At 66.1% G+C, this 55,655-nt stretch carries 54 protein-coding genes, 1 tRNA gene, 1 other RNA gene, 2 pseudogenes and 1 riboswitch (2 of these 59 running past the window's edge); of the genes and pseudogenes, 34 read left to right on the top strand and 24 right to left on the bottom strand.

What is annotated here, in order from left to right; genetic code table 11:
- The 4 genes from pyrE to QE394_RS06485 all read left to right on the top strand — a co-directional run.
- On the top strand, positions 1-63 hold the 3' end of the coding sequence (gene pyrE, locus QE394_RS06500; RefSeq protein WP_056076887.1) for an orotate phosphoribosyltransferase. The gene continues 522 nt to the left of window position 1, outside the view; 63 of the gene's 585 nt are visible here — the last part of the coding sequence; the start codon falls outside the window, past its left edge; the stop codon is at positions 61-63.
- A 170-nt stretch (positions 64-233) separates the two neighbouring features.
- Entirely contained in the window at positions 234-1,001 is a 768-nt protein-coding gene (locus QE394_RS06495; protein WP_056076885.1) for a GAF and ANTAR domain-containing protein, read from the top strand.
- A gap of 130 nt (positions 1,002-1,131) precedes the next feature.
- Positions 1,132-1,773 carry a hypothetical protein gene (locus QE394_RS06490; protein WP_056076883.1) on the top strand — a complete coding sequence of 214 codons (642 nt, stop codon included), beginning with the start codon at positions 1,132-1,134 and terminating at the stop codon, positions 1,771-1,773.
- An 84-nt stretch (positions 1,774-1,857) separates the two neighbouring features.
- Positions 1,858-2,898 (top strand): alpha/beta hydrolase, encoded by a 1,041-nt coding sequence (locus QE394_RS06485; protein ID WP_349034087.1) that lies wholly within the window; start codon positions 1,858-1,860, stop codon positions 2,896-2,898.
- On the opposite strand, the gene QE394_RS06480 is transcribed toward QE394_RS06485, so the two are convergent.
- Positions 2,895-3,725, bottom strand: coding sequence for an HAD-IIA family hydrolase (locus QE394_RS06480; protein ID WP_056076878.1), 831 nt, complete (start codon positions 3,723-3,725; stop codon positions 2,895-2,897). The two genes, QE394_RS06485 and QE394_RS06480, sit on opposite strands and share 4 nt — an antisense overlap.
- A gap of 94 nt (positions 3,726-3,819) precedes the next feature.
- Here QE394_RS06480 and QE394_RS06475 point away from each other — a divergent pair, with 94 nt between their 5' ends.
- From QE394_RS06475 to QE394_RS06465, 3 genes and pseudogenes are all read left to right on the top strand, one after another.
- Positions 3,820-4,491, top strand: a complete 672-nt coding sequence (locus QE394_RS06475; RefSeq protein WP_200937717.1) for a TrmH family RNA methyltransferase — start codon at positions 3,820-3,822, stop codon at positions 4,489-4,491.
- 146 nt (positions 4,492-4,637) lie between these two features.
- Positions 4,638-5,660 (top strand): annotated as a pseudogene (fbaA, locus tag QE394_RS06470) (class II fructose-bisphosphate aldolase); the annotation flags it as partial.
- Positions 5,661-6,083: a DUF3151 domain-containing protein gene (locus QE394_RS06465; RefSeq protein ID WP_045730031.1), complete on the top strand. Its 423-nt coding sequence runs from the start codon at positions 5,661-5,663 to the stop codon at positions 6,081-6,083.
- A gap of 134 nt (positions 6,084-6,217) precedes the next feature.
- Here QE394_RS06465 and QE394_RS06460 read toward each other — a convergent pair whose 3' ends face one another.
- Both QE394_RS06460 and QE394_RS06455 read right to left on the bottom strand, forming a co-directional pair.
- On the bottom strand, positions 6,218-6,850 hold the full coding sequence (locus QE394_RS06460; RefSeq protein ID WP_261620750.1) for a uracil-DNA glycosylase: 633 nt from the start codon (positions 6,848-6,850) through the stop codon (positions 6,218-6,220).
- 217 nt (positions 6,851-7,067) lie between these two features.
- Positions 7,068-8,276, bottom strand: a complete 1,209-nt coding sequence (locus tag QE394_RS06455; protein WP_349034086.1) for a cobalamin-independent methionine synthase II family protein — start codon at positions 8,274-8,276, stop codon at positions 7,068-7,070.
- A gap of 11 nt (positions 8,277-8,287) precedes the next feature.
- Positions 8,288-8,392: riboswitch (SAM riboswitch) on the bottom strand.
- A gap of 183 nt (positions 8,393-8,575) precedes the next feature.
- Here QE394_RS06455 and QE394_RS06450 point away from each other — a divergent pair.
- From QE394_RS06450 to QE394_RS06425, 6 genes are all read left to right on the top strand, one after another.
- Entirely contained in the window at positions 8,576-9,661 is a 1,086-nt protein-coding gene (locus QE394_RS06450; protein WP_268159438.1) for a M14 family zinc carboxypeptidase, read from the top strand.
- A 241-nt stretch (positions 9,662-9,902) separates the two neighbouring features.
- Positions 9,903-11,192 (top strand): adenylosuccinate synthase, encoded by a 1,290-nt coding sequence (locus QE394_RS06445; RefSeq protein ID WP_056077073.1) that lies wholly within the window; start codon positions 9,903-9,905, stop codon positions 11,190-11,192.
- A 276-nt stretch (positions 11,193-11,468) separates the two neighbouring features.
- Positions 11,469-11,825, top strand: coding sequence for a DUF1508 domain-containing protein (locus QE394_RS06440; RefSeq protein WP_056076870.1), 357 nt, complete (start codon positions 11,469-11,471; stop codon positions 11,823-11,825).
- A gap of 311 nt (positions 11,826-12,136) precedes the next feature.
- Positions 12,137-12,688, top strand: a complete 552-nt coding sequence (locus QE394_RS06435) for a sigma-70 family RNA polymerase sigma factor (protein WP_056076868.1) — start codon at positions 12,137-12,139, stop codon at positions 12,686-12,688.
- Positions 12,685-13,581, top strand: a complete 897-nt coding sequence (locus tag QE394_RS06430; protein WP_056076866.1) for a hypothetical protein — start codon at positions 12,685-12,687, stop codon at positions 13,579-13,581. The genes QE394_RS06435 and QE394_RS06430 overlap by 4 nt, the downstream gene beginning before the upstream one ends.
- A gap of 45 nt (positions 13,582-13,626) precedes the next feature.
- Entirely contained in the window at positions 13,627-14,052 is a 426-nt protein-coding gene (locus QE394_RS06425) for a CoA-binding protein (protein WP_349034085.1), read from the top strand.
- Positions 14,053-14,065: 13 nt separating this feature from the next.
- On the opposite strand, the gene QE394_RS06420 is transcribed toward QE394_RS06425, so the two are convergent.
- A complete protein-coding gene (locus tag QE394_RS06420; protein WP_349034084.1) occupies positions 14,066-15,097 on the bottom strand; it encodes a 2-oxoglutarate and iron-dependent oxygenase domain-containing protein in 1,032 nt (343 codons plus the stop codon).
- Between the two features lie 45 nt (positions 15,098-15,142).
- On the opposite strand from QE394_RS06420, the gene QE394_RS06415 reads away from it, so the two are divergent.
- The 4 genes from QE394_RS06415 to QE394_RS06400 are packed head-to-tail and all read left to right on the top strand — an operon-like array spanning position 15,143 to position 16,723.
- A complete protein-coding gene (locus QE394_RS06415; protein WP_056076861.1) occupies positions 15,143-15,550 on the top strand; it encodes an MmcQ/YjbR family DNA-binding protein in 408 nt (135 codons plus the stop codon).
- Complete coding sequence (locus QE394_RS06410) at positions 15,543-16,097, top strand: DUF1990 domain-containing protein (protein WP_261619951.1); 555 nt, start codon at positions 15,543-15,545, stop codon at positions 16,095-16,097. The genes QE394_RS06415 and QE394_RS06410 overlap by 8 nt, the downstream gene beginning before the upstream one ends.
- A complete protein-coding gene (locus QE394_RS06405) occupies positions 16,094-16,414 on the top strand; it encodes a putative quinol monooxygenase (protein ID WP_056076855.1) in 321 nt (106 codons plus the stop codon). Before QE394_RS06410 ends, QE394_RS06405 begins: the two co-directional genes overlap by 4 nt.
- Before the next feature lie 15 nt (positions 16,415-16,429).
- Complete coding sequence (locus QE394_RS06400; protein ID WP_056076853.1) at positions 16,430-16,723, top strand: DUF503 domain-containing protein; 294 nt, start codon at positions 16,430-16,432, stop codon at positions 16,721-16,723.
- Positions 16,724-16,894: 171 nt separating this feature from the next.
- On the opposite strand, the gene purL is transcribed toward QE394_RS06400, so the two are convergent.
- Genes purL through purS form a run of 3 tightly spaced genes read right to left on the bottom strand, consistent with a single transcriptional unit; the run spans position 16,895 to position 20,239 of the window.
- Positions 16,895-19,204 (bottom strand): phosphoribosylformylglycinamidine synthase subunit PurL, encoded by a 2,310-nt coding sequence (gene purL, locus QE394_RS06395; protein WP_056076850.1) that lies wholly within the window; start codon positions 19,202-19,204, stop codon positions 16,895-16,897.
- Positions 19,201-19,986, bottom strand: a complete 786-nt coding sequence (gene purQ / locus QE394_RS06390) for a phosphoribosylformylglycinamidine synthase subunit PurQ (protein ID WP_349034083.1) — start codon at positions 19,984-19,986, stop codon at positions 19,201-19,203. Before purQ ends, purL begins: the two co-directional genes overlap by 4 nt.
- A gap of 1 nt (position 19,987) precedes the next feature.
- Positions 19,988-20,239, bottom strand: a complete 252-nt coding sequence (gene purS / locus QE394_RS06385; RefSeq protein ID WP_015935902.1) for a phosphoribosylformylglycinamidine synthase subunit PurS — start codon at positions 20,237-20,239, stop codon at positions 19,988-19,990.
- A gap of 267 nt (positions 20,240-20,506) precedes the next feature.
- On the opposite strand from purS, the gene QE394_RS06380 reads away from it, so the two are divergent.
- Complete coding sequence (locus QE394_RS06380; protein ID WP_056076845.1) at positions 20,507-20,692, top strand: hypothetical protein; 186 nt, start codon at positions 20,507-20,509, stop codon at positions 20,690-20,692.
- 114 nt (positions 20,693-20,806) lie between these two features.
- Positions 20,807-24,136 carry a S8 family serine peptidase gene (locus QE394_RS06375; protein ID WP_268159420.1) on the top strand — a complete coding sequence of 1,110 codons (3,330 nt, stop codon included), beginning with the start codon at positions 20,807-20,809 and terminating at the stop codon, positions 24,134-24,136.
- A gap of 107 nt (positions 24,137-24,243) precedes the next feature.
- On the opposite strand, the gene QE394_RS06370 is transcribed toward QE394_RS06375, so the two are convergent.
- The 4 genes from QE394_RS06370 to QE394_RS06355 all read right to left on the bottom strand — a co-directional run bounded on the left by QE394_RS06370 (position 24,244) and on the right by QE394_RS06355 (position 26,701).
- A complete protein-coding gene (locus QE394_RS06370) occupies positions 24,244-24,621 on the bottom strand; it encodes a serine protease inhibitor (RefSeq protein ID WP_268159418.1) in 378 nt (125 codons plus the stop codon).
- Positions 24,599-25,561 (bottom strand): 3-methyladenine DNA glycosylase, encoded by a 963-nt coding sequence (locus QE394_RS06365; RefSeq protein WP_349034082.1) that lies wholly within the window; start codon positions 25,559-25,561, stop codon positions 24,599-24,601. The genes QE394_RS06370 and QE394_RS06365 overlap by 23 nt, the downstream gene beginning before the upstream one ends.
- Entirely contained in the window at positions 25,548-26,132 is a 585-nt protein-coding gene (locus QE394_RS06360) for an SSI family serine proteinase inhibitor (protein ID WP_056076838.1), read from the bottom strand. The genes QE394_RS06365 and QE394_RS06360 overlap by 14 nt, the downstream gene beginning before the upstream one ends.
- A gap of 101 nt (positions 26,133-26,233) precedes the next feature.
- Positions 26,234-26,701, bottom strand: a complete 468-nt coding sequence (locus tag QE394_RS06355; protein WP_261619955.1) for a MarR family transcriptional regulator — start codon at positions 26,699-26,701, stop codon at positions 26,234-26,236.
- Positions 26,702-26,777: 76 nt separating this feature from the next.
- Here QE394_RS06355 and QE394_RS06350 point away from each other — a divergent pair, with 76 nt between their 5' ends.
- Together QE394_RS06350 and QE394_RS06345 are read left to right on the top strand one after the other, a co-directional pair.
- The gene (locus tag QE394_RS06350; RefSeq protein WP_056077069.1) at positions 26,778-27,020 is read left to right on the top strand and encodes a hypothetical protein; all 243 of its coding nucleotides are present in this window, start codon (positions 26,778-26,780) and stop codon (positions 27,018-27,020) included.
- Positions 27,021-27,179: 159 nt separating this feature from the next.
- Positions 27,180-27,395: a hypothetical protein gene (locus QE394_RS06345; RefSeq protein WP_056076835.1), complete on the top strand. Its 216-nt coding sequence runs from the start codon at positions 27,180-27,182 to the stop codon at positions 27,393-27,395.
- A gap of 101 nt (positions 27,396-27,496) precedes the next feature.
- On the opposite strand, the gene QE394_RS06340 is transcribed toward QE394_RS06345, so the two are convergent.
- Positions 27,497-28,855 carry an aspartate kinase gene (locus tag QE394_RS06340; RefSeq protein ID WP_045730003.1) on the bottom strand — a complete coding sequence of 453 codons (1,359 nt, stop codon included), beginning with the start codon at positions 28,853-28,855 and terminating at the stop codon, positions 27,497-27,499.
- A 206-nt stretch (positions 28,856-29,061) separates the two neighbouring features.
- Here QE394_RS06340 and QE394_RS06335 point away from each other — a divergent pair, with 206 nt between their 5' ends.
- The 3 genes from QE394_RS06335 (at position 29,062) to QE394_RS06325 (ending at position 32,451) form a co-directional block, all read left to right on the top strand.
- A complete protein-coding gene (locus tag QE394_RS06335; RefSeq protein WP_349034081.1) occupies positions 29,062-30,021 on the top strand; it encodes an ABC transporter ATP-binding protein in 960 nt (319 codons plus the stop codon).
- On the top strand, positions 30,018-31,151 hold the full coding sequence (locus QE394_RS06330) for an ABC transporter permease subunit (protein ID WP_261619957.1): 1,134 nt from the start codon (positions 30,018-30,020) through the stop codon (positions 31,149-31,151). The genes QE394_RS06335 and QE394_RS06330 overlap by 4 nt, the downstream gene beginning before the upstream one ends.
- Positions 31,152-31,527: 376 nt before the next feature.
- Entirely contained in the window at positions 31,528-32,451 is a 924-nt protein-coding gene (locus QE394_RS06325) for a hypothetical protein (RefSeq protein WP_349034080.1), read from the top strand.
- A gap of 56 nt (positions 32,452-32,507) precedes the next feature.
- On the opposite strand, the gene recR is transcribed toward QE394_RS06325, so the two are convergent.
- From recR to ffs, 3 genes are all read right to left on the bottom strand, one after another.
- Positions 32,508-33,107, bottom strand: coding sequence for a recombination mediator RecR (recR, locus tag QE394_RS06320; protein ID WP_091718033.1), 600 nt, complete (start codon positions 33,105-33,107; stop codon positions 32,508-32,510).
- Positions 33,108-33,180: 73 nt separating this feature from the next.
- On the bottom strand, positions 33,181-36,795 hold the full coding sequence (locus QE394_RS06315) for a DNA polymerase III subunit gamma and tau (protein ID WP_349034079.1): 3,615 nt from the start codon (positions 36,793-36,795) through the stop codon (positions 33,181-33,183).
- Positions 36,796-36,846: 51 nt separating this feature from the next.
- Positions 36,847-36,943: signal recognition particle sRNA small type (gene ffs / locus QE394_RS06310), an RNA gene on the bottom strand.
- A gap of 425 nt (positions 36,944-37,368) precedes the next feature.
- Between ffs and QE394_RS06305 the strand changes: the two genes are divergently transcribed.
- Positions 37,369-37,456, top strand: a tRNA-Ser gene (locus QE394_RS06305).
- A gap of 81 nt (positions 37,457-37,537) precedes the next feature.
- Here the strand turns inward: QE394_RS06305 and QE394_RS06300 are convergent.
- The gene (locus QE394_RS06300; RefSeq protein WP_261619960.1) at positions 37,538-38,458 is read right to left on the bottom strand and encodes an oxygenase MpaB family protein; all 921 of its coding nucleotides are present in this window, start codon (positions 38,456-38,458) and stop codon (positions 37,538-37,540) included.
- 163 nt (positions 38,459-38,621) lie between these two features.
- Here QE394_RS06300 and QE394_RS06295 point away from each other — a divergent pair.
- From QE394_RS06295 to QE394_RS06280, 4 genes and pseudogenes are all read left to right on the top strand, one after another.
- Positions 38,622-39,443, top strand: a pseudogene (locus QE394_RS06295) (M23 family metallopeptidase); the annotation flags it as partial.
- Between the two features lie 113 nt (positions 39,444-39,556).
- Positions 39,557-40,234, top strand: coding sequence for a hypothetical protein (locus QE394_RS06290; RefSeq protein ID WP_349035445.1), 678 nt, complete (start codon positions 39,557-39,559; stop codon positions 40,232-40,234).
- A 66-nt stretch (positions 40,235-40,300) separates the two neighbouring features.
- Positions 40,301-40,813: a glutathione peroxidase gene (locus tag QE394_RS06285; protein WP_056076820.1), complete on the top strand. Its 513-nt coding sequence runs from the start codon at positions 40,301-40,303 to the stop codon at positions 40,811-40,813.
- A gap of 164 nt (positions 40,814-40,977) precedes the next feature.
- A complete protein-coding gene (locus QE394_RS06280) occupies positions 40,978-41,907 on the top strand; it encodes a phosphodiesterase (protein ID WP_056076818.1) in 930 nt (309 codons plus the stop codon).
- A gap of 56 nt (positions 41,908-41,963) precedes the next feature.
- On the opposite strand, the gene QE394_RS06275 is transcribed toward QE394_RS06280, so the two are convergent.
- Positions 41,964-43,601 (bottom strand): stealth family protein, encoded by a 1,638-nt coding sequence (locus QE394_RS06275; RefSeq protein ID WP_056076815.1) that lies wholly within the window; start codon positions 43,599-43,601, stop codon positions 41,964-41,966.
- Positions 43,602-43,708: 107 nt separating this feature from the next.
- On the bottom strand, positions 43,709-44,638 hold the full coding sequence (locus tag QE394_RS06270; protein WP_056076813.1) for a hypothetical protein: 930 nt from the start codon (positions 44,636-44,638) through the stop codon (positions 43,709-43,711).
- A gap of 147 nt (positions 44,639-44,785) precedes the next feature.
- Here QE394_RS06270 and QE394_RS06265 point away from each other — a divergent pair, with 147 nt between their 5' ends.
- Both QE394_RS06265 and QE394_RS06260 read left to right on the top strand, forming a co-directional pair.
- Positions 44,786-45,085, top strand: a complete 300-nt coding sequence (locus QE394_RS06265) for a type II toxin-antitoxin system VapB family antitoxin (RefSeq protein ID WP_171908923.1) — start codon at positions 44,786-44,788, stop codon at positions 45,083-45,085.
- On the top strand, positions 45,078-45,755 hold the full coding sequence (locus QE394_RS06260; protein ID WP_349034078.1) for a LytR C-terminal domain-containing protein: 678 nt from the start codon (positions 45,078-45,080) through the stop codon (positions 45,753-45,755). The genes QE394_RS06265 and QE394_RS06260 overlap by 8 nt, the downstream gene beginning before the upstream one ends.
- A gap of 66 nt (positions 45,756-45,821) precedes the next feature.
- On the opposite strand, the gene QE394_RS06255 is transcribed toward QE394_RS06260, so the two are convergent.
- Both QE394_RS06255 and QE394_RS06250 read right to left on the bottom strand, forming a co-directional pair.
- The gene (locus QE394_RS06255) at positions 45,822-46,472 is read right to left on the bottom strand and encodes a TetR/AcrR family transcriptional regulator (protein ID WP_056076809.1); all 651 of its coding nucleotides are present in this window, start codon (positions 46,470-46,472) and stop codon (positions 45,822-45,824) included.
- Positions 46,473-46,528: 56 nt separating this feature from the next.
- On the bottom strand, positions 46,529-47,227 hold the full coding sequence (locus tag QE394_RS06250; RefSeq protein WP_349034077.1) for a DsbA family oxidoreductase: 699 nt from the start codon (positions 47,225-47,227) through the stop codon (positions 46,529-46,531).
- A gap of 217 nt (positions 47,228-47,444) precedes the next feature.
- Here QE394_RS06250 and QE394_RS06245 point away from each other — a divergent pair, with 217 nt between their 5' ends.
- Positions 47,445-48,506, top strand: coding sequence for a glycosyltransferase family 4 protein (locus QE394_RS06245; protein ID WP_349034076.1), 1,062 nt, complete (start codon positions 47,445-47,447; stop codon positions 48,504-48,506).
- 59 nt (positions 48,507-48,565) lie between these two features.
- Complete coding sequence (locus QE394_RS06240) at positions 48,566-50,746, top strand: glycogen debranching N-terminal domain-containing protein (protein WP_349034075.1); 2,181 nt, start codon at positions 48,566-48,568, stop codon at positions 50,744-50,746.
- A gap of 4 nt (positions 50,747-50,750) precedes the next feature.
- Here QE394_RS06240 and QE394_RS06235 read toward each other — a convergent pair whose 3' ends face one another.
- Positions 50,751-51,284, bottom strand: coding sequence for a GNAT family N-acetyltransferase (locus QE394_RS06235; protein WP_349034074.1), 534 nt, complete (start codon positions 51,282-51,284; stop codon positions 50,751-50,753).
- 14 nt (positions 51,285-51,298) lie between these two features.
- Positions 51,299-52,258: a D-2-hydroxyacid dehydrogenase family protein gene (locus QE394_RS06230; protein WP_349034073.1), complete on the bottom strand. Its 960-nt coding sequence runs from the start codon at positions 52,256-52,258 to the stop codon at positions 51,299-51,301.
- A 147-nt stretch (positions 52,259-52,405) separates the two neighbouring features.
- On the opposite strand from QE394_RS06230, the gene QE394_RS06225 reads away from it, so the two are divergent.
- Positions 52,406-53,602 (top strand): MFS transporter, encoded by a 1,197-nt coding sequence (locus tag QE394_RS06225; RefSeq protein ID WP_056076800.1) that lies wholly within the window; start codon positions 52,406-52,408, stop codon positions 53,600-53,602.
- Positions 53,603-53,839: 237 nt separating this feature from the next.
- On the opposite strand, the gene aceB is transcribed toward QE394_RS06225, so the two are convergent.
- The gene (gene aceB / locus QE394_RS06220; protein ID WP_349034072.1) at positions 53,840-55,492 is read right to left on the bottom strand and encodes a malate synthase A; all 1,653 of its coding nucleotides are present in this window, start codon (positions 55,490-55,492) and stop codon (positions 53,840-53,842) included.
- Positions 55,493-55,588: 96 nt separating this feature from the next.
- Positions 55,589-55,655, bottom strand: partial view of an isocitrate lyase gene (gene aceA, locus QE394_RS06215; RefSeq protein WP_056076797.1) — the 3' end only. Its footprint extends 1,250 nt past the window's final position; only the last 67 of its 1,317 coding nucleotides appear in the window; the start codon falls outside the window, past its right edge; the stop codon is at positions 55,589-55,591.

Here is a 55,655-nt window from a genome sequence, read left to right as displayed (position 1 = left end):
GAAGCCGAAACCGGCGTGCCCTACCTCTTCGCGTTCGGCAAGGACGAACTGGGCCTCGACTAGGTCCCCATCGCCGGCCGGGCACCAACTGCTGCGCCCGGGCCGGCAGTCAGGCCGGGTGGCGTGGCGGGAGAGGATGGCGCCGAAGCGATCCGGCCAGCGCACTTGGCCCGGACCGGCCGCTGGCCTAATATTCTCCTTAGCCCCTTAAGTACCCCTTGGAGAACCTGCCCATGCCCACCGCGGACCAGCCGTTGAGCGCCACTGAGACGGTCCAGGACCTGATCCTGGACAGCTCGGATTTTGAAGAGTTCCTCAATGAGCTCGCACGTTTCTCGGCCCACCAGGTTGCAGGTCTGGGCGATGATGCCCTCTGCGGCATCACGCTGCTTCGTGACAGGAAGGCTGCCACTATCGGCTGGAGCAGCGACTCCGCCCGCGAAGTGGATGAAATCCAGTATTCGCTTTCACAGGGTCCCTGCCTGACCGCCGCCCAGGAAGAACGTGAGATCCACGTCCCGGACCTGTTTGATGAAGACCGTTGGGGCCCGGAGTACGCCTCCGCTGTGGCTTCTTATGGCCTGCGTTCGGTGTTGTCGCTGCCGTTCAACCTGCAGGGGGACGCGAAGGCGGCGCTCAACCTGTACTCGGATGTCCCGCACAAGTTCGACGAGCGGGCCACCGCTAAGGCCCGCGGCTTCACGAGGGAGATCTCCCAGGCCCTGCGGCTGGCTGTGCGCTTCTCCCTCCATTCGGACAGCGCGGCGAACCTCAGGGCAACCCTGGAATCGCGCACCATCATCGACATCGCCATCGGGATTGTGATGGCGCAGAACAGGTGCAGCCAGGAAGCGGCCATCAGGATCCTCACCGAGGCTTCCAGTAACAGCAATACAAAGTTGCGGGACATCGCCAAGTCATTGGTTGATTCGGTCGGCGGCACCGGCACCCGTACGTTTTACCAGGAACCCGGCAGCCGCAGGCCTGAACAGTCAGCCTAGCCAGGCCGCCCGGTGGGCAGGCCGCCCGACGGGCGAAGCAGTCCCTGGAACACAGGTTGTGCCTGCACACCATCGGGGATACGCTGGCCGTGGTTGAGCCGTCGGCCATAGAACCTCTTTTGGAGTACCTATGGACCGCTCTCTTAATGCGCTCGTTAACCTCGACGTCCCCGCTGACATAGTCAGGATCGACGTCCGCGGAAGCCTCACCCACGATTCCCGTCCGGACCTTGTCCACATCATCCGACGCGTCCGGCGCATGGGCATCCGTGCCCACATCCGCGTTGACCTCTCGCAGGCTGCACTGGTGGAATCCAGTGCCCTGGCAGGTCTTCGCAGCGACCTGAACACCATGGACGCCAACAGCCTTCCCGGCATCTACGGCTCTGGTGTGTCGCTTCACCTCACGGGTTCACACGAGCGATTGGCTGGGGCACACCTGGCCGGTGCCGGGCCTGCCCAGCAGGTGCAGCCACTGCACATCGTCGACGACGACGCCAGCCACCCCCACCACGGCAGGCCCTTCGGCGAGGGGTACCAGGTGGCGCCGGACGCCGCGCTTGAGGAACTGTTCGGGCGGCAGTTGGTGGAGTACTCCGAACAGGAACTCCTCGCGGCAAGCGACACCCTCTTTGCGCTGCTGGACCACCCGGGGGCTTTCCCGGGTTCCGACCTCCTGGGGCGCTACAACGACATCGGACGCGAGCTTGGCCGCCGCCAGCAGGACCCGGAAGCCCCGTTCCCGGCAGCGGAGGGCCAGGCCGCCAGCTGACGGCCGGCCCGCCGCCGGGCAGTCACCGAATGGTTATCCAAGGCTCCTTGCGGCGGACTCTTCAGTTGTGCCTACGGTAGAGGCGTGCCGTATGAGGGGAAGGTTGATCCGCAGGGCCGGGGCGGGGCAACCGCAGCCCGGCTGCTGTCACAAGCCGCTGCCCTCAAGCGCTTTTCACGGCGCAGCTTCTTTACCGCTACTGGTGCTTCAGGGGTACTTGCAGCGGACATGCTGCTGACCCGCGAGGTGCAGTCGCAGCGGCGAACGGACAGGATCCTGCCCGTTCCGGACGACTTTGCCGATGCCTACTACCCGGACGCCAGCTGGTTCCTGTTCCCGGGATACAAGACCAGCTGGGAGGAGGCCCAGTGGATCCTGAACTCCCTCCGTGGTTCCTTGAACAAGCGAGCCCGGCTCGCCGCCGTCGGGTATTCCAACCAAGGCCTGGACATCGACGACATCGTGATCGCCGTCATCGAGTACGTCCGTGAGCAGAAAATCCAAAAACTGTTCTTCTACGGACACAGTTTCGGCGGAATGGTGGCCACCCAGGTGGCGGCCCGGCTCCTGGAAATCCACGGCGTGCAGGTCCAGTTCGTGGTGCTGGACTCCAGCCCGTACAGCAAGCACGACGTCCTGGACCAGAGCTGGTTCGACGGCGTGGTGTTCCTTTACGAGCGTGGCTTCCGGTTCCCGTCCACCCTCCGCGGCGGCTACGAGCTGGGCGAACGGGTCATCCACAAGGACGAGCGCAGCTGGCGCCAGATCCTCGACCAGACCCTGGAGCAGCTCTCGCCCATCGCGCCGTCAAGCGTACTGATCCAGACGGAGTCCGCCTACATCTACCACTTCGACGGCACCCGGTTCGCAGGGAAGATCGGGACAGCCAAGATGGCCTACCTGGGAAGTCCCAAGGACCGCACTGTGCGCTACGAATCAGCAGTGGAAGCGTGGGCCGTGGCGTTCAAGGACAACATGGTCTCCACCGGACTCCAGACCACCGGGGGCGCACCCGCGCACGCCAGCCCGCAATGGAACCCGCACATCTACCGGCCGCTGCTGGACGGTCTGCTTGATGAGCATTTCCCGCTGCCGGCCGGCGGCTCCCGGGTGACGGTGTTCTAGAGCTGGTTCTTCAGGTCCGCCACGGAGTTCAGGACCTGGTTGGGCCGGAAGGGGTAGGAGGCGATCTCGTCCCGCTGCGTGATCCCGGTCAGCACCAGGACCGTGTGCAGCCCGGCTTCCATGCCGGCGATGATGTCCGTGTCCATCCGGTCACCGATCATTGCCGTGGTTTCGGAATGGGCGTCGATCTGGTTCATGGCGGAGCGGAACATCATCGGGTTGGGCTTGCCCACAATGTAGGGTTCCCGTCCCGTGGCTTTGGTGATCAGCGCCGCGATGGCACCGGTGGCCGGCATCGGACCGTCCTTGGACGGGCCCGTGGCGTCGGGGTTGGTGGCGATGAAGCGGGCGCCGGCGAGGATGAGGCGGATTGCTGTGGTGATCGCCTCGAAAGAGTAGGTGCGCGTCTCGCCCAGCACAACGAAGTCCGGATCCTGGTCGGTGAGGATGAAGCCGGCCTCGTGCAGCGCCGTCGTCAGTCCCGCTTCGCCGATCGTGTACGCGCGGTTACCGGACCCTGAGCCCTGCACCTGGTCCTTCAGGAACTGGGCCGTGGCCAGGGCCGACGTCCAGATGTTCTCCTCGGGGATCTCCAGGCCGGACGCACGCAGCCTGGCCGCAAGGTCGCGGGGCGTGAAGATCGAATTGTTGGTCAGGACCAGGAAACGCTTGGACGTATCCACCCACCGCTGGATGAGTTCGGCCGCGCCCGGAACGGCCTGGTTTTCGTGGACCAGGACACCGTCCATGTCCGTCAGCCAGCACTCAATGTCCTGGCCGCTGCGGTATACCGCCGGTGCGCCCTTGACCTTGTCCGCTTCTGCCATGCCTGCCTCCGACTGTCGACGCCCGTGATGAACGGGCCGTGATGATTGCCCGAAAGGTCCAGTCTAGTGTTGAGGGGTGAACCAAACGCCCGGGATGGCAGACGCGCCCCACCACTCGCCCGAAGAAACCGACGCAACGGAAGCCGGGGCACCCAGGGCGGAGGTCGGCGTCGGGCCCTGGGAAGGCGAGTTGCCCGAGGGTGACCACTGGGATCCTGACCTGCTGGCGGACGGCGACCGGCGCAACGTGCTGGACAAATACCGCTACTGGAAGCACGAGGCGATCGTGGCGGAGCTGGACTCGCGGCGGCACAACTTCCACGTGGCCATCGAAAACTGGCAGCACGACCTCAACATCGGCACAGTGGTGCGCACCGCCAACGCCTTCCTCGCCAAGGAGGTGCACATCATCGGACGACGGCGGTGGAACCGGCGTGGAGCCATGGTTACCGACCGCTACCAGCACGTCCGCCACCACCCCACAGTGGAGGATTTCGTCCAGTGGGCGCAGGGGGAGGGGCTGGCGATTATAGGCATCGACATTTTCCCGGACTCCGTTCCGCTGGAAACCTATGAGTTGCCCCGCAACTGCGTGCTGGTGTTCGGGCAGGAGGGGCCAGGCCTGACGCCTGAGGTCCATGAAGCAGCCGAAGCCACACTGTCCATCGAACAGTTTGGTTCCACCCGTTCCATAAACGCTGCGTCCGCCGCGGCGATCGCCATGCACGCGTGGGTCCGCCGGCACGTCTTCAACCAGCACGTTTAGGGCGCCCGCGCGGACGCAACACGGGAGTGTTACCAACTGCCGACCAGAAACTCGGCGGTGTGGCGGATATCGCTAGGATGGTGCCTAGCCGTAAGCGGTCTACTTGAGGGTCTTTTAACCCACAGACGAAACTCAGCAGAGGAGTCAGCATGCCCATTGCAACCCCAGAGATCTACTCCGAGATGATCGACCGTGCGAAGGCGGGCGGATTCGCTTTCCCGGCAGTGAATGTCACGTCCTCTCAGACGCTCAACGCGGCCCTTCGCGGCTTCGCCGAGGCTGAGTCCGACGGCATCGTCCAGGTCTCCACCGGCGGTGCGGCTTACTGGTCCGGCGCCTCCACCAAGGACATGGTGGCCGGTTCCCTGGGCTTCGCGGCCTTCGCCCGTGAAGTGGCCAAGAACTACGGCGTCAACATCGCCCTCCACACGGACCACTGCCCCAAGGACAAGCTGGACGGCTTCGTCCTGCCGCTGCTTGCAGCCTCCGAGGCTGAGGTCAAGGCCGGCCGCAACCCGATCTTCAACTCCCACATGTGGGACGGCTCCGCCGAAACCCTGCAGGACAACCTGCGCATCGCCCGCGAGCTGCTGGCCCGCACGGCCGCTGCCAAGATGATCCTCGAAGTCGAAATCGGGACCGTGGGTGGCGAGGAAGACGGCGTCGAGAACGAGATCAACGAGAAGCTGTACACCACCGTTGAAGACGCACTGGCCACCATTGAAGCCCTGGGTTCCGGCGAGAACGGCCGCTACATCACGGCCCTGACCTTCGGCAACGTCCACGGTGTTTACAAGCCCGGTGGCGTTAAGCTCCGGCCGGAAATCCTCAAGGACATCCAGGCGCAGGTTGGCGCGAAGATCGGCAAGGACAGCCCGTTCGACCTCGTGTTCCACGGCGGCTCCGGTTCCTCGGACCAGGAAATCGCCGACGCCGTGTCCTACGGCACCATCAAGATGAACATCGACACGGACACCCAGTACGCCTACACGCGCCCGGTGGCGGACCACATGTTCCGCAACTACGACGGCGTCCTGAAGGTGGACGGCGAAGTGGGCAACAAGAAGACCTACGACCCCCGCGTCTGGGGCGCCTCCGCCGAAGCCGGCCTCGCCGCCCGCGTTGTGGAAGCCACCAAGCAGCTCGGTTCAGCCGGAAAGACCTTCTAAATGTCGGATGAGTTCCGCAAGAACCTGATGGGGCCGGAGCCCACGCTCCTGCCGGCAGAATCTGAGATCTACCAGCACCTGGCGCTCGGCCAGGAGGCCGTCGACCTTGTGGCGAAGAACCCCACGTCGTCGCTGCTGTGGGCCATCCTTGCCGAGGAGGCTTGGGCGGAGGGACGAACCATCGACTCCTACGCCTACGCGCGCGTTGGCTACCACCGCGGGCTGGACTCGTTGCGCCGCAACGGCTGGCGCGGCGTGGGCCCCATCCCGTGGGAACACGAGCCCAACCGCGGTTTCCTGCGTGCGCTCTACTCGCTGGGACGGGCCTCCTCGGCCATCGGTGAAGCCGACGAACCCGAGCGGATCGAAAAGTTCCTCAACGACTCCGACCCCGCGGCCAAGGCCGCCATCGAGGGCAAATAGGTCCCCACCGCCTCCCTGGCTTCGCTTCGCTCAGCCAGGGAACCCTCGGCGGCGGAGGCCCCTTCATATGACGACGGCGGGCGGTCACCTTTCTTTGGGAAAGGTGACCGCCCGCCGTCGTACTCCTTAGAGGATCAGACCGCCTTCTGCAGCCCCGTACGGGCCATGGCGTCCGCGTAGGCCACGTGCATGTCCTGGAGGTACTCTTCCTGGCGCGCAGGGGAACCGGCGAAGGCGCGGCCGCTGAGGGAGCGTACCTTGTAGGTCTTCAGGCCGCGGCGCCACAGCAGCGGGACCTCGGTCTTGAGGAGCGCGTTGGCCAGACGGTTGGCTTCGGTGCCGTGCGCCACGATGACTGATGCGCGCGGGACAAGGGCGAGGAACTTGAGCAGCGGCTTGAGGCCGGCCTGGATCTGGTCCGGGGTGAACTTGCCGTTCGGTTCGCCCGGGACGTGCCAGGGGTGGACGTTCCACGGCATGACATACTCGGGCCGCAGCCCCAGCTTCCACTGGATGCCGAGCATGCGGGTGGCAGCGTCCTGGTCTCCGGCGGTGATGAAGCCGGAGCCGTCCGCTTCACCGATGTTGGAGAACAGGCTGATGATCCGGCATTCGTCGACGTCGTGCATGGGGTCGACGTAAGGCACCACCGTGCCCGGCCTGGTGTCTTGCAGGGAATCGCACAGCTCGTTGACGGCGGCAACGCTGGGCTCGTAGCGGCGGTTCAGGAGCTGTTCGTGGAGGGATTCTGGTGCAAGGGCGGTCATATGGTGCTGGGTCTCCTGCGGGGATTGGCGGTGCTTCCGCCTGCGGACGAGGGCGCGTGAAGGCGCAACTCGACATCGGCGGTGTGTTGGGGTGGGCCGGTCAACCCGGCCTTCCCCAGTTTAGCAAGCCGCGGGAAGCGAAACGCCGGTAGCGCGTATTCCGGTGACCGGATGCACAGCCGGGGTTTCGTCCTTCCCGTGATTCCACGGCGGCGGGCTACCAGAGCCGTTTCGTGGCCCGGCGTGCACCTTCGCCCAGAGCTTCCAGTTTCGCGTAGGCGATCTGCGGGTGGACGCGCCCGCCCAGGCCGCAGTCGGTGGAGGCGATGACATTTTCCCGGCCGACTACGTCGGCGAATCGCACAATCCTGTCCGCCACCAGGTCCGGGTGCTCCACCACGTTGGTGGCGTGGGAGACGACGCCCGGAATGATCAGCTTGCCATCGGGGAGTTTCGTGTCTTCCCAGACCCGCCATTCATGTTCGTGGCGGACGTTTGCCGCCTCGAAGGAGTAGGCGCCGGCGTTGACCTGCAGGACGGAACCGAGGATGTCTGCGAAGGGGATGTCAGTGGTGTGCGGGCCGTGCCAGGAGCCCCAGCACACGTGCAGCCGGATCTGTTCCTGCGGGAGGTCCCGCAGCGCCCAGTTGGTGGCCTCCACGCGCAGCTGGATGAACTTCAGGTAGTCCTCCAGCGCCGGTTCGGGGTTGATCTGGTCCCAGCTTTCGGCAAGGGACGGGTCATCGAGCTGGACGGTCAGACCGGCGTCGATGATGGCCTTGTATTCCTCACGCATGGCGTCGGCACAGGCGTAGACGAGTTCCTCGTCCGTCTTGTAATACTCGTTGGCCACCCGGGCGCATGAGCCGGGGGAGAGAGACGCTACGAAGCCCTCCGTCAGCCCTGCGGCGGCCAAGCCCGTCTTGAGGTTGTTGACATCCGAGGCCACCAGGTCCTGCCCGGTGTAAGTGAGGGGGCCCGCGATCTTTGGCTGGGTGACGCTCTTGCGGTGGGCCAGGATTCCCGACGACGGGTCGTTGTAAGCCTCGCTGAACTGCTGGCGGTCCCGCCGGTCGGGGAATGATGTGAGGACGACGTTTCCGGGCGACGAACGCCGGACCTCGGAGTCTGCCCAGCGGTCCACGTCGGTAGGCTCCAGTCCGCCGAGCCGGGCGAAGGAGTAGTTCCACCACGCCCCGTAGTCAACAGAGTTGGCCATGGTGTGCCCGTATTCACCGTCGTTGGGAATGTCGATGCCGAGGTCCTTCTGGCGCTGGACAACGTCAACCACCGAGGCTTCGAGGAGTTCCAGGAATTCGGGCGTAATTCCGTCGGCTTCCTTGGCAGCGTTTGCAGCAATGAGTTCAGGCGTCCTCGGCAATGAGCCTGCGTGGGTGGCGCGGATGTGGTCAGTGTTCTGGGGCACGGTGGAGTTCCTTTCCATCGGTCCTGGCAGTAGCACCTTCGGGGCAGGGGGACTCCCTGCTGTACGGGTTGCTGCGGCGTCACTGAGCCAGGTCTCTCAGCCGCTCCGGATGGGTCAGTTCCACTCAAGCCCACCGGCCGGAAGCGGGGCAAATCGGTTTCACGATGTGGCGTGGCTGCCACTGGGAGAGCGCAGTCATAGGCTTACCAGGATTCGTTGAGTCCATTGACAGGTTTCAATCAGCTTGGTTGGCTGTTGTCACAGCGCGCAATGGGGGACATGGCGGCTGGACGCACTCAATGCACTCGAAAGAGGTAACGCACGTGAAGAAATCCCTGGCTACTTTTAGGACCCTTGCCGTTTCAGGGGCCCTTGCACTGGCGGTTGTCGCCGCTCCTGCTCCAGCCATCGCTGTGGGGGAGGGGCCCAACTACGGAGGCAACGGCCAGATCACCACATCCAAGCTGGCCACCTATGACCAGATGGTTTCTTTCCTGAAGGACCAGGACGCCAAGCAGCCTGCCATGGAACTGGAGGTCATCGGCAAAACGGTGAAGGGCCGCGACATCCACCTGGTCAAGTACATCTCGGACCCGGCCAAGCCCACCATCCTCTACTTGACCCAGCAGCACGGCAACGAACAGCTCACTACCGAGGGAGCCATGGAGTTCGTCAAGCACCTCGGCACCGGAAAATCGGCGGACATCCTCAAAGGCGTCAACATCCTGGTGGTTCCGATGCTCAACGCGGACGGTGCCATGGGTGACGTCAACTTCTCCCTGGAGGACTACATCGCCAAGGGTGACCGCAACATGACCCGCTTCAACGCCGAGGGCGTGGACCTGAACCGGGACCACGTGGCCAAGATCCAGCCGGAAACCCAGGCCCTGCACAACAATGTGATGCGCAAATACCGGGTCGACTACATGATCGACCTGCACCACCAGGGCACCCGGGCAGAGCGCGACGGCAAACTGGTGTCCGGCTCCATCCTGTACCCCACCACCCCCAACGCCGATCCCGCCGTCGTCGAACGGTCCAAGCAGCTCGGCGCCGTGGTCTTCGACAACGTTGACTCCACCGGATGGGGCCACCTTGGCAAGTACCAGGGCGGCAGCGCCGAGACCATCAGCCGCAACGGCATCTCAGTGGAATACGGCATCGCCACCCTGCTCTTCGAGATGCGCGGCATGTCGGACCATTACCTCGACGGCTACGCGCTGGGACAGCGCAGCAACGGCTACCTGATCAAGCAGACGGTTACCACGCTGACGTCAACCGCCGCCGCCATCGCGGACGGTTCAATTGCCGACGCCGACACCTCCTTCTGGGACACCCTCGCCGAGCAGACCTCCCGCCCGGCGGGCGAGGCCGACGACGAATAACGGCCGCAGGGCAGGACGTCCCGGTTCTTTACCGCGCGTAAAGAACCGGGACGTCCCAGCGAGTGGACAAAGTGCACTATCGGCTAAACTTGGGTGGTAAGGGCCCCGGGGCCAACGCGTTCGCCAATCCGCCTGCGGAACGGCGGAAGCCGGTCCACTCGGGGCATTCTCATGAACGGCGCTGAACCAGGACCGCCACGCTGTGGCGCCCGGCCGGCCCGAACGAATGGGGGAGGATCCCATGCCAGCAATTGTGATCGTAGGAGCCCAGTGGGGCGACGAAGGAAAAGGCAAGGCCACCGACCTGCTGGGCGGCCGTGTTGACTACGTCGTTAAGCCCAACGGCGGCAACAACGCCGGGCACACCGTCGTCGTAGGCGGTGAAAAGTACGAACTCAAGCTGCTTCCGGCAGGCATTCTCAGCCCCAACGCCGTCCCCATCATTGGCAACGGCTGCGTGGTCAACCTTGAGGCCCTCTTCCAGGAGATCGAAGGCCTGCAGGCACGCGGTGCCGATACGTCCAAGCTGCGCGTTTCCGCAAACGCCCACCTCGTGGCGCCCTACCACCAGGTCCTGGACAAAGTCACTGAACGCTTCCTCGGCAAGCGTGCCATCGGCACCACCGGGCGCGGCATCGGCCCGGCCTACATGGACAAGGTGGCCCGCCTGGGCATCCGCGTCCAGGACGTCTTCGACGAGTCCATCCTTCGCCAGAAGGTGGAGGGCTCGCTGCACCAGAAGAACGAGGTCCTGGTCAAGATCTACAACCGCCGCAGCGTTGTGGTCGATGAGATCGTGGAGTACTTCCTGTCCTTCGCCGAGCGGCTCCGCCCGCTGGTCATCGACAGCACCCTGGTGCTGAACACTGCCCTGGACGAGGGCAAGGTAGTGCTCATGGAAGGCGGCCAGGCAACGTTCCTCGACGTCGACCACGGCACGTACCCGTTCGTCACCTCCTCCAACCCCACCGCGGGCGGCGCATCCGTGGGCTCGGGCATCGGCCCCACCCGCATCTCCCGCTCAATCGGCATCATCAAGGCCTACACCACCCGCGTGGGTGCAGGCCCGTTCCCCACCGAACTGTTTGATGAGATGGGCGTTTACCTGCAGAAGACCGGCGGCGAGTTCGGCGTCAACACGGGGCGCCCCCGCCGTTGCGGCTGGTACGACGCCGTTCTTGCCCGGCACGCGTCCCGCGTCAACGGTTTCACGGACTACTTCGTCACCAAGCTGGACGTGCTCACCGGCATCGAACAGATCCCGGTGTGCGTGGCCTACGACGTTGACGGCGTCCGGCACGACGAGATGCCGATGACGCAGACCGAGTTCCACCACGCCAAGCCCATCTTCGAGTACTTCGACGGCTGGACCGAGGACATCACGGGCGCCCGCACCCTGGCAGACCTGCCGGAGAATGCGCGCAATTACGTCCTCGCGCTGGAGAAGCTGTCCGGGACGCGTTTCTCCGCCATTGGCGTGGGACCGGACCGGGACCAGACCATCGTGGTGAACGACCTCATCAACGACTGACGTTTCAAAGGGAATTATGACGGCGGCGGGCCACCTTTACGGGTGGGCCGCCGCTTGTTCGTTTTCCTGCCAGGCGCGGGGCAGCTCAATTTACACAGGGTTTACCTGCGCTGCCTTGTGGGCGTACAGCCCGGACAGCCAGACTTTTGGGACAGCATTCGAGGACTGCCTGGCAAGCACGTCCCCACTTTGCGGGACAGGCGCAGCCACGCGCCAGCCGGACTTTTGGCGGAGATGCCGTCCGGAAAACCGCTCAGAACCGGAAGGAAGTGCGCCATGGCGGGCAAATTCGAAGTTTTCCTTGATCCCCAGTCGAAGTTCAGGTTCAGGCTCGTGGGCCCGGACGGGGCGGTGATGGCGGTCTCGCAGGCCTTCAACGACAAAGCGGCTATCGTAGCGGGGATTGCCGCGGTCCGGGAGTGCGCCGGGACCGGCTTGGTGACGGACCTGTGCTCTGCCGGTGCGCAAACGACGGCAGTGACCGTTGCCGCGTCAGCTCCCGCCGCCGACTCCACCCTCGATGACCGGGCAGCGGCCAGGCTTCATGCCATTGCCGCGGCCAAGGGCATGCGCCGCCACGCCGCCCCCGCACACTGGGACTGGCGCCATAGCCGGGCAGAACTGGCCAACTGACGGTTGCGGACGTGCACTTCCGGGGCGTCAGCAGCTTACGGGAAAACTTTTTTGAAAGAGGCGTAACCTTTCGCGGACCCGGGACGATTACCCTTATGTAGCGCCCGGCCTGGAACTTGTCCCCCATCACGTTCCAGGCCGGCTCTTTAAACTCTCCGGCAGCAGGGACAGCTGCGCACGGCCGGCACCGGCAGTGCACGTGGCGGTCCGGAGCGCGGTGGTTACCGCGGGGTAAAGTAGGCGGGCAAAGGCATTCCGGCGACGGGCCTTCCTGCCCAGCCAACCCCGCACCGACCAAAGGCACCACGTCCGTGACCGATGCACTGACAGGCGAGTCCCTGCGAGATCCAGATTCTGGTTCCTCGGCCTTCGGCGTCGTCTACCGGACATATGCGTCACAGGTATTGGGCTATTTCAAGGCCCGTGGAGCCGAGGATCCGGAGGCAGCGATGCAGGAGGTCTTCCTTTCCGTGCTGCCACGGTTGAACTCAGTGACCGGCGGCAGCGCAGGCCTGCGCACCTTCATCTTCTCGGTGGCGCACGCCCGTATGGTCGATGACCACCGACGGCAGAGCCGCACGCCGGCCAAGCTCCCGTTCGAACCGGAGCTGGACGCGCGGGAGGACCCGTCCGCTGAAGAGGAAGCGCTGGAACGGATTGCGCCGGGAGAAATCGTAGGGTTGTTGGAATCACTGCAGCAAGAACAGCGGGAAGTGCTGTCGCTGCGGCTCGTCGCCGGGCTCACCGTCGAGCAAACAGCGGAAACCATAGGGAAGAGCGCGGGAGCAGTGAAGCAGCTGCAACGGCGCGGCATCCTGAAACTGCGCGAAGTTGCGGCAGTGAAGGAGTATCTGCGGCCATGACCACACCGGAAAGCAGGCTGCGCGAGTTGGTTGATGAAGTCCTCGCGGACGCAGGCCACGCGGACGACGCCGCACTTCGAAATGCACTCGAATCGATCGGCTCGCTCGCGTCGCTTCCCGTTCCCGAACCCTCCGGAGAGCTTGCCCGGCTGTTGGCCGGCGGCGGGGACGAACTGGCCCGCCGCCGTCGCTCCGGCCGTCACCGTCCCACTGTGGTGGGACTTGCAGTAATTGCAGGAATGGGGCTGGGGATTGGAGGCGTAGCCGCAACGGCCGGCAGTGCCCCCGGCAGCAGTGCAGCGTCAGTGCAGCACTTGCTCGCGGACTGGTCGCCGGATTGGGCGATCTCCCACGGCGCAACGGCAGCACCGACTCCCGGACACCGTGGAGTGGCAGTCCCTGCAGAACAAACCCCGGAATCAGTGCCCGCAGCCATTTCCGGCTCGGATTCCGCCGGCACTCCCCAGGGCAAAGGACTGCTGCCGGACGACGGTGGCGTCGCTGGTGAACCCGACTGCGGAAGCCGGGAACAAGCCCAGGCAACTCCTACGGGCATCTGCCCGCCTGCAGCCGGACCGCCAGGACGGCCGGACGGGCCCCGCAACCGTGCCGGCGGGGAAGCGACGGCGGACACGGCTGCGCACGGGAAAGCGGACAGGAAACCGGTATCGGACGAAAACATGCCCGGCCGCGCCATTCCCGCCCCGGACCAAGCCGATCCCGGGACCCCCGGACATGCACCCGGGAACAGGGATTGGCGGGGGACGGCGGGACCACAACAAGTTGCTGACAGTGGACCGGGAAAGCCCGCACCGGAAAAGCCCGGCGCGGCAAACTCCGGGCAAGGGGCGGGTTCGGCAAATGGCGGCGACACCACTCCCGGCGGCAAATAGCTGTCCATCGGGCGGTAGTCCATGGCCCCGGGTTAGGCTGATGGCATGGGCCACACGAACGATCCTGCAGTTATTGAACGCCTCATGAGGACCAAGGGGCGGTGGGCCGTCGTCGGCCTGACCACCAACGAGTGGCGCTCCGCCTACGACGTATCCTTGTTCATCCGGGACCAGTTGGGCATGGACATCATCCCCGTCAATCTTGCCGGCGATACCGTGCACGGCGAACCGGGGTACCGGACGCTGGCGGAAATTCCGGCGGAAAAACAGCCCATCGACGTCGTGGATTGCTTTGTGAACTCTGAGAAAGTCGGCAAGGTAGTGGATGAGGCGATCGCCATTGGCGCCAAGGCCGTCTGGCTTCAGCTGGGTGTCATCGATGAAGCCGCCGCGGAACGTGCCAAGGCCGCGGGCCTGGATGTTGTGATGAACTCCTGCCCGGCCCAGCAGGCCTGGAAGTTCAAAATCTGAGCCCGTGGGGAGGTTAGCCCCGCTTCAGGAGGTTCGGGTAGTGCCGCTCGGTGACGTCCGGGTGTGCCCGCATCCTGCCCTTGAGCATGTTGAGGCCAAAGGAGGCGAGCAGCGGGTTGCGGGGGTCGTCCGTGATGCCGCGTGCGGCTGCCTTCAACTCCGGGGCCAGCGGTACGGGCTGGATGACCGAGTCCAGGCGGGGTGACCAGAAGAACGGCACCGAGTAACGGTCCACGCCCGGGGGCGGTGCCTGCACGCGGTGGATCGTGGCCGCAAGGTACCCCTCGGTGGCTACTTCGAGCATTTCGCCGAGGTTCACCACCAACGCCCCCGGGAGGGGCTCCACCGGAAGCCATTCCGGGGTCCCCGGCGGTTTTACTTCCAGGCCTCCAACATCGTCCTGCAGCAGGAGCGTCACGAACCCGTAGTCCGCATGGGAACCCACGCCCTGGTCACCGGCCTCTTTGACGACGCCGCCAACATAATGGACCAGTTTTCCCATCCATGCCGGTGCTTCCCGGAACGGTTCGTCGAAATAGTCCTCGGGCTGCTGCAGCGTCACAGCAATGGCGCGCATCAGCTCCATCCCCACCACGGACATCAGTTCTGCCCAGGCCATGGCTGCCGGCTTCAGCTCAGGGAACGCTTCGTCCGGCCACTGGTTGGGTCCCTGCAGCAACCAGTACGGCTGGTCCTGCGGATAGCTGTCCACGGGCGGGCGCTCGGGGGAGTAGTCGATCTGCTCGCGCGCATCCGCCCGTCCCTGCGTCACTTCGGTTCCCATCCGGGTGTAGCCGCGGAAGTGCGGAGAAAGCCGGTTGTCCAGCTTCATCCGCTCTTCGAGGGGAAGGTCGAAGAACCGCCGGACGGCGTCGAGGAGCTGGTCCGCCTGCCCGGGCGAACCCCCGTAACCGGTGATTTGGAAGAAACCCACATCATGGGTGGCGTGCCGCAGCTGCTCGATGAATTCCGGACTGAAGGTCCCGTAGGGCTGCCGTGCGGTACTCAAATCCAGAACAGGTATGGCTCCCTGATCGTGTGACATCCTCGCAGACTAGCACCGTAAGGATGGGCTTTATAGGCTTCGTTCATGGACCCCGCCCTGCTGCGAAAGATCTGCCTCTCATTCCCCGGCGCCTTCGAGGACTACCCGTTCGGGCCGGAGATTGCCGTCTTCAAGGTCCGTGCCCACATCGCCGGTGGAACCCGGCATGAGGCGAAGCTGTTTGCGCTGTCCTCCATGGACCCCGGCGATTTCTACGTGAACCTCAAATGCGATCCGTCCCTGGCGGTTCAGTTGCGGGCCGCGCACCCGGCCATCGACGGAGCCTGGCACATGAACAAGACGCACTGGAACGGTGTCCGCCTGGACGGTTCCCTCCCGGAGAGCATGGTGCGGGACATGGTGGAGGACTCTTATGACCTGGTGGTTGCCGGCCTGAGCCGCAAGCAGCAGGAACAGCTTGGCTGGGCACGCCTGGGACGTTCGGGTGAATGAGTCACGGCCGGCCCGCGGCAGCCTGAATTATCCGGGTATTGGAACTACAAGGCAGGGCACGACGCCGGCGGGGTACGCCAGCGTCCTGGAGGAGGTGCGCTTGGGGTCGGGGCTGCCGCTGTTCCGTCGTGTGGCGGACGGCATCCTTGGGTGGGAACTGCAGCGGCGCGCAGGGCTCCGTGTCCGGGCGGAGTCCCCACAGGCAAGGCCGGGCGTGCGGGTGGTCAGCGGCTTCGGCGTCGGCCCGTTCCGGCTGAACGCGCCGTGCGAGGTGGTATGGGTCCGGGAACCTTCCACGGACGGCATGCCGCAGGCAGCAGGATTTGGCTACGGAACGCTTCCGGGACATCCTGCCCGCGGCGAAGAATCGTTCGAGGCGGTCATCGACGCCTCGGGTGCGGTCCACCTCCGGATCCGTGCCTTCAGCAAGCCGGCCAACTGGTTCTACGCCACCGGCGGACTGGTGACGCGGGCGGCCCAGCGGTACGTTACTTCCCGGTACATTGAAGGGGCACGCACACTCGCCGCGGAAGGAACGTCCCAGTGATCTTTATCGTCGTTAAGTTCAAGGTCAAGCCGGAATGGTCGGAGCGCTGGCCGGAGCTGGTGGCAGACTTCACCGAGGCAACCCGGCAGGAGCCCGGAAACCTTTGGTTCGACTGGTCGCGCAGCCTGGACGACCCCAACGAGTACGTCCTTGTCGAGGCGTTTAAGGACGATGCCGCGGGCGACCACGTGAACAGCGAGCACTTCAAGAAGGCCATGGCGGACATGCCGCAGGCCCTCGCCGAAACTCCCCGCATCGTCAGCCGCCAGCTCGACGGCGACGGCTGGGACCGCATGGGTGAGCTCACCATCGGCTAGGGAAGGACCGCAGCCATGTGGGTCGGCTGGATTGAGTTCGACATCCTCCTGGGTGACGTCCAGAGCCTGAAGGAAAAACGGTCCGTTATCAGGCCACTCGTTGCCGAATTAAAACGCCGCTTCGACGTCTCGGCCGCCGAAGTGGGCGACCACGACCAGTACCGCCGCACCAGGGTGGGCGCCGGCCTGGTGGCAGCCGACCGTGCGCACCTCGTGGAGGTGCTTGACGCCGTCGAACGCTTCGTGGCGGGCCGCCCGGAAATCGAGCTGCTCAGCGCCCGCCGCCGGGACCTGCACAGCGAGGATTAAGCGGGTTGAGCCCGTCGAAACCTGCGAGGGTTTCGACGGGCTCAACTGCTGGTGGGCCCACGCCGCCAGGGTGCCCTGGCCGAGCTTGCGAGGCGAGGGTGGCGGTGGGTGGGCCCACGCCGCCAGGGTGCCCTGGCCGAGCTTGCGAGGCGAGGGTGGCGGTGGGGAGGATCAGCCGAAGTACTTCGGCAGCGTCCCTTCGTGGGCTTCGCGGAGGGCGTCGAGGGACAGGCTCTCCACGCCGTTGATTTCCAGGGCGCCGCTGGCAGCGTCCACCACGCCGATGCGGGTGTGCGCGAAGCCGCGGGCGGTGCACATATCCGTGAAGCGCACTTCCTCCGAGCGGGGAACGCCCACGACGGCGCGTCCCTGGGATTCGGAGAACAGTGCCGTGAACAGGTCCACGCCATCGCGGTCCATGACATCCTGCAGCGCAATCCGCGCGCCGACGCCATAGCGCAGCGAGGACTCCACCAGCACGGCGGCCAGGCCACCCTCGGAGAGGTCGTGTGCGGCGTCGATCATGCCGTCGCGGGAGGCATTGATAAGGATCTCACCCAGTGCGCGCTCGGTCTCGAGGTCAACCTTCGGCGGCTGGCCGCCCAGGTGGCCGCGCATGTTGGCCCACTCAGAGCCGTCCAGTTCGGCAGCGGTGGTGCCCAGCAGGTAGATCGCCTGGCCATCCTCACGCCAGCCCGACGGCGTGCGGCGGGCGACGTCGTCGAGCTTGCCCAGGACCGCCACCACGGGGGAGGGGTGGATAGGGGTGGTGCCCGTCTGGTTGTACAGCGAGACGTTGCCGCCGGTCACGGGGATGCCGAGCACCTGGCAGGCGTCGGACAGACCGCGGATGGCTTCGGCCAGCTGCCACATGACATCCGGGTCCTCGGGGGAGCCGAAGTTCAGGCAGTCGCTGACGGCCATGGGGATGGCACCTGCGGTGGCAACGTTCCGGTACGCCTCGGCCAGGGCCAGCTGTGCACCGTGGTACGGGTCGAGGTAGGTGTAGCGGCCGTTGGCGTCGGTGGCCAGGGCAACGCCCAGGCCGGTTTCCTCGTCAACGCGGACCACGCCGGCGTCGTCCGGGAACGCCATGGAGGTGTTGCCGCCCACGTACCGGTCGTACTGGTTGGTAATCCAGGACTTCGAGCACATGTTCGGCGATGCCACGAGTTCCGTCACAGCCTTGGCCAGCTCGGCGGGTCCGGCCGGGCGGCCGGCATCCTGCACGGAGCCGGTAAAGGTGTCTGCCTGGACGGAATCCTGCCACTCGGGGCGGGCAAACGGGCGGTCGTAGACCGGGCCGTCGTGCGCCACGGTGCGGGGATCGACGTCGACAATCACGTCGCCTTCCCAAGTGATGATCAGGCGGCCCGTGTCGGTCACCTCGCCCAGCCAGGAGTACTCCACGGCCCACTTGTCCATGACGGCCTCGAACGCTTCCACGTTCTCCGGCGTCACAACGGCCATCATGCGTTCCTGCGACTCGGACATCAGGATCTCGCCCGGGGTCAGCGTGGGGTCGCGCAGCAGGACGGAGGTCAGCTCAACCTGCATGCCGCCGTCGCCGTTGGAAGCGAGCTCGGACGTGGCGCAGGAGATACCTGCCGCGCCGAGGTCCTGGATGCCTTCCACCAGGGAGCCCTTGAACAGCTCAAGGCAGCACTCGATGAGCACCTTCTCGGCGAACGGATCGCCCACCTGGACGGCGGGACGCTTGGACGGCTTGGTGTCATCAAAGGATTCGGAGGCCAGCACGGAAGCGCCGCCGATTCCGTCGCCGCCGGTGCGCGCACCGAACAGGACCACCTTGTTGCCCTTGCCCGAAGCGTTGGCCAGGCGGATGTCCTCGTGGCGCATGACGCCCACAGCCAGGGCGTTGACCAGCGGGTTGCCCTGGTAGACGGAGTCGAACACCATCTCGCCGCCGATGTTGGGCAGGCCCAGGGAGTTGCCGTAGCCGCCGATGCCGGCAACGGCACCGTGCATCACGCGGGCTGTGTCCGGGTGGTCGATGGCGCCGAAGCGCAGCGGGTCCATGACGGCAACGGGGCGTGCGCCCATGGAGATGATGTCGCGGACGATGCCGCCGATGCCGGTGGCCGCGCCCTGGTAGGGCTCAACGAACGACGGCGAGTTGTGCGATTCGATCTTGAAGGTCACGGCCCAGCCGTCCCCCAGGTTGGTGACGCCGGCGTTTTCGCCGATGCCCACCAGCATGTCCTTCTTCATTTCCTCGGTGACCTTTTCGCCGAACTGGCGCAGGTGGTTCTTGGAGGATTTGTAGGAGCAGTGCTCGCTCCACATTACGGAGTACATCGCCAGTTCGGCGCCGGTGGGGCGGCGGCCCAGGACCTTGACGATTTCGTCGAACTCGTTCCGCTTCAGGCCAAGCTCGGCCCACGGCAGGTCCGTCTTCGGAGTCTTGCCGGCGTTCTCCACCGTGTCGATGTTGAACTTCTTGGTGGTTTCGGTGGTCACTTGTCGCCTCCCACAATCTTGGTCAGTACGGAGGTGAAGAATCCGAGGCCGTCGGTATTGGTCCCGCCGACGCCGGCGGAGCCGGACAAAACAGTTTCGGGGCCAAAGCCCTGCTCCACAGCGTGCTCGGGGTGCGGCATGAGGCCCACCACGTTGCCGGCTGCGTTGGAGATGCCGGCGATGTCGCGGCGCGAACCGTTCGGGTTAAAGCCCACGTAACGGAAGACGACGCGGCCTTCGGCCTCAAGGGCGTCCAGGGTCTTGTCGTCGGCGATGTACTGGCCATCCTGGTTCTTCAGCGGGATGGTGATCTCCTGGCCCGCCTCGTAGTCCAGGGTCCAGGCAGTGTTGCTGTTCTCGACGCGCAGGATCTGGTCGCGGCACAGGAACTTCAGGTGATCGTTCTTGATCATCGAACCCGGCAGCAGGTGCGATTCCGTGAGGATCTGGAAGCCGTTGCAGATGCCCAGGACGGGCAGCTTGGCGTCACTGTTTGCGGCGTCGATGATCTTGGACATCAGCGGCGCGAAACGGGCAATGGCGCCGGCGCGGAGGTAGTCGCCGTAGGAGAAGCCGCCGGGGATGACCACGGCGTCCACGTCGCCAATTTCCGTATCGCCGTGCCAGAGTTCGACGGCGGTGCCGCCGGCCAGGCGCACGGCGCGGGCAGCGTCGCGGTCATCCAGGGTTCCGGGGAAGGTGACGACGCCGATCTTCGCGCCCGCAAGGCGCGGGTTGGCGGCGACGGCGACAGCCTCGCCGATCAGGGGAAGTTCAGTCATGTCAGGCCTCGACGACCTCGACGTTGACGACGTCCTCGATGACGGGGTTGGACAGGAGGGTTTCGGCGGCGTCGCGGGCCTGGGCCAGGATCTCCTCCGTCACCTCGCCGTCCACGGTCAGTTCGAAGCGCTTGCCCTGGCGGACAGAGCTGAAGCTGGTGAAGCCGAGGCGGGGAAGAGCGCCGACGATCGCCTTTCCCTGGGGGTCAAGAATCTCGGGCTTGGGCATGACGTCAACAACGATCCGGGGCATCCGGCAACTCCTGTGCGTGAGCTTGGGTAAGGGCGCAGCGGAGTGATGCCGTCTCACGCCGTACCGGTGTTGGGGGCACACTGTAAGGCAGTGTTCCAGACTTTGTGGACGGGCGCTCCGCGAGCTTGCCCTATCATTCTACCGGCCCGGCGGCCCCACCCTGTATTCGGTAGATCCACGTCACGGCGAGGCCCGCGCAAGGGCAATCCGGCACATCCGTGCGATCCCGCTATGGAGTTGAAAGGGACCCTTCACTAGGATGACGGGATGGCAGAGAATTCGAAGTCCGTCCTTTTGCCAGTGATGGCCGCAGCCGTATTTGCCGGCCTGGGCCGGATGGTCTTCCAGAAGATCAAAGCCGACCGCCGTGCCCGGGAAAACCGCACCGCCGGTCCTGTGGACGAGAAGACCCGGCAATGGATCAGCGACGTGGTCCGGACCCCGCGGCAGTAGCGTTCTGCTGCGGATTCCTGCGCCCTGCCTTGTATAGGCAGGTCTTCCCGGGGTGCCCGGTGAGACCCCCGCCAGCAATGCTTATGACTGGCGAAAATTTGCCGTTTGTGCCCTATGTCATATTCGGCTATCAGTCTGTACTCTGTGAACCGGCTGGTCTTATCGAATTACAAAACCTGTAATTCCCTGTACCACGCCTGTCGTTTCCGGCCCTCTAATCCTGACAGGCCGGTTCATCGTGAAAGGGTGCACGTGAAATTAACAGGAAAGAGCCCTGCAAGGGGCGGCGGGTTCCGGAGGGCTGCAGCGTTCTCCGTCGGGATTCCGTTGCTTCTTGGTTCAGTGGCAGCCGTGCCGGCCACGGCAGCCCCCGCCACGGGGCAGGTTCCGTCGGTCCAGCAGAAAGACCTTGATCCCAAGGACTACCAGGCCGGCAGGTACATCGTGGTACTGGCTGAGAAGCCCGCAGCCACCTATGCAGGCGGCACCGGCGACCTGAGCGCTACGAAGCCTGAAAGCGGAAAGAAGCTCGACGCCGGGCGGCCAGAGGTGCAGCGCTACCAGCAGCATCTCGAAACGCAGCAGCGCGAGATTGCCAAGGATGAAAGTGTCCAGATCAAACGCAACTTCACCGCCGCCATCAATGGCTTCGCCGCGGATCTCTCCGCCGACCAGGCGCTGAAACTGGCCAAGGACCCGAAGGTCCTCATGGTGGCGCCGGATACCGAGAACGCGCCGGACTACTCCACCACCGATTTCCTCCAGCTCTCCGGCCCGCAGGGCATCTGGAACACATCCTTCGGTGGCACGGAGAACGCCGGCAAGGGTGTTGTGGTGGGAGTCATCGACTCCGGCTACACCCCCTCCAGCCCCTTTTTCGCCGGAACCGACGTCAAGCCGCTGGCCGGAAACCCCGAAGTGGGCGTGCCCTACCGGACAGCAGACGGCAAGATCGCGATGCTGAAGTCCGACGGCGACACGTTCGTGGGCGAATGCCAAAAGGGCGAAGGCACCGGGGCCGCCTTCGACGGCAGCGCCTGCAACTCCAAGGTCCTCAGTGCCCGCTACTTCGCCGACGACTTCAAGAAGTACGTCCCGGAGGCCAACCGAGCCCCCGAGGAAGTCCTTTCTCCCGTTGATGTCGGAAGCCACGGTACCCACACCGCCAGCACCGCAGCCGGAAACGCGAACGTCCGGGCCAACCTGGGCGCCCGTGACATGGGCATCACCGGCGGCGTCGCTCCGGCGGCCAAACTCTCCATCTACAAGGTCTGCTGGGAAGACACCGACCCCAACACCGGCGGCTGCTACAGCTCCGCATCGGTGGCCGCCATCAATCAGGCGATCCTGGACGGCGTGGATGTCCTGAACTACTCCATTTCGGGCAGCACCTCCACCACCACGGACCCGGTTGCCCTGGCCTTCCTCTCCGCCGCCTCAGCTGGAGTCTTCGTTTCCGCATCCGCAGGCAACAGCGGCCCCACGGCCAGCACCGTAAACCACGGCGCACCCTGGCTCACTACTGTCGCTGCCTCGTCCTTCTCCACAGAGCTACAGGGAACTGTTGAATTCGAGGACGGCAGCAAGTACCGCGGTGCCAGCCTGATGGCCAACAATGTCCCGGCCAGTCCGCTGGTCCTCGCCGCATCTGCTGCCGCAGCAGGAGCCGCAAGCCCCGAGCTCTGCGGACCGAACACACTGGACCCCGCCAAGGTGGCCGGCAAGATTGTCGTCTGCGACAGGGGAGTAGTTGACCGTGTGGCCAAGAGCGCCGAGGTCAAGCGCACCGGCGGCGTCGGCATGATCCTCGTCAACGTCACCCCGTCCTCCGAGGACGTGGACCAGCACGCCGTTCCCACTGTCCACGTGAATCCGCCGGCAACCCAACAGATCAAGGACAAGCTGGCAGCCAACCCCGCCATCAAAGCCGCGCTGGTAAACAAGGACACCACCGGCCTGCCGCAGGAGCCCCAGCCGCAGATCGCCGGATTCTCCTCACGCGGCCCGCTGCTGGCCACCGACTCCGACCTGCTGAAACCGGACGTCGCCGCTCCCGGCGTCGCCGTTCTGGCCGGTGTTTCACCCATCGGTGAAGCCGGCGCCCAGTTCGGCATGATGTCCGGCACATCGATGGCCGCCCCGCACGTGGCAGGCTTCGGTGCGCTGGTCCTGGGCAAGAACCCCACCTGGTCGCCCGCCACGGTCAAATCAGCCATGATGACCACCGCTACGGACGTCAAGAACGCGGACGGCAGCCGAAACACGGATGTCTTCGCCACCGGCGCCGGCCAGGTGTCGGTTGCCAAGGTCCTGGACCCGGGACTGGTGTACGACGCCAACGAAACCGATTACCTGAAGTTCATCCAGGGAACCGGACTGGACCTGGGCATCCCGGATCTGGGGACTACGGCGCCGCGGGACATGAATGTGGCCTCGTTTGCACTCGGCGCACTGACGGGCAGGACCGAAGTGACCCGCACGGTGACGGCCCTGACCCCCGGCCTGTACCGCGCCCAGGTGAATGTGCCGGGCGTCAAAGTCACGGTGACCCCCTCGATCCTGAACTTCAGTGCGGTGGGCGAAAAGCGGACTTTCAAGGTCAAGTTTGAAAATGCCTCCGCCCCCACAGGCCAGTTCGCCATGGGCAGCCTGGTCTGGCAGGGTGCCGGCAAGAACGTCGCTTCGCCGGTAGCGGTCCGTCCGCAGTCCGTGGTGGCGCCGGCGAATGCCGCCTTCAGCTCAGTGGGCGGTACCGGGCAGGGGAAGATTCCCGTGGTGTCCGGAACCAACGCACCGGTCAGCATGACGGTGGACGGCCTGTCCAAGGCGGATTCAACTGCCGTGGAACTGGTCCCCGGGCCGCTGGCGCTGGCGAACAACACCTCCAACGCCATGAAGCAGGTGACGGTGGCTGCGGGTTCGCCGCTGGCCAAGTTCTCCGTCTTCTCCTCGGACGAGAATGCTGACTTCGATCTCCTGGTGTTCACCCCGGATGGCAAGCAGCTCGCCTCCCAGACGGTGTCCGCCAGCGAATCAGTGTCCGTCGCCAATCCCAAGGCCGGCGTCTACACGATGTTTGCCAACCTCTACGCAAGCCCTAACGGCCAGCCCACCAAGGCCTCGTTGGATGCTGCAGTCCTGGGTGCAAACGTGGGCAATGCCTCGGTCAGCCCGAACCCGCTTCGGTTGGCGAACGGCACTGCCGGTGACGTGACGTTGTCGTGGCAGAACCTCCAGCCTGGCTCCTACATCGGCCGGGTCAACTACTCCGGCGGTGCCACGCCCACCTTTGTCTCGGTGGTAGTGACCCCGGGGGCCGGCGCAGTGGTCCCGGATGACGAGCAGACGGACCCGGGCAAGAAGGACAAGAAGGACAAGGTCAAGAAGGAAAAGAAGAAGAAGGAGTTCCAGGACGAATCGGGGAGCTCCAACCTGGGAATCTAGGCGCAAGCCTCCCAGGAGGCCCGGAGCCTGGATAACCGGATAACTGATGGCCGGCGGATCGACTGCGATCCGCCGGCCATCAGTGTTTGGGGCGGGTATCCGTCCGCCTAAGTAGTGCCGGCGGCTCCGGCAGTTCCGCCCAGCAGTGGAGCAAGGGCCCGCCACCGGGAAATCTCGCAGCCATCGGTCAGTGTCAGCGTGGTGTGGACGCGCCTGCCGTGGAACGTCCCCGTAACGACAGCCTGCTGCGGCCCGCCGTACTGCTGGGTACAGAGCCGTGGCGGCCCGGGTTCGGGAAAGAAAATCGCGGGTCCGTGTTTGAGGACGGCGTCGAGCGCGGCCTGCGGGTCCGGTACGGTCGAGCCGGGGGATACCTTGCCGTTGCTCGCCTGCAGGGTGAAGTTATGGTGCGGGCCGTCCGGTGTTTCGCTGAGGTTGATCACCAGGTGAACGGATCCGGGATCAGGCTGCGCCTTGTTCGCCATGGACTTCTCCTTTTGCGGACGTGGTGGGTAGGCCTGTGGCCGTCGCCAAAGCCGCTGCCAGCCTGCCCCGAAGTGTTGCGGCTTCCTGGGCAAACCCACGCTGCCGGGCAACGTAGTCTGCTTTTCCATCGGCGGTCTCAATACGGATGGGCGGGTAGCCCCAGCCGGCGAGGTCGTAGGGGGATGCCTGCATATCCATGGCGCGGATCCGCCACGAGAGCTCGAAGCAGTCCATGACCAGCTCGCTTGGAAGTGCGGGAAGCAGCTTGTAGGCCCACTTGTAGAGGTCCATGTTGGCATGCAGGCAGCCGGGCTGCTCCATGTGCCGTTGGGAGTCCCGGGTAGGCAGGTGCTCATTAAGCGGCAACGCATCAGGAGAATAGAAGCGGAACGCGTCAAAGTGTGTGCAGCGGATGCGGTTATCCTCCACCACCTGGTCCGTTCCCTCGGAGCCAAGGCGCAGTTTCAGGTATTCGTGGCGCAGGTCGAACTTGTCCTGGCGGTACACCATGGCCCATTCATGAAGGCCGAAGCAGCCGAACTGGGCAGGCCTGGCCGCGGTTCCGCGCAGGATGATTTCCGCGAAGGCCACCGCGTCCGCCCGGTCGGCCAGGAAGGCGGCCCGGTCGAAGGCGACCGCAGTGCTTCCTGTTGGCAGGCCCAGCACAGCCACTTCGCCGTCGTCGAGCTCCCGGTAGTGCTTCCATCCGCGCCGGGCCTCGCCCGCGCTGCCTACCAGGACGGTTCCAGCGCCCGGGTGCCAGCGGCGAAGCTGGCCCGGCTTTTGCGTGTAGTAGGTGAAAAGGAAGTCCTCCACCGGGTGTTTCCGCCCGGCGGACCTCCGCTCCAAATAAGGATCGGCGTAGCGGCCCACGCGCAGTTGGTGGGCCTCTTCCCGCGTCCCCCACTCGTCCGCCGCCAGGAGCCTAAGTTGCTCCACCGGCGCCTCCAAGAATGTCTTTCGCGGCGTCCCAGGCGCTGATTTCGCAACCGTCCGTGCGGGCGAAGGATGCCTCGACGGCGGTTCCGTCAACCACCCCGGTCACGGTCGCCTTTTCCGGTCCGCCATATTGCTGGGTGCAGGCCTGGGCCGTGCGGGGCGCCTGGTTCAGCAGGGCAGCATTCCGTTTGAGGGCCGCACAGGCGGCATCAGCCGTGGGGTGGCTGCTTTCGCCTGCCGGAACTCCGGATTCGCACACGAGCGTGTAGTTGACGGCGGCTTGGCCTTCCGCCGGAATGACTGTGATGGCAAGTTCGGCATTGCCCTGGCCGGGCCCGGCAGGCAGCGCGGACGGGGATGCAGGTGGCGGGGCCGGAACGGACGTTTCGGTGTCCGGGGATGGAGTGGCTGTTGACGGAGGGGCGGTTGCCGACGACGGGGCGGAGGAGGTTGGCGACTGAGCCGGGGGTGTGGATGAGGGTGGGTTGCCGCCGTCCGGGCCTCCGGTGCAGGCGGAGAGCAGGCCCGCAATGACGGCAAGGGCCGCCAGGTGAAGCCTCACGTTACGCATGGTCCGACGCCTCATTCATGCCTCGATTCTAACGTCCCCTGGTTGTGCTGGGTGCTCCGCTGAACCGGCCCGGTGCGCTGGAGGGGAGTGGGCTGCGCTGCCTATGACTCCCCGCTGCCGGACGTGGCGGCGATGAGTGCCATCATGCTGGCGTGCAGCTCGGTGACCTGCCCGCGTGTCAGCCCCAGCCTGTCCATCATGGTGCCGGGAACCTTGAGCGCCTCTTGCCGGAGGGCGGCACCTTTTGGCGTGAGCTCCACCGACAGGGCACGTTCGTTCCCGTCGGCCCGGTGCCGGGTGATGAATCCGGCCGCTTCAAGACGGCGCAGCAGCGGCGAAATGGTGGCCGGTTCCTGGGCGAGGGCTTCGCTGATGTTCCTGACGGTGCGGGGACTGGTTTCCCACAAAGCGAGCATGACGAGGTACTGCGGGTGGGTCAGGTTCAGTCTTTCCAGTACTGGCTTGTAGGCACCCACGACGCTGCGGGAAGCCACGGTCAGGGCGAAACACAACTGGTGCTCCAGGAGCAGGTCGTCTTCGCGGGCGTCCGGGGCTGCTGCGGTGGTCATCGGTCCTCCAACTATTAGTGCACTAATAATTAGCGTACACTTTCGGTAGGCAGGATGTCAGATGGAAGGAAAGTTCATGGCCAGGCGCAACACTGAAGACAGGGGCAATGCTTCCCAGCGGTTCATGCGGGCCACCGGCAAATTGCGGGCAGTCTTCGGGCCGGCCAACCGTTCCGCCCTCGGACACGCCATGACCGAGGAAAACCGCCGGCTCCTTGAACAGCGCCAGGCCGAAAGCCAGCAATGGGAGACCATCACCCGGCCGGACGGAAGCACCTACGTGGTGCCGAAGGACCCGGGCGACAAATCCCTGCGCTGATCGGCCCGCGGCCCCCGTCCAACTGACCGGCTGCTGCTTCCCGCCGGAACGCCGGTATCCCGGAGCTTTTTGCCCGTCCCCGGCGTAAAATGAGGGGCACCGGCTCCCGGGTGGAGCCAATGGCTCATTTCCTCGCACCGGGGAAGGGGGTGGAAAACAGTGGCACACGTACTCAGCGGATTCATGAGCATGACGGACCGGCTCCGCTTCTTCTTCGGTCCAGCGACCCGGCTTGATGCCGATACTCCGGTGATCCACAGGCACGACGATTTCGAGCAGGCCTCCGAGGAGGACCTTGCGCACTTCGTGGTGGAAACCGACTCAACAGGCCACCACTACGCCGTCCGGCGGGAAGACCTGGAACGGGAAAGCTGAACCCTTCCGGCATTCAGGTCCCAAGCCGCACAGCATGAAAAAACCGGGCCGCTTTCCATGAATCATGGAAAGCGGCCCGGCTTTTTGTCTGCCTGCGGCTGTCAGCGGCCGGTGCCGCCATACACGGTGGCTTCGTTGTCGCTGTCCAGCTCGAACGCATTGTGGATGACGCGCACAGCCTCGTCCAGCAGGTCTGCATGGGTGACTACGGAGATCCTGATTTCGGATGTGGAAATCATGTTGATGTTGATGCCGGCGTCGGACAGCGCCTTGAAGAAGGTGGCCGAGACGCCCGGGTGGGACCGCATGCCGGCGCCGATCAGGGAGAGCTTGCCGATCTGCTCGTTGTATTCGATGGTTTCGAAGCCGATCTTGTCCTGCGCGGCGTGCAGGGCCGCAAGGGCATCGGCGCCCTCAACGATGGGAAGCGTGAACGAAATGTCGGTCTTGCCGGTTCCGTGGGTAGACACGTTCTGGACGATCATGTCGATGTTGGAATGGGCATCGGCGATGACTTGGAAAATAGCGGCGGCCTTGCCCGGGATGTCCGGAACGCCCACAACGGTGACCTTGGCTTCCGAGCGGTCGTGCGCAACGCCGGAGATGATTGGCTGCTCCAAGGCAACTCCCTCTTGAGTGGTGATCTTGTCTTCGGCGCTGGGGATGACCCAGGTGCCTTCGTGCTGGCTGAATGAGGAACGAACGTGAAGGGGCACGCCGAATCGGCGGGCATACTCGACGCACCGGAGATGCAGGATCTTGGCGCCGGACGCTGCAAGCTCCAGCATCTCCTCGCTGGAAATGGTGTCGATCTTCTGGGCAGACGGGACAACCCGGGGATCGGCCGTGTAGATGCCGTCCACATCCGTGTAGATCTCGCAGACGTCAGCTTCCAGTGCAGCAGCCAGGGCCACCGCGGTGGTGTCCGACCCGCCCCGGCCCAGGGTGGTGATTTCGTTGGTGCTCCGGCTCATGCCCTGGAAACCGGCCACAATGGCGATGTTTTCCTTGTCCAGCGCGGTGCGGATGCGGTGGGGGTCCACGTCGATGATGCGGGCCTTGCCGTGGATGCCATCGGTGATCATGCCGGCCTGCGACCCGGTAAAGGACTGCGCGGACGCGCCGAGTTTGTTGATGGCCATGGCCAGCAGGGCCATTGAGATACGTTCGCCGGCGGAGAGCAGCATGTCCATTTCGCGGGCAGGGGCGGAATCGGTGACCTGGGCGGCGAGGTCCAGGAGTTCGTCGGTGGTGTCGCCCATGGCGGAGACCACCACAACAACCTCGTTGCCGGCCTGCTGGGCGTTTACCACCCTGGCGGCCACACGCTTAATGCCGTCAGCGTCCGCCACGGAGGACCCGCCGAACTTCTGCACGATGAGTTGTTTGGTTACCGCACCGCCGGCCTGCAGGCCCTGCGGCTGCGTCGCGTTGTGCACTTCGGTAGTGGGCGTACTCATGGCGCATACCTTCATCGGATCAATGGGATTTTCGGAAGCCAGGCAGCGGGGCGGCCCGGCATCCTCCGACAGTTTATCGCCGCCCGTACCGCGCCGCTGAATTGTGACCGAATCTCAGCACGGAGGACGACATCCCGGCCATATCCGCTGGCGTACGCTCGGAGGATCAGCACGCAGCAATACTGTGGGGGACAGGTGCGCACACGATGGCAATAATTTCGGAACAGCCCGGCGGGCAGCAGTTTCCCGACGGCGGAATCACGGCCCAGGGGGTGAGCCGCAGCTTCGGCACTGTCCGCGCGGTGGACCATATGGACTTCCACGCCCCGGCGGGCAAGGTTACGGCACTCATCGGCCCCAATGGTGCAGGAAAGACCACCCTGCTGCTCATGCTTGCCTCGCTGCTGGCCCCGGACCAGGGCACCATCACTGTTGGCGGCCTGGACCCCGTCCGGAACCGCGCGGAGGTCCGGAGCCGGCTGGGCTGGATGCCGGACACCCTGGGAGTGTGGGAATCGCTGACTGCCCGGGAGATCCTGACCCAGATGGCCAGGTTCTACCGGCTACCCGCGTCCGGGATCGCTCCGCGGGTCACGGAGATGCTGGAGCGTGTCCGGCTGACAGGCCTCGCCGACCAGCCCGCCCGGGTCCTGTCCCGGGGGCAGCAGCAGCGGCTGAGCCTTGCGCGCGCGCTCATCCACGATCCATCGGTGCTGCTCCTGGACGAGCCAGCTTCAGGCCTGGACCCGGGTTCCCGCGTTGAGCTGCGGACCACGCTCCGGCAACTCGCCGCCGAAGGAAAAGCCGTTGTGGTGTCCTCGCACGTCCTCAGCGAACTGGATGAGATCGCGGACGGTGCGGTGTTCGTCAACAACGGACGCACCGTCCGGCAGCAAACCACCGAGGAGGCGGCCGCCGCTGGCCGCCGTTATGCGATTACGGCGGCCGATACAGCTGCGCTCGCCGCGGAACTGGCGCGGCTGGGGCTCGAATTCCGCCGGGAGGAAGGCCGCCGGCCGGGCGTCAGCCTCGTTCTGCACAACGAGGTCGGGGCGGAGCGGCTCCTGCGCGACCTGGTGCTCGCCGGCGTCGGAATCCGTTCCTTTGCCCCGGCCGTCGGCGCGTTGGAGGAGACCTACATGAACCTCGAGGGGGAACGGCGATGAGCAGCATGACGGAAAACCGGGAAGGATCTGCCCACCGCGGAGCGCCCGGCCCCTACATGGCGGGGATCGGGCATGTGGTGGCCCTGGAGCTGAAACAGCGGCTCCGGTCCCGCGGCTGGTACATCATGCTGGCCATCTGGTTCGCCCTGACCGGACTGGTGACCTGGCTGACGTGGGCAAGCTGGAGCGCCTCGAATGCCTTCCAGCGCGACTTCGGTGACGTATCCGGAGCAGGATCCACCGGCCCGGGGTCTCTGATTTTTGAAGTGGTGCTGGCGTTCGTCCTGCTGTTCGCGCTGCTGGTGGCGCCGGCACTGTCTGCCAACGCGGTGAACGGTGACCGGGCGGGCGGTACCTTGGCTATCCTCCAAGTCACGCTGCTGGAACCGGGCCAGATCCTTTGGGGCAAGTTTGTCGCGGCCTGGGCTGCTGCCCTGGCGTTCCTGGTGGCCAGTACCCCTTTCCTGGTAATTGGCGTGGCCCTGGGCGGCCTGACTCCCGCGTACATACTGGTATCGCTGGTGATGCTCGCCGTTGAGGTGGGCATTGTGTGCGCCATTGGCGTCGGGATTTCCGCACTGGCCGGGCGCCCGCTGTTTTCCATTGTGGTGACCTACCTGGCGGTGGCCGGCCTGGTGGTGGGCACCCTTATCTCCTTTGGGCTGGGCACCGGGCTGACCCAGGGCACGGTGCTGGCAAACAACCCGCAGTACCGTGCCTACGCGCCGCTGCAGTCAGAGCCCATGGACGCCGGCTACACCTGTGCCGGACCCCTTCGGGAACAGTCCGCCATGCATACCGAGCGGGTGGCCTGGACGCTTGCCATGAATCCCTTCGTAGTGGTGGCGGACGCTATTCCGTATCCGGACAGGACGGCGCGGCAGAACTTCACGTCCATCGGTGCGATCGAAGGCATCAGCCAGGCAGCCCGCCAGGCCATGGCCGGGCCGGAGGGGACCACGCCGTGCGCCAACGGCAAGGTCCAGCCCACATACTTGGGACAAAAGACCCCGCTGTGGCCGCTGGGCCTCGGTCTCCAGCTCGTGCTGTCCGGGCTCCTGATGTGGCTCGGCTGGCGTTCGCTCCGGACGCCCGTCCGCAAGCTGCCCCGCGGGACCCGCATCGCCTGAGCCTGCCGGCGGGGCTGAACCTGACGCCGCCGGGAGGGACGTTTCGAGGTTCGGCCCGTCGGGATCTGGACAGCCCGGAGCCGGTATCCCACGATTGAACCAGCGCAAACTCAATTGGCCGGCAACCGCCGGTCGCTTCCGGGGCTGGGGCCTGTCCAGGGAAGGCGGACCCGACATGCCCGATCAGCGGCAACATTCCGGAAATCCCGCGCCGGAGCCATTCTTTGAGCCGATCGGCCGGGACGCTGGCCAGCCGGGCACGGATCCTGCCGGATCCCCAGGTGCACGGGATAATGCCGATGACGCCGACGACGGCGGGCGTACGGCCGGTCCGGGGTTCCGGGCGGCGGTGCCAGGGGCAGTCGTGGCGTGGCGGGTGAGTGTTGCTTCGCTTCGCTTTTGGGCCGTTGCGGTGGGCGCGGCGTGTGCGACGTGGGCCGTCGCCGCAGGCCTGGTGTGGGTGTCGGCCGCCGCGGAAGGCGAACAGTCCGGCTCGGTTCCTGCTGCGTTGCTGATCTACGTACTTGCGTCCTCGCTGCTTCCGGCTGCGGCGGCGCTGGTGGGGATGCACTGGGGCATGGCTTGCCAGCTGCGGCGAGCCTCGACCGGGGAGCCTTATGGGGGGTTTCGTCCCGCCGTGCTTGTCACGGCCCTGCAGGGCCTGGTGTTCGCAGTGTTGGTCCTGGTCAGTCTCCTCATTCAGGCACCGGCTGCCGGTGGTCCAGGATCCGTTGCCGTCACCGCGTCAGGACTGGCGGCCGTGGAAGGGACCCTGTTCGGTGCCATGGGTGTTGCGGTGTCCGCCCTGGTGGGTCGCCCTGGCCTGGCGAGGGTGGTGGGTTGGGCGCTGGGCCTGTTCATCGTGGCGGGGACCCTGGTTGCCGGTGCCCTGCTGGTGCCTGCCGTCCGCTCCGAAGAACCGGTTACGGTGGCCCTGAACGTGCACCGGGCAGCAGACGGGACTCCCGTTGCCTACGAGTGCTCGCAGGTCCCGGCCGGAACTGTTGAGGTTTACCACACGGAGCGGATCATGTGGCTGCCGGCTGTGAGCCCCATTGTGGTGTTGACGATGCTGGCCGGTGCACCGGGGGCAGGGCAGGAGCTGCCCGGCTGGCTTTCGGCGGAACTGCAGGCCGCGGCCGACGGCCCCAGGGTTCCGTGCGTCAACGGGGAACCGAGGAGCATGGATTCGCCGCGGACGCCCCTCGCAGCGGCTGGCCTTCTGCTGCAGGCTGGCTTGACCGGTGCCCTGCTGGGTGGCGCGCACGTGGCGGCGTCCCGCCGTCGTCCGCCTGCCTGACAGGGACTGGCGCTCTGCGCTGGCTGGAACCCGGGGTTCCGGCCCTGATGCCTGGGTCAGCTCAGGGCGTTCCGCCGGCCTTCGAACGCGCGGCCCAGCGTGACCTCGTCCGCATACTCCAGGTCGCCGCCAACGGGCAGCCCGGAGGCCAACCTGGTGACAGCAATCCCGATGGTCTTGAGCATCCGCGCCAGGTAGGTGGCCGTAGCCTCGCCCTCCAGGTTGGGGTCGGTGGCGATGATGACTTCCTGGATGGCGCCGTCGTTCAGCCTGGTGAGCAGCTCACGGATGCGCAGCTGTTCCGGGCCGACGCCGGCAATCGGATTGATGGCTCCGCCCAGCACGTGATACCGCCCGCGGAACGAGCGCGTACGCTCCACCGCCAGGACATCCTTGGACTCCTCCACCACGCAGATGATGGCAGGATCGCGGCGCGGGTCCCGGCAGATGTTGCAGAGCTCCTGTTCCGTGACGTTGCCGCAGACCGTGCAGAACTTGACCCGGTCCTTGACCGTGGTGATGGCTTCCACCAGCCGCTTCATATCCTGTGGATCTGCTTCAAGGATGTGGAAAGCCAGCCGCTGCGCCGACTTGGGACCGACTCCCGGAAGGCGTCCGAGCTCGTCGATAAGCTCCTGGACCGCACCTTCGTACACAATTCCCTCTTTAGCTTGGTTTGGTTGTTTTGCAGGTCATGGCGCAGCCGCCCCCGTGACGGACCGGCGGCCGTCAGTAGCGCGGGGCTATGGGGCTGCCGTCCGGCGAGCGTTCTTCGATCAGCTTTCCGCCCAGAATACGCTCCACCGCAGCGCGTCCGAAGACGCCGGACTCCTCGATGGTTTCGTCGTCCGCGCTGGGAATGTCCTGCACATAAGTGGCCGCCGCCGCTGCCGCCCGTGCGGGAGCCTTGGCCCGTCCGGCTTCGGCTTCCGGGCTGTTGGACAGCCTTTGGTAGAGGCTTTGCCGTGTCGCCGCGGCCGTGGCAGCGGCCGGGGCGGTTGCAAGGGCTGGCGAAGGTGCTGATGCCGGTGCGGAAGACGCCATGGCGTACTCGCGGGCCTGTTGCGGTTGTGGGCTGGCCGGTGCTGGCGGTGCCGTTGCCGGCGGTGCTGCTGCCGGTGGTGCCGCCCCCGCTGGTGCCGCCGGTGGCATGGTGGTGCGGGCGGGTCCGGCCGCCGGAGTAACAGGGAGGGACGGCGGGACCTGGGCGGTGGCGGGCTCGTAGTGCGGGGTGCTGGTCACAGCCGTGACACCTGCTGGCCGGGACGGGGTGTCGGGTTCCGCGCTGGCTCCGCCCGCCACGGAACCGGCTCCCACGTTGCTTTCCGTCCCCACAACCCAGACGCCGGGGGCCTGTTCCACAGCCCGGGTCCAGGGGTCGTGGGCGCCGTCTTCTGTGCCCGAAGGCCGCTGCGGGGCTTCCCCAATGGGAGACGGAGCTGATGCCGGTGAGGATGCGGGCGCCGGTGAGGGCCCGGGTGTCTCGGCGGACACAGGGGCCGGCGCTGCCGCCTGTTTGCTTCCCTTCGCGGGCGAGGGAGCCCAGTCCATGGGAGGTTCTTCCTCCAGCGGGGGAGCGTCCTCGTCCCTCGGCGGTCCCCAATCGTCGTCTGAGTAGGAGTAGTCGCCGGCAAGGGCCGCGTAGGGGTCCCCTCCGGCGGCAGCGCTGCTACCCGAAGGCGCGGCGGAGCCGTCTGGACTGTTGACGGCAGAACGCGCCGGGGCGCTCCCGGATGTGCCGGCACCGGACGGTGCGGGCCCGCTGGCGTTACCGGCAGCGCCGGAGTTGCCAAGGGCGTGGCTGCCAGGAGCGTGGCTGCCGGGCGCCGGGACATCGGCCCGCGCACCCTGTGCCTGGTCCTGCGACGCCGGCGGCTTGGGGTCTTCCGCATGTTCGGCCGCCTGCGCTGCGCCGGTCCCTGCGGCCACGGCGGAGGAACCGGTGCGGGTTGGCTGCGGCGATGGCGCGTTGTGCCCGGGACGTCCGCCGGCATCGGCAGGCGCAGGCGCAGGTGCCGGGGTCGGGGCCGGTGCTGCCGCGGGCGCCGGGGCCAGGCCCCAGGCAACGTCAGCTGAGCTGGCCGGAGTCACCTGACTGGCCGTAGCCACCTGGCTGGCCGTAGCTACCTGGCTGGCGGGTGCTTTTGGGTTTGGCTCAGCGCTCGCTTGGCCTGCGCCGGCCGCCACTGCATTGATCTGGCAGTCGATGCCCACCGTTTTGTGGATCGCCTGGCGGAGGTTGTCTGAGTGATCCGCCCGCCCGAAGGCACCGGCGAGACCGGAGGTTGCGAAAGCCAGCGTGAGGACGCTGCCATCGAAGGCGCTGACCTGGGCGTTCGGTTCTACAAGGGCCCAGGTGCTGCGCTTGATTTTGGACAGGGTCTGCAGCACGTCTGGCCACGCACGGCGAAGGACTTCAACGTCGCCCATGCCTGCGGGGCCGCCAGGGGCCGCAGTAACGCGTGGCTCGTTCTGTCCGGCACTGCCAGCGCTGGCGGCGCCGGCAGTGGCGTCACCGCGACCGTGCGACGTGTGTGCTGAGCCTGCCGGGGCGGATGCGTCCTGCGTTGGAGACGACGAAGCGGGCCGAGCCTGCTCCGGAGCGCCCTGTGGACCCTGCCTCGCAGCGGCAGGTCCGGACGCGGGCGCCGGTCGGCCCGCAGCGGGCTGGACCGGAGAGGGGCTGCCGCCCGATTGGCGCTCGTTGCCAGGCTGATCCACGGGCCAGTCGTTCGTGCTCACGCGCGGGGCCGTCAGCGGCGGGCGGCCATCAGCGGTCCCTGCACCCGGAGCACCTTGAGTTGTCCGGGGCGAAGATTCCCCTGTTGCAGGGAGGGAAGGCGCATCCGGACCAGCCTGCGGCTGGGCCGACGGGATGGGGGCCGTAGGAGCCTGCTCCGGAGTCCCGGCCGCAGGGTCCTGCACTGGAGGGGCCTGCGATGCCTGGCCCTGGCCAGTGTGAGCCTGCTCAGCGGGAGCACGGCCAGCTGCGCCCTGGGAAGAGGGGGACTGGGCTGCAGGGGACTGGGCGGCGGGAGCCTGGCCACCGGTGGCGCCGGCAGTTTCAGCCAGTGGTGCCACCGAAATCGGGGCAACCGCCGGGGCTGGTGGCGCCGATCCGGCACCCAACGTGGCGCTGGCACCCTGGCCTGCGGCAGCACCGGCGTCGTTCCCGGAGTAGTTCAGACGCCGCTCGACGCGGTCGATGCGCGCAGCAATGCCGCGTTCATTCTGTTCGGAACTTGGCAGCAGGATCCGGGCGCAGAGCAGTTCCAAGTGCAGCCGCGGAGACGTGGCACCTGTCATCTCGGTCAGCGCCGTGTTGGTGACATCGGCAGCACGGGACAACTCCGCGGCGCCAAGGTTGTGGGCCTGGTTCTGCAGCCGGGCGATTTGGTCCGCCGGCATTCCGCGCAGGATGACCTGGGCGCTCTCCGGCATCGCCTGGACGATGATCAGGTCGCGGAAACGCTCCAGCAGGTCCTCAACGAAGCGCCGCGGGTCGTGCCCGGTTTGGATGACGCGGTCCACCGCGCGGAAAACGGTGGCTGCGTCCGAGGCAGCAACGGCCTCCACCACATCGTCCAGAAGCGAGGCGTGCGTGTAGCCGAGCAGCGCAACGGCGAGCTCGTAGTCGAGCCCGTTCGGCCCTGCGCCTGCCATGAGCTGGTCCAGGACGGACAGGGAGTCACGGACGGACCCGCCGCCGGCGCGGATGACCAGGGACAGGACGCCGGGGGCCACCGGGACGTTCTCCTGGTTGCACAGCAGCTCCAGGTAGGCCATCAGCGGCTCGGGCGGTACCAGCCGGAAAGGGTAGTGGTGCGTGCGGGAGCGGATGGTGCCAATGACCTTGTCCGGTTCCGTGGTGGCGAAGATGAACTTGATGTGTTCCGGCGGCTCTTCGACGATTTTCAGCAAGGCGTTGAAGCCGGCCGAGGTGACCATGTGCGCTTCGTCGATGATGAAGATCTTGTAGCGGTCGCGGACCGGGGCGTAGGTGGCGCGTTCCCGGAGATCGCGTGCATCATCCACACCGCCATGGCTGGCGGCATCAATCTCGATGACATCGAGGGAGCCGGAGCCGCCGCGGGCCAGTTCAACACAGCTGGGGCACACGCCGCAGGGAGTGTCGGTGGGCCCCTCGGCGCAGTTCAGGCAGCGGGCCAGGATGCGGGCGGAGGTGGTTTTGCCGCAGCCTCTTGGGCCGGAAAACAGGTAGGCATGGTTGACGCGGTTTTTGCGCAAAGCCGTCATCAGTGGTCCGGTGACATGCTCCTGCCCGATAACGTCTGCGAAGGAATCGGGACGGTATCTGCGGTAGAGAGCGGTAGTAACTGTCACAGGAAAAACCCTACCAATCCGGGCCGACATCCTGCCGCCCTGTGGGGGAATAGTAAAGACCCCCCATGCACCCGCCAGAGCCCGTCTACCCTTGCTACCTTCCGGTCCTGGGGGAGTTCAACAGGATGACGCCACATGAGGGGCCGTCAGATACTTTACCCGAACATCGGGCCCGACTCGAATCGGCGGCGGTCCGTGGCATCTTCCGTCCGCCCCGCCTGTCCAATGATGGAACAGCGGGCACAAAGGGGCGCATTTTCATTGCTAATCCCGCCGGCAGCCGCGATCATTGGTATGTACACCGATTGGGGCAATCTCAAGGTTGTGAGCTGCGTGGCCTGGCTGAACGGGCCGGACCCGGCAGCTCAACGGTGTCCGGTGGAATGGGCGCGTTGGGGGCGCCCATTTCTGTTGCTGGCCCTTTTAGGTGGCTGGGCAGCCGGGCGCATGGAACCCTGTGCAGGCCTCCGCGGAGCGGCCGTCCAAGCGCCGACGTAACGCTGAAAACGGCCCAATTGGGCGATGCGCGAATCTTCAGGTAATCTAGTATCTGCTTTTGATTCAAGAGCAGCTGGAGAATTCGCCTAGCGGCCTATGGCGCACGCCTGGAACGCGTGTTGGGTTAACGCCCTCGGGGGTTCAAATCCCCCATTCTCCGCCAACCAGGAACCCGGTCCCACAGTGTGGGGCCGGGTTTTTGCATGTTCTGGCCAGAATACGGGCACCCTGGAGGGCGCTGTGTTCAGGCGTCCGGTGCTGCCATCCCCAGCCGGAGCAAACGTGCCCGCGCCGCAATCTCACTCGGTCCACGGGGACCAAGCGTGAGGCGTACGACGCCGAGGACTGCTTTGGTCGCGAGCCGCACAGGCAGCGGGAAGGGGCCCAGCCGCGGGACAGAGAGCCCCAGCATTGCCCGGTACCGGGGCTCGAGGCTGTACACGGCGCCGGCGAAGAGAACACGATAGCCAGGCCGCAGCATCGGGTGCAGGGGAGCCTTTCGGATGAACTCCACCGTCTCGGCGACCCGATGGTCCGCGCGCAGCTGGCCGCTTTCATACCAGCGGTCCAGTTCGGCCCGCATGTCAGCCTCCGTCAGCGGCGGCCGGTCGACGCCCATCAGCCTGCCGGCCTGGGCCCACTCACGGACGTAAGCGTCTGGGCCTCCCGGGACAGGCCCACCCCAGATTTTGTGGGAGGCCAGGAAGGCGTCCGTAAAGGCGATGTGGATCCAGCCGGCCAGGTGGGGATCGTTTGCACTGTAGCTGTGGGCTTGGCCGTCGTTGCCGTCATAGAGCCCGTGCACGGGTGCATGCAGGCGGCGGACCCTGCCCGAGGCATCTTCGGCGGCTTCCCGTGAACCATATGTGACCGTGAAGATCCAGCGGATCGTGTGGGCAAGGCGGCCCAGCGGATCCTCCCGGAAGTTCGAGTGCTCGTGGACACCCGCCAGTGCCCCCGGGTGGAGGGACTGCATCAGGAGTGTCCGGATTCCCGCCACGATAGGGGACATGGAGCCGTGGACTGCCCACACGGCTGAACCGGGGTGGTGGTATCCGGCATCGTTCCCCTCCTCAAGCCGAACGGCCCAGTCCGGAGGGGCATCCGACCTTCCGGTGAACGTCTTCCTGATTTCGCCTTGCCACTTCCGAAGTAAGCTCCGCATATCCCATTGTTGCCCGGTTTGCGGGTGGGTGGGAGGAACTTTGCCATGTACGGCAGATCGGGGACCAGGGCTTGGTTGCTCCACGCCAGTCCAGCCTGTGGTTTTCCACATGATCCCCGCAATGTGTTGTTAGGGGTTCACACCGGTCCGCCCGTATGGTCCCATGAGATGTACCGTCAAGAAAGCGCGGGTGGCTACCTTCTGGAGCCAGTCAATTGGCAAGCATTGGGGAACCGGTATGGGCGGATATGCCCGGCGCTTCAGCCATCCGGCCGCGCGAACGCTGGTGGCCACCGGTGCTTTGGCGGTGGCCTTCGGTCTGGTCAACCTCAGTGCTTCGTCCACCGGCCTGTGGCCAGGTTCAGCCGAGGCCGTCCGGACCGCCGCTGCACCCGGGGCGGATAAGTCGTTAACGGGTGCGGAGAACGGCTTCCGTATTCCCGCTGCACCTGCCCAGGGAGCCCAGGCGTCCGGCCGGGTTGGTCCCGGCCTGCTGTCCCCGGCAATCCTTACGGATCCCGGGGCCGCCGTAGCTTTTCCGCGTCCCCAAGTGGGTAGCCCGGGAGCTGGCTCACAATCCACGGTGTCCATGGAACTGTCCGGTATCGGCAGGCCGCCGGCAGGTTTCCTGATGGCACCGCTGGCCCTCCTGAATGCCAGCTCTCCTTTCGGGTTCCGTACCAGTCCGCTGACGGGGACGGCAGGGGATTTCCACCTTGGCCAGGACTACGCGGCGCCGTGCGGCACCACCGTTTACGCAGCCGATTCCGGCGTGGTTCGGGCTGCCGGCTGGCATCCTTGGGGCGGTGGCAACCGGGTGGAAATCGACCACGGCAACGGCCTCATCACCACGTACAACCACCTCGAGTCGATTGCAGCACGGGCGGGAGACAAGGTGCAGGTTGGCCAGGCCATCGCACGGGTGGGCACCACCGGGTGGTCCACCGGGTGCCACCTGCACTTCGAAACGATCATGGACGGCCGCTACGTCAGCCCCCGGGGCTGGAGCCTGATGACGCTTCGCGCACTGGGAGGACCCGCCCCCGAACCCATGGTGTCCTATGCCCCTGGCACCGGAACTTCGTCGGGGGCCACGGTGTGGACCATACCTTTGGGGGTGGGACCGGATCCGTCGGCCGGCCAGGAGGGAACCGCGGCGACGACGACGCCTCCCACCACGGCGTCTCCGTCTCCTTTCCCGTCGGTAACGCCAGGACCCACAGGGACAGTCCTGCCGCCCCCGGGGGCGCCTCAGGTACCGTCGCCTACACCTACGCCGACGCCGCCGGCAGCGACGCCCAGCCCGACGCCGACGCCTTCGCCCTCACCTGTCCCGACGCAAACGCCCAGCCCGACGCCGACGCCTTCGCCCTCACCTGGCCCGACGCAAACGCCCAGCCCGACGCAAACGCCCAGGCCCACTCCGACACCTACGCCAACACCGACGCCTACGCCTACGCCTACGCCAACACCAACGCCCACGCCTTCACCCGCTCCGTCGCCGAGCCCGACGCCCACTGCTACGCCCGTGCCAAGTCCCACACCGCCTCCGGCGCCGGTCCCCACACTGGCGCCCACTCCTACTCCCACACCGACGTCGTCTGCCCTGACGCCGACTGCACCTCCGCCGTCGTCCGCGACGCCCAGCCCGGTGCCGACCTCCACCGCCACTGTGACCCCCACTGTCGCGCCGACCCCAACGCCGCTGCCCTCCGCCAAATTGCCTGCAACGGCGCCCTAGCCCGGGCCTCCTCGGGGCATGGACCGGACCAATAGCCCCGGACGTACAGGAAACACGCAGCCGCGACCAGTACCGTGGGCAGTTGGCAACGAAGCACCGGCATGGACAACTACCTGAGGACGCAACGCGTGGCACCCCTGTACCCAATTCACCTGACCCTGAATGATGGCACCAGCACCGAGTTCGCCCGGTTCAAGGGGAACGTGGTTCTTGTAGTCAACGTTGCCTCGAACTGTGGTTTCACACAGCAGTACGCGGGCCTGGAGGCCCTGTACGGCAAATTCCGCGACCGGGGATTCGAGATCCTCGGCGTCCCCTGCAATCAGTTCGCAGGCCAGGAACCGGGCAGTGACAGCGAGATCGCAGAGTTCTGCGAGCGCAACTTCGGTGTCTCCTTCCCGCTGACCACCAAGGCCGATGTGCGCGGCAAGAACCAGCACCCGCTTTACGCCGAGCTGACCAAGTTCAAGACGGGGATCCTTCCGGGACTGGTGAAGTGGAACTTCGAGAAGTTCCTGGTGAACCGCGACGGCGATGTGGTGGCGCGCTTCGCACCCACCGTGGAGCCGGATTCGGCGGAGGTCATCGACGCGATTGAAAAAGCACTCGGCTGAAATGTAGGCTGTTTCCCGAATTTGCCCTGCAGAAAGCGCAGTTCTTTTAGCTTTTTCCACATCAGCTCCGGCGATTTGCCCAAAGTTTGCCAAATGTCTGATTGGATAAATATTACTGAGGGGTACAAGGGAAGCGCCGTTTCCCACCGACCACAGAGGTAGCAATGGAGCACATCGAGGCCGAACATCCCCGGCCACGCCACTTCCTACTCCACCTGAGCGATCCCCATTTGTTGGGAGGTCCGGAACCCCTGTACGGCGTCGTTGACAGCGAAGCCCGCCTTACTCAGCTCTTTGAAGAGGTCAAGGCGTCCGGGGCGAGGCCGGAGGCCGTCATTTTTACCGGCGATCTTGCCGATAAGGGCGAGCCTGGCGCGTATGCCAAGCTTCGCGCGATTGTCGATCCCGCCTGCGATGAACTCGGTGCCGAGGTCATCTGGGCCATGGGAAACCATGACAACCGTGCCAACTTCCGTGAGGGCCTGCTGGACCAGCCCCGCGATGACGCTCCGGTGGACAACAGCTACTTCATCAACGGCCTGCGCGTGATCACCATGGACACCACTGTTCCGGGGTACCACCACGGGGAGCTGAGCGAGTCCCAGCTGGAGTGGCTGGCGAGGGAACTTGAGACGCCCGCGCCGGACGGCACCATCCTTGCGCTGCACCATCCGCCCGTGCCGTCGGTCCTGGACTTGTCGGTGCTGGTGGAACTGCGTGACCAGGGGTCGCTGGCTGCGGTGGTCCGGAATTCAGATGTACGGACCATCCTGGCGGGGCACCTGCACTATTCCACCACTGCCACCTTCGCCGGGATCCCGGTGTCGGTGGCCTCCGCCAGCTGCTACACCCAGGACCTCAACGTTCCGGTCGGCGGCACTCGTGGCCAGGACAGCGGCCAGGCATTCAACCTGGTGCACGTTTACGAGCACACGATTGTCCACTCGGTGGTCCCCATGGGAAGCGCGACGACGGTGGGCGAGTACGTGACGGCAGACGAGACTGCGCGGCGCCTCGAGGCCGCCGGGGTACGCATCCCGGAGACCGCGAAGCAGCGCACCATGTCGAGGACGGGCGCCAACACCAGGCGCTGACCTTGCGGTGGCTTTCCGCGCGGCAGTGCCACAGCGCGGGCTGTGGCACTGCAGTGCTACTTCTCCCAGGGCGCCTTGATGGGGTAGTACTTCTCCAGGAAATCCGTGACCAGTTCGGCACGTTCATCGGCTGCGACTTCCGGGAAACTGCCGTCGTTGAGGCAGAAGAAGTCCATGTTCCGCTTGGACAGCAGCTTGGGCAGGTAGTTCAGCCCGGCCCGCATGGTGGTGTCCACGTATCGCACCTTGGCCGCGGTCTGCGTGACGGCACGTCCGGTCAGCAGCGCGTAGTAGTGGTAGAACGAGTTGGTCACCGAAATGTTGTCGGCCGCCCGGAACCTGCTGGCGGCGGTCTTCCGGAACTCCTCCGGAAACTCCTCCTCCATCTGCTTGATGAGGCTCCGGCGAAGGGGCGCGGCAGTGTGCTCCAGGTGACGGGTGGTGATCCGGCCGAACCTGTTCCACAGCAACTTGCGGTTGACCCGTGCCGCATTCTCGAACCCGCTGCGTTCCGCAGCGTTGTCGCCCAGGCCAATCCTGGTTTCCGCCTCAATGAACTTCGTGATGCCGCCGGGGGTGAAGAACAGGTCCGGGCTGACGGGCCGGCCGAAGAACATGTCGTCGTTGGAGTACAGGAAGTGCTCTGAGAGTCCGTCGATGTGGTGCAGTTGGCACTCGACGGCCTGGGAGTTGTGGGTGGGCAGCACCGAGGGATCGGAGAAGAACTCCTCGCTCCGCACGATGGTCACCGAGGGGTGCTCTGCCAGCCAGGCCGGGGCGGGGGAGTCCGTGGCGATGAAGATGCGGCGGATCCACGGCGCGAACATGTAGACAGACCGCAGCGCGTACTTGAGCTCGTCGATCTGCCGGAACCGGGCCTCGTGGTCGTCGCCTTCGCCCAGGACGGCATCCTTTTGCTGGGCACGCCGGGCGGCAATGTATTCGGGCGAGCTGCCGTCCACCCATGAGAACACCAGGTCAACGTCGAAGCTGATGTCGCTGGCATGGTCGGCGAACATGTTCTCGATGGTGGGCCAGGTGTGGCCGTAGCGTTCCACCGTTCCGCGGACCGCGTCCTGGCGCAGGAGCGTGCGGCGCGTCAGCGAGTTTTCGATGGGCAGGATGATCTGCTCGCCCTCGAAGGACCACAGCTCGATCTGCACACCGGCGGATGCGCCGAACTCGAAGCCGCCCACCGGTTCCACACGGGGCCGGTACAGGCGGAAGATGCGCGCCTGCCGGTTGGAGGAGAGTTCGCCGTCCGCAACCAGGACGGACGTCTTCTTCTTGGCATCCACGGTCATGGAGTAGAAAGGTTCGTCCCGGCAGGCCTCCACCAGGGCGGCCCGGAGCTTCTTCCGGTCCCGCCAGCCCAGCGCGATGACGGGCCTGTCGTTGTTGCCGCGCACCAGAAGGTAGGCCAGCCCGGCGTTGGCCAGCACGTTGCGCAGGAACAGCAGGTCCTCCACCATGGCCTGGTAGGGCGTCCTGTTGTCGTTGACGACGGCGTAGCGGCCCTTGTGCCGGATCACGTCAGGGCGGAGCCTGAACCGCTGTTCAGCCTCAGCCGAGGTCACCTCGGAATGGAACTGTTCCTCGCTCGAGGGCTGTCCGGCGTAGTAAACCTCGTCCTGGACCGGTGCTTCTGTGATGGTTGTCTCCGTGCTGGTCAAAGTAAGCCTTTCTACCTGCATGATAGCCGCGCGGGGGAAACAGCTTGTTTCGCTTGCGTCGGCATGCCCGCGCCAAGCGGGATGTGGCGGGCCGCCCGGGACCGGGTGCCGCGGGGAAGGATCCGGCGTCAGGCGCCCAGCGCCTCCCGCCAGCTGCGCAGGAAGGCGCCGCCGGCGTCGTCGTGGATGACCGAATCTGAGAGTCCCAGGTCCGTGGCCGTCAGGATATCGTACGGTTTCTCCGGGACGCCATCAGCGGGCCGGACGTCCACATGTTTGACCGGATGGTCGTTGTGGTGCAGCCAGTCAGCCATGGCGTAATCGGTCCGGGAATCACCCACCGTCCGCCAGGCGTCAGGCGTGATCCCTTGGGCGGCCAGCAGTTCAACCGCCCGGCTCGCCCCCAGGTCCTTGCCCAGCCGCACCGACTCAATGTCGGTGGAGATAATGGTGGGGTCCACGCGGTAGTCCACGTCGTCGTCGGAATTCGGCGCGTGGTGGTCCAGGCGCACCACGCCCAGGCCGTGGCGGGCCATCAGCTCCATGGCGTCCGCGTCAAAGAGTTTCTGTTCGGCAAGGTAGTCCGCGCTGGGCACCTCGATGTGCTGCTCCACGGACACCATGGCACGCTTGGTTTCGTCGAAGAACATGTGTGCGCTGTAGTCCTCGGCCACCAGGCGGCGGATATCGTCGCCGTACGCGGCAGGGACGGCCAGCTCGCGGTCAACGTGGACCGGGCCGGGGCCCGCGGCGGTATAGCTGAACCACACCGCGCCCTTCTCACAGACCGCATGGATGACGGTGCCGTCCGGGATGCCCGCAGCGAGCATCGGCTCCATGACCTGCTCGCGGATGAAGGCATCCGAACGGCCGGTGTTGAAAATGACGGGGATGCCGGCGGCGGCAAGGGCCACAAGGTCCCCGATGATGGCCGGCCTGACGTTCCGCGTGACCGGGCTGGCTATCGGCCCGTCCACATCCAGCAGGAGGGCCAGCGGCGGGGTTGACGGCAGGCGGGTTCCGGTCACGGACATGGCGGGGGCTTCGGATGCTGTCATGAATCCATTGTCTCAGTTGGGTGGTCAACTCCCCGCTCCGGCTGTGCAAAGGTCACCGCGTGTGACATGGTCACCGTTTGGCTACAACCTTAAGGCGGCACGGCCGGATACTTCCGCTGCCGTCGGCAGGATGCCTAGGGTGGCATGGTGATATTCAAAGCTGTGGGCGAGGGCCGCCCTTACCCCGACCATGGTTACAGCACGCCCAAGGACTGGGCCTCGCTGCCGCCGCGGCCGGTCCGGCTGGACGAACTGGTAACCACCAAGCGCACCCTGGACCTGGAAGCGCTGCTGGCGGAGGACTCCACATTCTTCGGCGACCTGTTCCCGCACGTGGTGCAATACCAGGGAACCCTGTACCTGGAGGACGGGCTGCACCGCGCGGTCCGGACTGCCCTGCACCAGCGCACCGCGATCCACGCCCGGGTCCTGGTGATAGATGGCTAGGAAGAAGAAGCCGCAGGACGTCAGCGTCCTGCATGGACATCATGTGGTCAGCGGGCAGGAGCTGCGGGCCACGTTCGACGCCGGCCGGAACGCCGACGACACCGCCCGCGTACGGCGCCGGGTGCTGCACGCCGTGGTCCTGGTGCTCCTGATCGGACTGATCGCAGCGGGCATTATCACGGCTCTTGCCATCATCAACGGGCGGTTCAGCATCCCCTCTGCGGAGCCGGCCGCGAAGACCGTCAGCGCCTGCCCGGCCGCAATGTTCGACTACACGCCGAACGAACAGGTCAACCTCAACGTCTACAACTCCACCAGCAGGCCAGGGCTGGCGAAATCCGTGGCGGATGATTTCCTCGCGCGCAAATTCGTGGTGGCCGCGGTCGGCAACACCGAGCCCAGCTACCGCGGGGTTGCCGCAGTGATCTCCGGAGCGGCCGGGCAGTCCGCAGCCTTCAGTGTCCAGCGGAACCTGCCGGGATCGGACTACTTCCAGGACAGCCGGACGGACGGCACCGTGGACGTCATCCTGTCGCAGGATTACCGGGCACTTGCGCCGCCGGAACTGGTGGACCAGACTCCCGGCACGCTGAGCTGCCCCAGGGAAAGCCGGCGGGTGGCGGACGATGACATGTGGCCCGTGATGCCCTCGGCAGCCCCCGCCTCCTGACGCCCGCTGCCATATCAGCCCGGGCTGCTAAACCCGGCTTGTGGGGACCTGAAGTGATGGGGCAACTCAGCCGGCCACGGCGCGAAGCGGTGCCAATCGGACGGGCCGGCCGCCGTCGTCGAACCTTGCCCCGGCGCCCAGTTGGATGAACCGCACGGTCCGCGCCACCCGCGCTTCCAGTTCCGCGGGCTCGTCGCTGCCCCTGGCCGCGCTCGAGGACAGGGTTCCCAGGATCAGCTGCGACTGCTGGCCCACGTCCGCGGCAGGCAGGTAGCCCTGGTCCATGCCGTCACGAAGAATGCCCTGCAGGAGCACGCTCAGCTCGCCTACATGGTCGGCGAGTTTGGCAAAGGACGACGGCGAGAGCACCGCCCCCATGGCAGGTCCGGGCGGCAGGTGGCGCCGGGTGAGGTCCTCCACCTGCGCGCGCACGTACAGGGCCAGCCGCTCCACCGGATTGTCGAGCCGGCCGAGCGCCTCTCGCAGCTCCGCGAGGAACTTTTCCGTCTCCTCCAGGGCATAGGAAATCAGCAGCTCTTCGATGTCCGCGTAGTAGTTGTACACGGCCGTGCGCCCCACGCCGGCGTGCCGCGCGACGTCGGTCATGGTCAGCCCGGGCAGGCCGTGCGAGAAGAGCAGTTCGCCGAAGGCCGTCAGGATGCGGCGTTGGGTGTCGGCGCGTTGTGCTGCGTTGGTGGCCGCTGAAATCCTGGGCATACAGACACTTTACCGCGATGTGTCACTAAACGGTGAGTGCCCCGCCTGCAGTCGGGTCAGACGCTGCAACCATCCGGGCCGCAGGCTTCGCCGTCGCCGGAGTTGACCAGAACCAGGGGGTTGGCGTCCTGCCATGCCTGGTTGAGGGCAGCGGTGAAGGTTTCGGTGGGCTGCGCTCCGGAGAGGCCGAACTTCCGGTCGATGACAAAGAACGGCACCCCGCTGATGCCCAGGGCACGGCCTTCCTCGACATCGTTGCGGACGTCATCGGCGTACTTGTCCGTGGTGAAAAGCGCTTCCACCTCTGCGTCCGGAATTTCGAGGTCGCTGCCCAGCGCGGCCAGGTAGTCCCGGCTGCCGATGTCCTTGCCATGCTCGAAGTGGTCGCTGAGCAGGCGCTCCTTGGCGGCGTCCTGCTGGCCGTGCGCGGCGGCCAGGTGGATCAGGCGGTGCGCAGTGAAGCTGTTGGCCACCACCACGTTGTCGAACCGGTACTCCAGGCCCTCACCCCTGGCCTGCTCCGCCACATGGTCGAACATCTGGGAGACCTGCTGCGGTGCCATGCCCTTGCGGGTGCTGAGGTACTCAAGTTCGGTGCCCTCGTAGTGCTCGGGGAGGCCGGGATCGAGCTGGTAGCTGCGCCACTGCACCTCAACCGCGTCGCGGTGCGGGAAGTCAGCCAGGGCGGCCTCGAAGCGGCGCTTGCCGATGAAACACCACGGGCAGGCAACGTCGGACCAGATCTCAATCTTCATGGACTGCATAACCGGTGTGGTTCTGCCGCCATTCCGGGCCCGGGTGTGAGATACCCCACGGTAGGTCTTGTGGGCCGCCGCATCCTGCGCAATAGTCTGAACAGAGGTCCAGTAATGGACCGCGGAAACCCAAACATTCCACTGCGGCATTGCGTACCGCGGCGGGGTGGCGCCCGGCCCGCTGGGGAGCCCGGCCCGTCTCACCTGGGAGGTCAGGATGCGGATTGGCTTGGTATCAGGACCATGGATTCCTGTTCCACCGGCAACGTACGGCGGGACGGAACGGGTGGTGGACACCCTTGCCCGGGGCTTCGCCGCACGCGGCCACGAGGTACTCCTGGCCGCACCCACTGAAAGTACCTGCCCGGTGCCCCTTGTCCCTGGCATGCGCCCGGCGGACTATAAGGGCATGGGCACCAGCCTGTCGGAGCTCAGCCACGTGGTCAGGGCCTATGAGGGGCTGGCGGACGTGGACATCATCCATGACCACACCCTTGCCGGACCCCTCTACATGCACCGGCCCGGAGGGATTCCGGTGGTGACCACCATCCACGGACCCCTGCATGCCAGGGCGGCCGACATCTATCGCGCCATAGCCCGGGCAGGGGCGGTGATCGCCATCTCCCGGGACCAGGCCTCGCATGCTCCCGGCGTACCCGTCACCCGGGTGATTCACCACGGTATGGACCTCGCGGCGGTTCCGGTGGGAACGGGAGGAGGCGGTTACCTGTGCTTCGTGGGCCGGTCCTGCCCGGACAAGGGCCTGCTGGAAGCCATCAGCATCGCCCGTGAGGTGGGGATGCGCCTGAAGATCGCGGTGAAGATGCGGGAACCGGAGGAGGTGCGCTATTTCCGGGATGTGGTTGAACCCATGCTGGGCTCCAACGAGGACTTTATGGGGGAGGTGGATGACGCGACCAAATACCGCCTGATGGGGGAAGCGGTGGCATTCCTTAACCCCATCCAATGGGCCGAGCCCTTCGGCCTGGTCATGATCGAGGCCCTCGCCACCGGAACGCCGGTGGTTGGAACCGCTGTGGGAGCCGCGGAGGAGATTGTGGAGCACGGGCGAACGGGCTTCCTGGGCGCCACCGAACAGTTGGCGGACTTCATTCCGGCCGCCGCAGGCCTGGACAGGGCGGTGTGCCGCAGCGCGGTGCAGGGGCGCTTCAGTGCAGAGCGGATGGTGGCGGACCACCTGCGCCTATATGCCGAACTGATTGAAAGGCGGCCTCCGGCGGGGGTTCCGCATGCCGTCCCGGTGGACCAGAATCGATAGGGCAACGGTGCTTCCCGGATTTTCGGGCAGCACCTCGTCGCTTGAGAGGGGAGTCCCTGATGACCGCCTGGAACGCCGATAACGAAGCATCCGTGTCCGATTCCGGATCGGTCACCGTCCTGGAAGGATCCTCCTTCTGCATCTCGTCCGGAAGCGGGGACATCCCCTCCGACGGCGGCACGAACGGTGCGTTCTTCCAGGACACCCGCATCGTTTCGCGGTGGATGCTCCGCGTCAATGGGGCCCTGCGTGAGCCCCTGACAGCCCAGCGGCCGCAGCCCTTCAAAGCGACGTTCGTGGGCCGGGCCAAATGGCCCGGCGGCAGGTTCGACAGCCCGCTGGTGGTCCGCCAGGTGCGGCACATCGGTCCCGGCATGCAGGACGACATCACGCTGGAAAACTATGCATCCGAGCCGGTGGACTGCGAAATTGAGCTGCTGGTGGAGGCGGACCAGGCAGACCTGTTCGAGGTCAAGGGCAGCCGCTCCACGGGGAACGACGACACCACCCGGACCGTCAGGGACGGCAAGCTCATCATCGAGGCCTTGCGGCACGGCCAGCAGCGCGGAACCGCCGTTGGCGCCAGGGATGCCGAGGTCAGCACCGAAGGCCTGCGCTTCCGCATCACCGTTCCGGCGCGGGGAAAGTGGGCCACCAGCATCATCGTGGTGCCCCTGGTCAACGGCGAAGCACCGGACCAGCCCTTCCGCGAGGGGCAACTGCCGCACCACCGCGAAGGCGTGCGCCGGCACCTGGACTGGGAAGAAGGCGTACCGCGGATCAGGATCGAAGACGCCAGCCTCCAGGACCTGCTCAACCGCAGCCAAAGCGACTTGGGTGCACTGCGCATCTTCGACCCCCACCATCCGGACCGGGCGGCCGTCGCCGCCGGGGCGCCCTGGTTCATGGCGCTGTTCGGCAGGGACTCGCTGCTGACCTCCTACATGAGCCTGATGGTCAACCCCAACCTTGCCCTTGGCACACTGCAGACCCTGGCCGGCATCCAGGGCAAGAAGGTGGACAACGACTCCGAGGAGGAACCCGGCCGCATCCCGCACGAGGTCCGGCTGGGGGTCACCGCCGGATTGTCCCTCGGCGGCACGGCCTACTACGGCACCGCCGACGCCACCCCGCTGTTCGTGGCCGTCCTCGGAGAACTGAGCCGATGGGGACTGTCCAAGGACGTGATCCAGCCACTGCTCAGCCACGCGGACCGGGCCCTGGAATGGATTGAGAAGTACGGCGACCGCGACGGTGACGGTTTCGTGGAATACCTGCGCCCCAACAACCACGGGCTGGTCAACCAGGGCTGGAAAGATTCGTGGGACGGCATCAACTTCGCCGACGGGAACATCGCCGAACCGCCCATCGCCCTCTGCGAAGTGCAGGCCTACGTCTACTCGGCCTATCTGGGCCGCTCCCTGCTGGCGCACTGGGACGGGGACCCGGAACTGGAACACCACTGGGCTGAAAAGGCAGCGGCCTTCAAAGAGGAGTTCAACAAAAAGTTCTGGCTGCCGGACAAAGGCTATTTCGCCGTCGCGCTGGACAAGGACAAGCGCCCGGTGGACGCCCTGACCTCCAACATCGGCCACTGCCTCTTCTCAGGCATCGTGGACCGGGACAAAGCGCAGTCCGTCATGGAGCACCTGATGTCCCCGCAAATGTTCACTGGGTGGGGCATCCGCACGCTCGCCTCGGACATGGGCGCCTACAACCCGGTCAGCTACCACAACGGGTCCGTCTGGCCGCACGATACGGCCATGGTGGCCACAGGCCTGATGCGCTACGGGTTCGTGGACGAGGCAAGACGGGTGGCCCTGGGGGTCTTCGAAGCAGCCGAACACTTCGACAACCGGCTGCCCGAACTCTTTTGTGGCTTCGACCGCGGTGAGTTCCCCGGCCCCGTGCCGTACCCCACCGCATGTTCGCCGCAGGCGTGGGCTGCCGCGGCGCCTGTCCAGCTGGCGCGGATCCTCCTCCGCTTCGACCCTGTCTTTACCCGCGGGGTAGTGCACCTGGCACCGATCCTCCCGGACACCGTGGGCACCTTCCGGGCCGAAAACGTCCTGCTGGACTCTTCCCGGGTCACCATCACCGCCACCGGCACCAGCGGCACCATTGACGGACTTCCCCCGGGCCTGAAGCTCCTGGCCCAGCCGCGCCCGCCGCTGGCGTATCCGCCCGGAAGCCCGGAGGCCGCCTCAGACCATGCCGGCCTGAACCAGCCCGGCACGTAAGCAGCTACGGCAAGGCGCGTTCGAGGACGAAGTCGTGTTCCACGGTGCTGCCCAGCCGGAAAGACTTGGTGCCCACCTTCTGGAACCCGGACTTCCCGTAGAAGCGGATGGCGCGGGCATTCTGGCTGTTGACGCCCAGCCAGATCCCGGCCCGGCCAGCCGCACCGGCGGCCTGCACACTGGCATGCATCAGTTCGGCGGCGGCACCCAGTCCGTGGTGTTCGGGATGCACATAGCACTTGCTGAGCTCCACCGACGGCGTGAGTGTCAGGGCCGAGGCAACGTCCGGGTCCGACGCCGGCCGGTCCACCAGCAGGCTGTACCCGTTAAGCCGGTCGCCGCTGTCCAGCACCAGGATGGTGATGTCCGGATCGGCGAGGTAGCCCCGGAAGTGGTCTTCGCTGAGCGTGTTTGCCAGGTGCGCCGCGATATCCTCCGGCGACGACGACGGCGGGCAGGCCAGCGGAAAGGTGACGGCCGCCAGCTCAGCCAGCGCGCCGGCGTCGGCCATGGTGGCGCGGCGGATGGTGTGGCTCATGGGTTACTCCGGGGTCAGGGGGTGATGGTGCGGATGGGGGAGCCTGCCAGCCAGGCGGTGACGTCCTCGAAGGCGCCGCCGTAGAACTGCCGGTAGCTCTCCTGCGTGACGTAGCCGAGGTGCGGTGACAGGACGGTGTTGGGGGCCGCCAGCAGCGGGTGGCCGGCCTGCAACGGTTCCCGGTCGAAAACGTCCAGGGCGGCGCCGCGGATCCAGCCTTCGTTCAGTGCCCGGACCAGCGCTTCCTGGTCCACGAGGGGGCCGCGGGCGGTGTTGACCAGGATGCCTTCGGGGCCCAGCAGCCGCAGCTCCTGCTCACCCACGGTGTTCTCCGAGCGAGGGGAGAGCCGCAGGTGGAGGGTGGCGATGTCGGACGCGCGGAACAGCTCCTCCTTCGATACCAGCCGCACCCCGGCCTCCGCCGCGGCTTCGGCTGTGAGGTTCTGGCTCCACGCCACCACGTCCATGCCGAAGGCTTGGCCGTAGCCGGCAATCCGGCGCCCGATCTTGCCCAGCCCCACCACGCCCAGGGTCTTGCCTGCCAGCTCCACCCCTACGGTTTTCTGCCAGGAGCCGGCCCGCAGCGAGGCTTCCTCGGCCGGCAGGTGCCGTGCGATGGCCAGCAGCAGCGCCCAAGTCAGCTCCGGGGCTGCCGCGGGCGAACCGGGTGTTCCGCAGACCGTGACGCCGTGGTCCGCGGCTGCGGCGACGTCGATGGACGCGTTGGCCATCCCCGTGGTCACCAGCAGTTCGAGGGCGGGCAGTTTCTCGAACACTTCGCGCGGGAAGGCGGTCCGTTCCCGCATGGCGATCACGATGGTGGAGCCGGCGAGCGCCGAGACCAGCGCATCCTGCGAGGCGAAGGGTTCGCGGAACGTGGAAACTTTGACCCCCTCTGCATCCAGGGCCGCCCAGTCGGCGTAGCCATGGGCCACGTCCTGGTAGTCGTCGAGGATGGCAAGGCGGTGCGGCATGGCGGTGTCCTGTCCTTCGCGGTGTCCTTGTGGGGGCAGGTTCATCCTAAGCCTGGGCGTCACGCGGTGCCTTGCACAGTTTGTGGGCCTGCGCGGCGTGATAGCAATGAAGGTGATGAGTGACTTCCCTTTCCCCTTTTCCGCCCCGTGACCGGCCGGCTGCTTTCCCGAATTCCCGGCAGCTGGATCCTGCTCGCCTGCATTGGCCTGCTGGCCCTGAACCTGCGCGGGCCGTTCGTGGCCGTCGCGCCGGTGGTGGGTCCCATGCAGGCAGAACTGCATTTCTCCCCGGTGGTGCTGGGACTGCTGACCAGCATTCCCGTGCTCTGCTTCTCGCTCGCTTCGCCGCTGGCGTCCCTGGCCGCGAGGAAGTTCGGCGCCGAGTTTGCCGTCAGCCTCACCATCCTGGGCGTCCTGGCGGGAGTCCTGGTGCGGTCCGCCGGCGGACCCGCCCTGGTAGTGGCGGGGACCGTTATCATTGGCCTGGCCATCACGGTGGGCAACATTGCCGTGCCGCTGATCATCCGCCGCGACTTCTCGCCCTCGCGGCAGGGGACCGCCATGGGCATCTACACCGCTGCCCTGAACATCGGCTCTTTCCTGACATCCGTGGCCATGGCGCCCCTGGCCGAGTGGACCGGCTGGCGTGCCGCCCTGGCATCGGTGGCCCTCCTGGCCGTGGCCGCCATCGTTGTGTGGACGCTGGCAGTGGGGCCGCGGACCGCGTTCATCGTCTCCGCTGCCGAGGACGCCGGCGAAGCCAAGCTCCCGCCGGTGGCCGGCACCGGCTGGATCACCTTCGGCCTCACGGCGGGCTTCGGCGGCCAGGCCTTCTCCTACTACGGCGTCACCGCCTGGCTGCCCAGCTACCTGCACGATGAGCTGGGCATGTCTGCCGCGGAAGCCGGTGCGGCGTCCTCGATCTTCCAGATCCTCGCCATCGTGGGCGGGCTCGGCGTGCCGTTCGCCGCCAAATACATGAGTACGACGGCGGTGGCGGTCACCTTGGGCGTGTTGTGGACGGCCGTCCCGGCCGGGCTGCTGCTGATGCCGCAGCTGTGGTGGTTGTGGTCGACCTGCGGCGGGATCGCCCAGGGCGGCGGCATCACCATCATCTTCATCGCCATCATCCGGCTGGCCCGGAACCAGGCCATGGCCGGCAGGATGTCCGCCACCGTGCAGGGCCTGGGCTACTGCCTCGCTGCGGTTGCCCCGCCGCTGGTGGGCTTTGTCCACGACGCCTCGGAGTCGTGGACGCCGGCGCTGCTGGTCATCCTCGGCTCGGTGCTGACCTTCTTTGTCAGTACCACCCTCTCCGTCCGCAAGGTGCCGCGGGGCCGCTAAGGCGCGGGCCGCCGTCGGACATCCCGTCAGCACCCAGGGACGCGCGCTCACCTGATGGGTTAACCGAAGGACGCGCGCTTACTCTTCTGAGGGAAGTGAGCGCGCGTCCGGCGTTATGACCCAACAAGTGAGCGGGCGTGTAAAGGGGTTCCGTTGCCGGGCCGGCGCCCCGGATTTCGGGGTGCCTGTTGCGAAGGGCGTGCCGGCCCGGCGGACGGAAGTCTGTGCAGCTGCGGGTCAGGCCGCTGCGAGCTCCTCCACGGTGGCCTTCTCGCGGGCTTCGGTGAGGTAGCGGGCGTAGGCCGGGAGGGTGAGGAAGGACGGGAACTCCGTGGCGAGGGTGACTTCCTCGAAGATGTCCCGGGCGTCCTCGAAGCGGTCGCCGTCGAAGCGCTCCAGCCGGGCGAATTCGCCGTCCAGCAGATCCTCCACCCATTCGTGCGTGATGATCTCGCCATCGTCGGTGATGGCCCGGGCGTAGATCCACTGCCAGAGCTGGGAGCGGGAGATCTCCGCGGTGGCGGCGTCCTCCATCAGGTTGTGGATGGCCACGGCGCCGTTGCCGCGGAGCCAGGACTCGATGTAGCGGATGCCCACTTCGATGTTGTTGCGGATGCCCTGCTCCGTGATGGTGCCGTGCAGGGAGGCGACATCGATGAGGGCGCGGTCGTCCGGGGTGACGTCCCCGCGGAGCTTGCCGAGCTGGTTGGGTCGCTCGCCGAGGACGGCGTCGAACACTTCACGGCAGATGGGCACCAGATCGGGGTGGGCCACCCAGGAGCCGTCGAAGCCGTCCCCGGCCTCGCGGGTCTTGTCCGCCCGGACCTTCTCGAAGGCGTTGGCGTTGGCTTCGGGGTCCTTGCGGTTGGGAACGGCCGCGGCCATGCCGCCGATGGCCATGGCGCCGCGCTTGTGGCAGGCCCGGACCAGCTGCTCGGTGTAGGAGCGCATGAACGGGGCGGTCATGGTCACCTGGCCGCGGTCCGGGAGGACGAAGCGGGGGCCGCGGGTACGGAAGTTCTTGATGATGGAGAAGATGTAGTCCCAGCGGCCGGCGTTCAGGCCCGAGGCGTGGTCCCGCAGTTCGTAGAGGATCTCCTCCATTTCGAAGGCTGCGGTGATGGTTTCGATCAGTACCGTGGCGCGGATGGTGCCCTGCGGGATGCCGAGCAGGTCCTGGGCCAGGATGAAGATGTCGTTCCAGAGCCGGGCTTCGAGGTGGTTTTCGATCTTGGGCAGGTAGAAGTACGGGCCCTTGCCCTGGGCCAGCAGGCGGCGGGCGTTGTGGAAGAAAAACAGGCCGAAGTCCACGATGCCGCCCGCGATCGGGGTGCCGTCGATGAGCATGTGCTTTTCGGGCAGGTGCCAGCCCCTGGGGCGGACCACGATGGTGGGCAGTTCACCGGCCGGGCGGAGCTTGTACTCCTTGCCTTCCTCGCTGGTGAAGTCGATGCGGCGTTCCAGGGCGTCGGTGAGGTTCAGCTGGCCTTTGATGACGTTCCGCCATGTGGGGGTGGAGGAGTCTTCCATGTCCGCCAGCCAGACCTTGGCGCCGGAGTTCAGGGCGTTGATGGTCATCTTCTTATCCACCGGGCCGGTGATCTCCACCCGGCGGTCCTCCAGGCCCGGGGCCGGGGGAGCCACCCGCCAGGACGCGTCGTTGCGGATGTGTTCGGTCTCCCGCAGGAACCTCGGATCCTGGCCGGCGGCGATGTTGGCGCGTCGGGTCCTTCGTGCCTGAAGCAGTTCCTGCCGGCGTTCCGCGGTGGCCCGGTGCAGCTTGGCGATGAAAGCCAGTGCGTCCGGCGTGAGCACTTCATCCTGCCGGCATATGGGCTGGGCAGTCATGGTGATGCCGTTGATGGTGAAGCTATCGGTGAAGCTGTTCATGGGAGTTCTCCTTGAAAGGTCCCAACTGGGTAGCAGTAAGTGTCGCTTTGAGCCTCCAAAACGACACCTACTGCTACTTACTTGGGGAGGGATGTATTAGTGGAACTGGCCCTCTTCGGTCGATCCGACCAATGCGAGGGTGGACGCGTTCGGGTTGAGCGCG

It is taken from the genome of Pseudarthrobacter sp. SORGH_AS 212 (assembly GCF_030818145.1).
GTDB lineage: Bacteria > Actinomycetota > Actinomycetes > Actinomycetales > Micrococcaceae > Arthrobacter.
This window is presented reverse-complemented; position numbering and strand designations above follow the sequence as displayed.

What these genes read in the sequence shown, in the direction of transcription:
- QE394_RS06475 (WP_200937717.1), top strand. Translation starts at nt 3,820, where the DNA reads ATGGCAGACGCGCCCCACCACTCGCCCGAAGAAACCGACGCAACGGAA.
- QE394_RS06445 (WP_056077073.1), top strand. Translation starts at nt 9,903, where the DNA reads ATGCCAGCAATTGTGATCGTAGGAGCCCAGTGGGGCGACGAAGGAAAA.
- purQ (WP_349034083.1), bottom strand. Translation starts at nt 19,986, where the DNA reads ATGACTGAACTTCCCCTGATCGGCGAGGCTGTCGCCGTCGCCGCCAAC.
- QE394_RS06250 (WP_349034077.1), bottom strand. Translation starts at nt 47,227, where the DNA reads ATGAAGATTGAGATCTGGTCCGACGTTGCCTGCCCGTGGTGTTTCATC.
- QE394_RS06490 (WP_056076883.1), top strand. Translation starts at nt 1,132, where the DNA reads ATGGACCGCTCTCTTAATGCGCTCGTTAACCTCGACGTCCCCGCTGAC.
- QE394_RS06440 (WP_056076870.1), top strand. Translation starts at nt 11,469, where the DNA reads ATGGCGGGCAAATTCGAAGTTTTCCTTGATCCCCAGTCGAAGTTCAGG.
- QE394_RS06370 (WP_268159418.1), bottom strand. Translation starts at nt 24,621, where the DNA reads ATGGCGAACAAGGCGCAGCCTGATCCCGGATCCGTTCACCTGGTGATC.
- QE394_RS06340 (WP_045730003.1), bottom strand. Translation starts at nt 28,855, where the DNA reads ATGAGTACGCCCACTACCGAAGTGCACAACGCGACGCAGCCGCAGGGC.
- QE394_RS06270 (WP_056076813.1), bottom strand. Translation starts at nt 44,638, where the DNA reads ATGACAGCATCCGAAGCCCCCGCCATGTCCGTGACCGGAACCCGCCTG.
- QE394_RS06240 (WP_349034075.1), top strand. Translation starts at nt 48,566, where the DNA reads ATGACCGCCTGGAACGCCGATAACGAAGCATCCGTGTCCGATTCCGGA.
- QE394_RS06285 (WP_056076820.1), top strand. Translation starts at nt 40,301, where the DNA reads ATGGACAACTACCTGAGGACGCAACGCGTGGCACCCCTGTACCCAATT.
- QE394_RS06430 (WP_056076866.1), top strand. Translation starts at nt 12,685, where the DNA reads ATGACCACACCGGAAAGCAGGCTGCGCGAGTTGGTTGATGAAGTCCTC.
- QE394_RS06415 (WP_056076861.1), top strand. Translation starts at nt 15,143, where the DNA reads ATGGACCCCGCCCTGCTGCGAAAGATCTGCCTCTCATTCCCCGGCGCC.
- purS (WP_015935902.1), bottom strand. Translation starts at nt 20,239, where the DNA reads ATGCCCCGGATCGTTGTTGACGTCATGCCCAAGCCCGAGATTCTTGAC.
- QE394_RS06360 (WP_056076838.1), bottom strand. Translation starts at nt 26,132, where the DNA reads ATGCGTAACGTGAGGCTTCACCTGGCGGCCCTTGCCGTCATTGCGGGC.
- QE394_RS06480 (WP_056076878.1), bottom strand. Translation starts at nt 3,725, where the DNA reads ATGGCAGAAGCGGACAAGGTCAAGGGCGCACCGGCGGTATACCGCAGC.
- QE394_RS06330 (WP_261619957.1), top strand. Translation starts at nt 30,018, where the DNA reads ATGAGCAGCATGACGGAAAACCGGGAAGGATCTGCCCACCGCGGAGCG.
- QE394_RS06425 (WP_349034085.1), top strand. Translation starts at nt 13,627, where the DNA reads ATGGGCCACACGAACGATCCTGCAGTTATTGAACGCCTCATGAGGACC.
- QE394_RS06495 (WP_056076885.1), top strand. Translation starts at nt 234, where the DNA reads ATGCCCACCGCGGACCAGCCGTTGAGCGCCACTGAGACGGTCCAGGAC.
- QE394_RS06465 (WP_045730031.1), top strand. Translation starts at nt 5,661, where the DNA reads ATGTCGGATGAGTTCCGCAAGAACCTGATGGGGCCGGAGCCCACGCTC.
- QE394_RS06350 (WP_056077069.1), top strand. Translation starts at nt 26,778, where the DNA reads ATGGCCAGGCGCAACACTGAAGACAGGGGCAATGCTTCCCAGCGGTTC.
- QE394_RS06260 (WP_349034078.1), top strand. Translation starts at nt 45,078, where the DNA reads ATGGCTAGGAAGAAGAAGCCGCAGGACGTCAGCGTCCTGCATGGACAT.
- aceB (WP_349034072.1), bottom strand. Translation starts at nt 55,492, where the DNA reads ATGAACAGCTTCACCGATAGCTTCACCATCAACGGCATCACCATGACT.
- QE394_RS06235 (WP_349034074.1), bottom strand. Translation starts at nt 51,284, where the DNA reads ATGAGCCACACCATCCGCCGCGCCACCATGGCCGACGCCGGCGCGCTG.
- QE394_RS06420 (WP_349034084.1), bottom strand. Translation starts at nt 15,097, where the DNA reads ATGTCACACGATCAGGGAGCCATACCTGTTCTGGATTTGAGTACCGCA.
- QE394_RS06450 (WP_268159438.1), top strand. Translation starts at nt 8,576, where the DNA reads ATGCACTCGAAAGAGGTAACGCACGTGAAGAAATCCCTGGCTACTTTT.
- QE394_RS06380 (WP_056076845.1), top strand. Translation starts at nt 20,507, where the DNA reads ATGGCAGAGAATTCGAAGTCCGTCCTTTTGCCAGTGATGGCCGCAGCC.
- QE394_RS06275 (WP_056076815.1), bottom strand. Translation starts at nt 43,601, where the DNA reads ATGCAGGTAGAAAGGCTTACTTTGACCAGCACGGAGACAACCATCACA.
- QE394_RS06300 (WP_261619960.1), bottom strand. Translation starts at nt 38,458, where the DNA reads ATGCGGAGCTTACTTCGGAAGTGGCAAGGCGAAATCAGGAAGACGTTC.
- QE394_RS06400 (WP_056076853.1), top strand. Translation starts at nt 16,430, where the DNA reads ATGTGGGTCGGCTGGATTGAGTTCGACATCCTCCTGGGTGACGTCCAG.
- QE394_RS06245 (WP_349034076.1), top strand. Translation starts at nt 47,445, where the DNA reads ATGCGGATTGGCTTGGTATCAGGACCATGGATTCCTGTTCCACCGGCA.
- QE394_RS06255 (WP_056076809.1), bottom strand. Translation starts at nt 46,472, where the DNA reads ATGCCCAGGATTTCAGCGGCCACCAACGCAGCACAACGCGCCGACACC.
- QE394_RS06460 (WP_261620750.1), bottom strand. Translation starts at nt 6,850, where the DNA reads ATGACCGCCCTTGCACCAGAATCCCTCCACGAACAGCTCCTGAACCGC.
- QE394_RS06375 (WP_268159420.1), top strand. Translation starts at nt 20,807, where the DNA reads ATGTCATATTCGGCTATCAGTCTGTACTCTGTGAACCGGCTGGTCTTA.
- QE394_RS06355 (WP_261619955.1), bottom strand. Translation starts at nt 26,701, where the DNA reads ATGACCACCGCAGCAGCCCCGGACGCCCGCGAAGACGACCTGCTCCTG.
- QE394_RS06335 (WP_349034081.1), top strand. Translation starts at nt 29,062, where the DNA reads ATGGCAATAATTTCGGAACAGCCCGGCGGGCAGCAGTTTCCCGACGGC.
- QE394_RS06280 (WP_056076818.1), top strand. Translation starts at nt 40,978, where the DNA reads ATGGAGCACATCGAGGCCGAACATCCCCGGCCACGCCACTTCCTACTC.
- QE394_RS06230 (WP_349034073.1), bottom strand. Translation starts at nt 52,258, where the DNA reads ATGCCGCACCGCCTTGCCATCCTCGACGACTACCAGGACGTGGCCCAT.